Annotated in this window: 43 protein-coding genes and 3 tRNA genes (1 of these 46 running past the window's edge); 12 read left to right on the top strand and 34 right to left on the bottom strand. The window is 35.9% G+C overall.

Translation table 11 applies throughout. The features are described from left to right. Nucleotides 1-573: 573 nt before the first annotated feature. The 11 genes from BMW64_RS12715 to BMW64_RS12665 form a co-directional block, all read right to left on the bottom strand. Nucleotides 574-1,323, bottom strand: coding sequence for a hypothetical protein (locus tag BMW64_RS12715; protein ID WP_090000331.1), 750 nt, complete (start codon nucleotides 1,321-1,323; stop codon nucleotides 574-576). A gap of 337 nt (nucleotides 1,324-1,660) precedes the next feature. Then, a complete protein-coding gene (locus BMW64_RS12710; RefSeq protein ID WP_090000330.1) occupies nucleotides 1,661-2,065 on the bottom strand; it encodes a hypothetical protein in 405 nt (134 codons plus the stop codon). 3 nt (nucleotides 2,066-2,068) lie between these two features. Beyond that, complete coding sequence (locus tag BMW64_RS12705; protein ID WP_177175287.1) at nucleotides 2,069-9,013, bottom strand: RHS repeat-associated core domain-containing protein; 6,945 nt, start codon at nucleotides 9,011-9,013, stop codon at nucleotides 2,069-2,071. Nucleotides 9,014-9,050: 37 nt separating this feature from the next. Beyond that, nucleotides 9,051-9,524 carry a hypothetical protein gene (locus BMW64_RS12700; protein WP_090000328.1) on the bottom strand — a complete coding sequence of 158 codons (474 nt, stop codon included), beginning with the start codon at nucleotides 9,522-9,524 and terminating at the stop codon, nucleotides 9,051-9,053. Nucleotides 9,525-9,529: 5 nt separating this feature from the next. Next, a complete protein-coding gene (locus tag BMW64_RS20920) occupies nucleotides 9,530-10,762 on the bottom strand; it encodes a hypothetical protein (RefSeq protein ID WP_228400918.1) in 1,233 nt (410 codons plus the stop codon). Between the two features lie 807 nt (nucleotides 10,763-11,569). After that, a complete protein-coding gene (locus BMW64_RS12690) occupies nucleotides 11,570-11,815 on the bottom strand; it encodes a hypothetical protein (RefSeq protein WP_090000327.1) in 246 nt (81 codons plus the stop codon). Between the two features lie 278 nt (nucleotides 11,816-12,093). Next, nucleotides 12,094-13,761, bottom strand: a complete 1,668-nt coding sequence (locus tag BMW64_RS12685) for a helix-turn-helix domain-containing protein (RefSeq protein ID WP_090000326.1) — start codon at nucleotides 13,759-13,761, stop codon at nucleotides 12,094-12,096. Nucleotides 13,762-14,354: 593 nt separating this feature from the next. After that, the gene (locus BMW64_RS12680) at nucleotides 14,355-15,797 is read right to left on the bottom strand and encodes a TolC family protein (RefSeq protein ID WP_177175286.1); all 1,443 of its coding nucleotides are present in this window, start codon (nucleotides 15,795-15,797) and stop codon (nucleotides 14,355-14,357) included. Continuing rightward, nucleotides 15,784-18,978, bottom strand: a complete 3,195-nt coding sequence (locus BMW64_RS12675) for an efflux RND transporter permease subunit (RefSeq protein ID WP_090000324.1) — start codon at nucleotides 18,976-18,978, stop codon at nucleotides 15,784-15,786. Before BMW64_RS12675 ends, BMW64_RS12680 begins: the two co-directional genes overlap by 14 nt. Before the next feature lie 88 nt (nucleotides 18,979-19,066). Next, nucleotides 19,067-20,146, bottom strand: coding sequence for an efflux RND transporter periplasmic adaptor subunit (locus BMW64_RS12670; protein WP_090000323.1), 1,080 nt, complete (start codon nucleotides 20,144-20,146; stop codon nucleotides 19,067-19,069). A gap of 138 nt (nucleotides 20,147-20,284) precedes the next feature. Further along, the gene (locus tag BMW64_RS12665; protein WP_228400921.1) at nucleotides 20,285-20,662 is read right to left on the bottom strand and encodes a hypothetical protein; all 378 of its coding nucleotides are present in this window, start codon (nucleotides 20,660-20,662) and stop codon (nucleotides 20,285-20,287) included. A 539-nt stretch (nucleotides 20,663-21,201) separates the two neighbouring features. On the opposite strand from BMW64_RS12665, the gene BMW64_RS12660 reads away from it, so the two are divergent. After that, nucleotides 21,202-21,600, top strand: a complete 399-nt coding sequence (locus tag BMW64_RS12660) for a hypothetical protein (protein WP_090000321.1) — start codon at nucleotides 21,202-21,204, stop codon at nucleotides 21,598-21,600. A gap of 84 nt (nucleotides 21,601-21,684) precedes the next feature. Here BMW64_RS12660 and BMW64_RS12655 read toward each other — a convergent pair whose 3' ends face one another. The 9 genes from BMW64_RS12655 to BMW64_RS12615 form a co-directional block, all read right to left on the bottom strand. Then, a complete protein-coding gene (locus BMW64_RS12655; RefSeq protein ID WP_090000320.1) occupies nucleotides 21,685-21,945 on the bottom strand; it encodes a SemiSWEET transporter in 261 nt (86 codons plus the stop codon). Between the two features lie 54 nt (nucleotides 21,946-21,999). Continuing rightward, complete coding sequence (locus BMW64_RS12650; protein WP_090000441.1) at nucleotides 22,000-23,040, bottom strand: NAD(P)/FAD-dependent oxidoreductase; 1,041 nt, start codon at nucleotides 23,038-23,040, stop codon at nucleotides 22,000-22,002. A 55-nt stretch (nucleotides 23,041-23,095) separates the two neighbouring features. Next, nucleotides 23,096-24,034, bottom strand: coding sequence for a type IX secretion system ring subunit PorN/GldN (gene porN / locus BMW64_RS12645; protein WP_090000319.1), 939 nt, complete (start codon nucleotides 24,032-24,034; stop codon nucleotides 23,096-23,098). 15 nt (nucleotides 24,035-24,049) lie between these two features. After that, nucleotides 24,050-25,642 carry a type IX secretion system motor protein PorM/GldM gene (porM, locus tag BMW64_RS12640; RefSeq protein WP_090000318.1) on the bottom strand — a complete coding sequence of 531 codons (1,593 nt, stop codon included), beginning with the start codon at nucleotides 25,640-25,642 and terminating at the stop codon, nucleotides 24,050-24,052. Nucleotides 25,643-25,693: 51 nt separating this feature from the next. Then, nucleotides 25,694-26,386: a type IX secretion system motor protein PorL/GldL gene (porL, locus tag BMW64_RS12635; protein ID WP_090000317.1), complete on the bottom strand. Its 693-nt coding sequence runs from the start codon at nucleotides 26,384-26,386 to the stop codon at nucleotides 25,694-25,696. Nucleotides 26,387-26,444: 58 nt separating this feature from the next. Further along, on the bottom strand, nucleotides 26,445-27,863 hold the full coding sequence (gene porK, locus BMW64_RS12630; protein WP_090000316.1) for a T9SS ring complex lipoprotein PorK/GldK: 1,419 nt from the start codon (nucleotides 27,861-27,863) through the stop codon (nucleotides 26,445-26,447). A 108-nt stretch (nucleotides 27,864-27,971) separates the two neighbouring features. Further along, entirely contained in the window at nucleotides 27,972-29,825 is a 1,854-nt protein-coding gene (gene glmS / locus BMW64_RS12625) for a glutamine--fructose-6-phosphate transaminase (isomerizing) (protein WP_090000315.1), read from the bottom strand. Nucleotides 29,826-29,855: 30 nt separating this feature from the next. Further along, the gene (locus tag BMW64_RS12620) at nucleotides 29,856-31,430 is read right to left on the bottom strand and encodes a DUF4270 family protein (protein ID WP_090000314.1); all 1,575 of its coding nucleotides are present in this window, start codon (nucleotides 31,428-31,430) and stop codon (nucleotides 29,856-29,858) included. A 15-nt stretch (nucleotides 31,431-31,445) separates the two neighbouring features. Then, nucleotides 31,446-32,216, bottom strand: coding sequence for a glycogen/starch synthase (locus BMW64_RS12615; protein ID WP_090000313.1), 771 nt, complete (start codon nucleotides 32,214-32,216; stop codon nucleotides 31,446-31,448). A 181-nt stretch (nucleotides 32,217-32,397) separates the two neighbouring features. Here BMW64_RS12615 and panC point away from each other — a divergent pair, with 181 nt between their 5' ends. After that, the gene (panC, locus tag BMW64_RS12610; protein WP_090000312.1) at nucleotides 32,398-33,246 is read left to right on the top strand and encodes a pantoate--beta-alanine ligase; all 849 of its coding nucleotides are present in this window, start codon (nucleotides 32,398-32,400) and stop codon (nucleotides 33,244-33,246) included. A 225-nt stretch (nucleotides 33,247-33,471) separates the two neighbouring features. On the opposite strand, the gene BMW64_RS12605 is transcribed toward panC, so the two are convergent. From BMW64_RS12605 to BMW64_RS12595, 3 genes are all read right to left on the bottom strand, one after another. Continuing rightward, nucleotides 33,472-33,544, bottom strand: a tRNA-Lys gene (locus BMW64_RS12605). 73 nt (nucleotides 33,545-33,617) lie between these two features. Further along, nucleotides 33,618-33,700 (bottom strand) — tRNA-Leu (locus BMW64_RS12600). A gap of 35 nt (nucleotides 33,701-33,735) precedes the next feature. Then, nucleotides 33,736-33,808, bottom strand: a tRNA-Lys gene (locus tag BMW64_RS12595). A 115-nt stretch (nucleotides 33,809-33,923) separates the two neighbouring features. On the opposite strand from BMW64_RS12595, the gene BMW64_RS12590 reads away from it, so the two are divergent. Further along, on the top strand, nucleotides 33,924-34,439 hold the full coding sequence (locus BMW64_RS12590) for a shikimate kinase (protein ID WP_090000311.1): 516 nt from the start codon (nucleotides 33,924-33,926) through the stop codon (nucleotides 34,437-34,439). 13 nt (nucleotides 34,440-34,452) lie between these two features. On the opposite strand, the gene BMW64_RS12585 is transcribed toward BMW64_RS12590, so the two are convergent. Further along, a complete protein-coding gene (locus BMW64_RS12585; protein WP_090000310.1) occupies nucleotides 34,453-34,890 on the bottom strand; it encodes an RNA-binding S4 domain-containing protein in 438 nt (145 codons plus the stop codon). A gap of 54 nt (nucleotides 34,891-34,944) precedes the next feature. Between BMW64_RS12585 and BMW64_RS12580 the strand changes: the two genes are divergently transcribed. Beyond that, nucleotides 34,945-35,706 carry a hypothetical protein gene (locus BMW64_RS12580; protein ID WP_090000309.1) on the top strand — a complete coding sequence of 254 codons (762 nt, stop codon included), beginning with the start codon at nucleotides 34,945-34,947 and terminating at the stop codon, nucleotides 35,704-35,706. A gap of 38 nt (nucleotides 35,707-35,744) precedes the next feature. Here BMW64_RS12580 and BMW64_RS12575 read toward each other — a convergent pair whose 3' ends face one another. After that, nucleotides 35,745-37,262, bottom strand: coding sequence for an FMN-binding glutamate synthase family protein (locus BMW64_RS12575; protein ID WP_090000308.1), 1,518 nt, complete (start codon nucleotides 37,260-37,262; stop codon nucleotides 35,745-35,747). 319 nt (nucleotides 37,263-37,581) lie between these two features. Between BMW64_RS12575 and BMW64_RS12570 the strand changes: the two genes are divergently transcribed. After that, nucleotides 37,582-38,223, top strand: a complete 642-nt coding sequence (locus BMW64_RS12570; RefSeq protein ID WP_143052695.1) for an acetyltransferase — start codon at nucleotides 37,582-37,584, stop codon at nucleotides 38,221-38,223. A 136-nt stretch (nucleotides 38,224-38,359) separates the two neighbouring features. Here BMW64_RS12570 and mtaB read toward each other — a convergent pair whose 3' ends face one another. The 4 genes from mtaB to BMW64_RS12550 form a co-directional block, all read right to left on the bottom strand. Continuing rightward, the gene (mtaB, locus tag BMW64_RS12565) at nucleotides 38,360-39,706 is read right to left on the bottom strand and encodes a tRNA (N(6)-L-threonylcarbamoyladenosine(37)-C(2))-methylthiotransferase MtaB (RefSeq protein ID WP_090000306.1); all 1,347 of its coding nucleotides are present in this window, start codon (nucleotides 39,704-39,706) and stop codon (nucleotides 38,360-38,362) included. A gap of 78 nt (nucleotides 39,707-39,784) precedes the next feature. Next, complete coding sequence (locus BMW64_RS12560; RefSeq protein WP_090000305.1) at nucleotides 39,785-40,360, bottom strand: DUF1572 family protein; 576 nt, start codon at nucleotides 40,358-40,360, stop codon at nucleotides 39,785-39,787. Between the two features lie 159 nt (nucleotides 40,361-40,519). Then, on the bottom strand, nucleotides 40,520-42,613 hold the full coding sequence (locus BMW64_RS12555; RefSeq protein ID WP_090000304.1) for a gliding motility-associated C-terminal domain-containing protein: 2,094 nt from the start codon (nucleotides 42,611-42,613) through the stop codon (nucleotides 40,520-40,522). A gap of 130 nt (nucleotides 42,614-42,743) precedes the next feature. Next, on the bottom strand, nucleotides 42,744-43,541 hold the full coding sequence (locus BMW64_RS12550; protein WP_090000303.1) for a hypothetical protein: 798 nt from the start codon (nucleotides 43,539-43,541) through the stop codon (nucleotides 42,744-42,746). Nucleotides 43,542-43,740: 199 nt separating this feature from the next. On the opposite strand from BMW64_RS12550, the gene glgP reads away from it, so the two are divergent. Beyond that, on the top strand, nucleotides 43,741-45,405 hold the full coding sequence (gene glgP, locus BMW64_RS12545) for an alpha-glucan family phosphorylase (protein WP_090000302.1): 1,665 nt from the start codon (nucleotides 43,741-43,743) through the stop codon (nucleotides 45,403-45,405). A 44-nt stretch (nucleotides 45,406-45,449) separates the two neighbouring features. On the opposite strand, the gene BMW64_RS12540 is transcribed toward glgP, so the two are convergent. Together BMW64_RS12540 and BMW64_RS12535 are read right to left on the bottom strand one after the other, a co-directional pair. Beyond that, nucleotides 45,450-45,641 carry a DUF6496 domain-containing protein gene (locus BMW64_RS12540; protein ID WP_090000301.1) on the bottom strand — a complete coding sequence of 64 codons (192 nt, stop codon included), beginning with the start codon at nucleotides 45,639-45,641 and terminating at the stop codon, nucleotides 45,450-45,452. A gap of 12 nt (nucleotides 45,642-45,653) precedes the next feature. Further along, nucleotides 45,654-46,127, bottom strand: coding sequence for a hypothetical protein (locus BMW64_RS12535; RefSeq protein WP_090000300.1), 474 nt, complete (start codon nucleotides 46,125-46,127; stop codon nucleotides 45,654-45,656). Between the two features lie 120 nt (nucleotides 46,128-46,247). Between BMW64_RS12535 and BMW64_RS12530 the strand changes: the two genes are divergently transcribed. Further along, entirely contained in the window at nucleotides 46,248-48,377 is a 2,130-nt protein-coding gene (locus BMW64_RS12530; RefSeq protein WP_090000299.1) for a S9 family peptidase, read from the top strand. A 55-nt stretch (nucleotides 48,378-48,432) separates the two neighbouring features. On the opposite strand, the gene BMW64_RS12525 is transcribed toward BMW64_RS12530, so the two are convergent. Further along, nucleotides 48,433-48,738 (bottom strand): type II toxin-antitoxin system RelE/ParE family toxin, encoded by a 306-nt coding sequence (locus BMW64_RS12525; RefSeq protein WP_090000298.1) that lies wholly within the window; start codon nucleotides 48,736-48,738, stop codon nucleotides 48,433-48,435. Beyond that, nucleotides 48,725-48,970 carry an addiction module protein gene (locus BMW64_RS12520; RefSeq protein ID WP_090000297.1) on the bottom strand — a complete coding sequence of 82 codons (246 nt, stop codon included), beginning with the start codon at nucleotides 48,968-48,970 and terminating at the stop codon, nucleotides 48,725-48,727. Before BMW64_RS12520 ends, BMW64_RS12525 begins: the two co-directional genes overlap by 14 nt. A gap of 85 nt (nucleotides 48,971-49,055) precedes the next feature. Here BMW64_RS12520 and BMW64_RS12515 point away from each other — a divergent pair, with 85 nt between their 5' ends. The 5 genes from BMW64_RS12515 (at nucleotide 49,056) to recG (ending at nucleotide 56,983) form a co-directional block, all read left to right on the top strand. Further along, a complete protein-coding gene (locus BMW64_RS12515) occupies nucleotides 49,056-50,711 on the top strand; it encodes a peptide MFS transporter (protein WP_090000296.1) in 1,656 nt (551 codons plus the stop codon). Nucleotides 50,712-50,843: 132 nt separating this feature from the next. Beyond that, the gene (locus BMW64_RS12510; protein ID WP_090000295.1) at nucleotides 50,844-52,598 is read left to right on the top strand and encodes a peptide MFS transporter; all 1,755 of its coding nucleotides are present in this window, start codon (nucleotides 50,844-50,846) and stop codon (nucleotides 52,596-52,598) included. A 140-nt stretch (nucleotides 52,599-52,738) separates the two neighbouring features. Further along, nucleotides 52,739-54,250 (top strand): peptide MFS transporter, encoded by a 1,512-nt coding sequence (locus tag BMW64_RS12505; RefSeq protein WP_090000294.1) that lies wholly within the window; start codon nucleotides 52,739-52,741, stop codon nucleotides 54,248-54,250. 40 nt (nucleotides 54,251-54,290) lie between these two features. After that, nucleotides 54,291-54,824, top strand: a complete 534-nt coding sequence (locus BMW64_RS12500) for a thioredoxin family protein (RefSeq protein WP_090000293.1) — start codon at nucleotides 54,291-54,293, stop codon at nucleotides 54,822-54,824. 74 nt (nucleotides 54,825-54,898) lie between these two features. Then, entirely contained in the window at nucleotides 54,899-56,983 is a 2,085-nt protein-coding gene (gene recG, locus BMW64_RS12495) for an ATP-dependent DNA helicase RecG (RefSeq protein ID WP_090000292.1), read from the top strand. Between the two features lie 507 nt (nucleotides 56,984-57,490). Here the strand turns inward: recG and BMW64_RS12490 are convergent. Next, on the bottom strand, nucleotides 57,491-57,671 hold the end of the coding sequence (locus BMW64_RS12490; RefSeq protein ID WP_090000291.1) for a response regulator. The gene runs 263 nt beyond the window's last position; only the last 181 of its 444 coding nucleotides appear in the window; the start codon falls outside the window, past its right edge; its stop codon occupies nucleotides 57,491-57,493.

Here is a 57,671-nt window from a genome sequence, read left to right as displayed (position 1 = left end):
AAATATTTTTACATCGTAAGAATCTTGTTCGACCATGCAAATATCTAAAACAACATCGGTCATATTTACTTTTACACAGCTAATATATTAAACAACCATGCTCATGTATACTTTTACATTGATAATATATTACTCAACATCATCTACATCTCTTTTAACATTGCTAAAAGATAAAATAACATTACGAAATTTTACTTTTACACCGGTTTTATCCAAAACTACATTGCTTGTTTTTATTTATACATTGGAAAAAGATTTACCTACATTGTGAAAAACTAAAACTCCTTTATGAAAATTGTTTCATAAAGGAGTTTATTTAATATTGAGGACGAAATTTGCCCCTACACTCACAAACTTCTCGATATGATTTTTTTCAAAAATCTACTCGAAGTGACGTGCGCGTTAATTATACAATACAAATGTTTGTCCGTCTATTCGTATTTTTTGTAGTGAAGCTGTGAAAATGTATTGAAAACCTAGTGTACTTCCGACAGATAGTGTAACTTCCCGATACAACTTCTTCAAAATCTACTCGAAGTGACCGATGTTAATCAAAATGAATAAAGAGTTGAATTACCGCTTTCTTTTTACAAAAAGCAAGGATGAAATCTGTTTGTACTGAGGGCTTGTGGCTCCGAAAACTGATTTTACATACTGCTTTACTTCCTTTGCAATCTGACAAAGGCCTGTAAGATTATTATACAATACCTGATCTCTGGATAACCTTGCATTAGAATATTCTGTGTTGGCATGAATAAGAGTCGTGTTCTTGCCTTTCATGTCTGCCAACTTATCCTGTAAGGCAATGATCTTTAATTCTTCTTCATTCGGATTATAGGCTGCACTTTGTTCCAGCACATGAATTAAATTGGAGAAATGATTGATCTTGCTGTCGTAGCTTTGTTGGGAAGTCGAGATAGTTCTTGTTGGATTTTCGGTTTCTTCACCTGACTTCTCTGCTTCTGTTTTTGCTTTTGTTCTTCCCTGTAGTTTTTTGTTGTAGGATTTGGCATTGCTGAGCATTAGAGGATTTGTTTCTGAGACAGCCAATGCATTAACAACTTTTGTCGCCAGCGGATTCAATTCTTTAAAAACTTCGGCGCGCTGGTTAGTGGCATTATCAAACAGCGTTTTTTTAGTTTGGGCTTCGTTCAATTTTAAGAGAGCATCTTCATAGAGTGCTTCAAGGCTGGAGATTTTTAATTCTTCTTTTACGGGATTGTATTTGTCGCCATAGGCTGTACAAAAAGAGATGAGATCCTGAAGGTTAGCGATGTTTTTGGAGTGTCCTGTTTCGCTTACAGAGCTTTTCGTGTTTTTCATATTTATGTTTTAAGTTACCGTACAAATATATATTTTTATTTTATTATTTTACGGAAAACGAAAATTAATCGTTTGATTTACAATGTTATATAAATCATTTTATTCTTTATATAAGTTTTAAAGAAATTCTTTAATTGGAATTGAAAAACCACTGCAAAAAATGCAGTGGTTTTGTTTTGACTTAGCACGAGTGAGACGCTCGCTCAATTGAGGATTTATAATTTCTAAATTATTTATACTCGTTTGTATGACTATAAATATTACATCCAAAAAAGCATAAATAAAATCTCCAAATATAGTAATCTTTATTCGCAATATATTTAATACCATTATTAATTTACTTGCACGCTTCTTTCCATTCTTTAGTACATTTTTTTTTCCACTCTTTCGGAAAGCATAAACTACTTTGCAAATCTTTAGTTATAGTCTCAAAAATTTGCTTATTCCATAAACCATTATGCTTATAATAATAAAAGGGACTATTAGCAAACTTTTTTATACTATCACCAATGGCAACTTTCTCTATATTATTCAAAAAAACTAAAGTGTCTTTTTCTTTTAATTTTATTTTAGCATGAGAAATGATACCTTTCCGAACTTGAATTTTCCCTACAATTATACCATTAAAACCATATTTAATGTTATGATTAACCCATTTTTTGCAAGAAGTATTATACAAGAACAGACTAGCTATACTACAAATAAAAATCAAAAAAAATAAAAATTTAATATTATAACGCATTACTTAAAAAACTTTTTTCCAAATACTAGAATTAGCCCAAGACATCTTCCCTCCTGTTACTCCTTTTGAAATTCCTGCTGAAAAAGTTTTCCATGTGGTTGGACTTTTCATTCCTGGATATAATTCGTATACATTAGATCTATTTGCCCATGAATATGAACCTCCATAAATCTTAAAGCCGCCAGCTATTCCTGAGGATTTACCGGCATATCCTAAAGCATTAAAGTTGGCTTGATTACTATCAACATATTTTGAATAAAATGTTCCTCCTCCTAAGCTCATTTCCAGCCCCATAGTTGCTCCTCCATATTTATAGAGATACGCACTTCCTACATCTTTGCCTGCGTTAAAGTAAACCAAAGAGATACCGCCATGTAAACCACCACCAAAGGTATCACTTATCTCAAAATTAATTCCAACAGCATCCATGTATGAAGTAAGTTTAATACTTAAAGGAATAGGAATTTCTGCATCTGTATCCAAATATACATTTTTTTCAATTTTATCAGTAACTATTCTTCCTAATTCTTTACCTTTTTTATTTCTAATAACAATATCATCTCTATGCAATCCGTGATTCAATCCCGCAACAACACCTCCAATTACAGCGCCCTGCCAGAAATTCCCTCCGGAAAGCTCGGCACCGATACCTCCGGAAAGTGCTCCAAAGAGTACAGTTCCCACCGTAGTATTGGCAGCTCCCTTAGCGATCTCTCCAAAAGCAGTAGCTCCTAAACTTCCTAAAAAACCAGAAGCTGCGGCAGTTAAAAAGTTTTCTCCCTGTACAGCACTTAATATTCCTTGTGCTAAAGCATGCGTTCCCGCTTGTACCATGACAAATCCTACCTGCCCAACAGTTTCTTTTATCATCTGTGCCGCAGTTGTAATACATCCACCAGCGCCCGAAAATAAACTTCCTATTCCAAAAGTAACCGCTCCCGAGACGGCCCCTATAAAGGTTGCCTTGAAGGCTCCCAATAAGTTCCACTGGTCAAAATTACCTGTTACAGCAAGACTTACCGTATATGCCGCCAATCCTATCGCAGCACCAATAATAATTGCTTTAACGATAGCGGCCATAGAAATCGAAAATAATGTTACAAGCTCTTCCCCTGTCGGATCATTAAACATCAACGGATTATTCATTACATATCCATATTTGTTGTAATTCTGTGTATTGGTAGGATCCGATATATTTTCATCTGCATTTAAGAATCTTCTCAGTAACGGATCATACAATCTTCCGTTCATATGAATGATACCTACTTCTGAAAAATGTTCATGGCTGGTATATCCTCTTTCTATTAATAACGAAGTATTATCAATTATATTCTTATCTGTGATAATTGCCCCTGATCCTAACTGCAAATGTGTAAAATTGCCCCAAGCATCGAAATGCCTTTGCTCCAGCTTATTTCCTGCTTCGTCACTAATGGCCAAGATACTTCCTAAATAATCTTTATGCAAGAATTTATATTTACCAGCTGTCTCATTATAATTTTTCAGGTAAATAATATTACTTTCATACGGGGTTCCTCCAATGTAAAGAATATGCTTTTCTTTTCCCGAAGTATTGTCTTTTATAACCTCAAAGCTTCCATCTTCACTGTAAAACTTAGTAAATTTCCCATCTTTATCCGCATCAAAATTCCCTCCATAGGTAACTCTTTGTCTCATGCTTGTAAGCCCATATTGGAAAGCTACATCACCTTTTTCACCATTTATAAAAACAGGATCATTATTTTCATTGTAGACAATGCTTTGTATAAGATCATTGTTATAATTCTGGGTTCCGGCTGCATTAAGTGTCATTCCTGTTGGCTGATAGATCTTAGCAGTGTTTTCATATTTTATGGTACCTACCTGATCATTCTCAAGAATCCGTCCTTTGGCATCATAAACATTTCTATTGGCCGGTTTATCTCCGGTTACAGGATTTGTCCAGCTCACCAATCTATTATTGTCATCATAATCAAACTCCTCTATGATATTGAAATCCCCCATTGTTCTCCTGCTCTTCAGTTCATTCTTAACTCCATCAAAAGTGTATCCGAGATCAAGAATTCCAGCTTTAACCTGTGAAGAATGGTTCACTTTTGTTAAAAAGCCACTGTTATCATACGTATTTGTGATGGCAGCTGCTCCTAACTTTGCATTAAGGATCTGCCCTTTAGCATTGGTATTCTGAAGTTCCCATAGTACCTTCCCTGAATTCTTGTCCTTTACCCTATATAATTCCCCACTCCATTCGCTGTAAACGTTTTCCACATTGACTTTAGTGAGAACCCCTGATGAGTATAAGCTTTTTTCATAGGAAATAACTCTTCCTTTGTCATCATAAGTAATTCCTTTTTGAATGAAGTATCTGTCATTACTGCTTTCAGAAGATGAGACTACCCTTCCTTGCGGATCAAAAGAAGTATTCGAGCCGTATGTCTTTCCTTTAGAGGTTCCATTTTTCGAGGTAAGTCTGCCTTTATTATCATATGTATAAGTAATGGTTTTATCAGTTGCCTGCCCTCCATCCAGAGTAGAAAGTTCTTTTTGAGTAATAATCTGCCCCAGATTATTATAAACAAATTCTTTTGTTCCTTTAGGACTGATTATTTTCTTAGGCTGACCGAATCCATTATATTCATATTTATATAATCCATTAGAAGGATCATTAAATTCTGATTTTCTACCCCATGTATCATATTTAGTTGTTACAATGTTCTCAGCATATTGAGCCTTAATTTGCTCTCCTGCTGCATTATAGGAAAATTGTATCGTTCCTCCTTTATCTGTTGTAGTAACTACATTTCCTAAAGCATCAGTGGTTTTGGTTGTAATTCTTCCATATCCGTTAACTTCTTTTACCGAAGTTACATTTCCTGATATGTAAGACTCCATTTTTTTACCTATAAATGATGTGATCAGTCCCTGCCCATCTATTTTCGCCAAGCCTGTGGTGGTTACTTTAGTAGGATAAACACTATCATCATAGGTATTAACATTCCACTGAATATCGCTTGGTAATTCTTCTGTAGCCTGATCAAAGTAAGGTTCGGTTTCACGGACTTTTCTTCCTAATTTATCATATACAGAATATTTGGCAATGTAGGTGCTCTGGCCAAAACCTTTAGTCACGACTTTATAGTCCTGTCCTAATCTGTTGGTGTACTTTTTTGTTATATTTCCATTAGGATTATATTGGATCAAGGTTATATTGGAATTAGAATCTCTTATATACTGATAAGTGGTAGTACCTTCTAAATTTGTTTTGGATTTTAAAAGTTTGCCCCAAGCATCATAGGTATTGTCAAGGGTATTTCCTAAAGGATCAGTCTGAAGCTTTATCTGCCCGAAATCGTTGTAAACAATATTGGTTTCAAGTCCAAGATTGTCTATTTTCTTTACAACAAATCGTCCTTTTGTATCATATAGAGCAGTTATTGTCTGTGTTAATGCATCAATACTATTGCTGGTGACTGTTTTTACGATATTACCAAATCCGTCATAATCGTATGTATCTAAAACATAACCTGTATTATCCCTGTTCCATGTTTTCTGGGTTTTTATCAGATTCCCATCATAAGTATATTCTACTTTTCCTGCTTTTGTATCTCCATAGGCCTGGATAGTCTCGATCTTTGATTTCAGACGGCCAATGAAATAATCTGATCCGACACCTGCAGGGTTATGATTATATCCGAGAACTGAAGTTGTTATACTATAATTGTTATTAACTTTTGAAACAGTCTGCTGTGGCAGATAGTAATCTCCATAAGTAATCGTGCTTGCTGTGGTTGTACCCGTTAAGAATTCTTTTGCAATTGTGGATATTGGAAGCATTGCCGTTACAATTTTCGCCTTATCTACCCCATTTGTGGTTGTAAGAACCTGCCCATTTAACAATTCATCCTTTTTATATACTATTGATTTGAAGTTTAAAAGTTCGGTGTTGTTTTCAGAAATATTGGCAGGAAAAACCTTATTATCGTCATTGGTTTTGATAGACCATTCTTTAAGAGTTACTCCTTCATTTAACGGATCTATTTCTGCCCCTGACCATATTTTTGTATTTTCAAAACCATCTGCATACCATGTAGAACGTGCGGTCTGCCTGTATCCGATAACTCCCTTACCATGTAGATTAATAACCAAATCACGGTATTTAAAGTCCTGCTTTCTACCCTCTTCCCTAAGCTGGGTAACAATAAAGTTTTGTGGCATATGCTCCACCTGAACATATGGATACGTTTGGATAGTGGTTGGTTTATAAAAATTAGCTGTTGCCGGATCGTTTGCATCAAGCTCATTATATTGGATCTCCGTTTTTATACCTCCCTGGTTGATGGCATAAATTCTTTCTCTACTTTTTATATCATAATAGCTGTAACGGGACAGGTGGTTATCAACTTTCACAAAAAAGACATTATCTTCCTTATTGATCCGTAGTGAAACGTTCATCGGAATCCAGTGTGCTCCGATCTGAGAATACATTCCCCACGGATCTTCTTCATACTTGGTTTCAAATTTAATATTCCCGTTGCTGTCGACCCCTGCAGATTCCATCACCTTGAATCCTCTTCTTGAATCTAAGTCTTTACAGCATTTGTGAGCTTTAAAAATCTGGGATTCGAATCGAATCAGATCACTTTTCCCGTCTCCATTCAAATCTTTAGCAAAATGCCAGATCGCAACTTGTCTTTGATAGGTATTATCAACGATAACAGGATCTTTGGTATAATAAGAGAAGTTATTAAGATCCTGTACTATGAATGTTGGTGCACTACTTCCGGGAGAAAGTGTTTTGCCTGGGTTTATATATAACTTCCAATTGGATGTATCGGTACCCTGAGGGACCATGTAATCCATCTTGCTGTCTCCATTGAAATCTCCGAAAACAATCCCTTCCTTTACACCACTGAAACCGTAATAATTAGTTTGCATGACATATTTATTCTCCTCATTGACAATAAAGAAATTACTATTAACCCAATTACCTGTAACCTCTATCAGGTTTTCTTTACCATCTCCCTCAAAATCCATCGTTATTCCTTCTTTTAAGAGATCTCGTGGACCAGAACCAACTAAATAGGCGTCATTTACTGAGGTATTTGGGTTAAGAATATAAAAATCATACTGGGAGTAAGATTCGGGCTGATTGGTACTTGGATCAGGAAATCCTATTAACCCTGTATCCGGATCTACAACAGGACCTGTATCCGGATACATCGTTGTCATATTTTCTACAGAAAACATAACCTCCGAAAGACCATCTCCATTCACATCCACTTCTCTGAACTCCCGAACGTATGACTTTATTGCATAATAAGCATCTGTAGGATGCTCTTTAGGCTGAGTATATGTTTTGTCATACAATGATGATGGAACAGTTTTAGTCTGACTGAGAATATATTGACTATTTTCAAGAACATACTTATCAAATTTGATTTGATTCGTTTCTGTTTTATGGGTATACAGCGACTTCACAGGTCTCATCTTATCATTTACCAGTGTGGCATTAATAGCTAATGCACCGGTAAGATTAAGGTCTGAAACTTTCACCGAATTAGGTCCGAAGAAATTGTTATAAGTAATGTATGTACCGGCCAGAGTAGGTTCCACATAATCTCCCTGCATCTCACAATTTCCATAATCGTCATAATCCAAACATTCGTAATGACCATCGGTAGCTGTCTGATAATACAATAAATCGAGATTTCCATCTCCATCGAAATCAGAAATATTTTTATTATCTAAATTCAAATTATTAGAAATGGTACTTGACTTTATTGTTGAATTATCAATCTTCCTGTCAAATTTGATAGGATTTGCTGATTCTCCATTAGCGTTGGTTTCGGTAATGGTATCAACAAATTGATAGTTTGTATTATTGTTGGTATAGGCTATCTTATAACTTTTAAAAACAGATGAATTTGCTTTGACAATTATTTCAGTCAAAAGTTTATCCTGAGTGTAATAATACCCCTGATGATATGAAAGTTCTTTAATAGTTCTATCCAGACCATAGCTAAATTGAATTTCATTAAAATGAGGTTTATTTAATTTTTCGTTCCCTCCCCATTTAACTGTTTTAATTTTTGTAACCTCTCCTGACGTTGCAGTTAATGATGTTATGACGGCATTTTTTTCATATTCATAAGTAATATAATTACCTTGAACATCCATCCATTTTACCATATTGTATTCCATGGTAGTTCTTCCTGCGCTAACATGTGCCGGATCATTGGATACGGTATCTCCGTACCATGCCTGGGAGCCATCTTCAAACGTTATATGGAAAAGCATAGGTCCCTGAATATCATTTCGGGTACCCATTGACTTAATTTTAATATTTGAATATTTTTCAGTGACATATTCTGCCCCGTCTTTGCCATATTCTCCGGATTTCAAAATCAATCTTTGACCATTCAAGCTATAATAATCTGAATAATCCATTTTAATTTCCCGAGCTTCTTTGTCTCTGTCAATATTTTTCCCCATTCTGGAAATAGAGGTTATCCCCATTAAACTCCACCCATATCCTGCAATTCCATTCCCACTACCACTAGAGTATATAAGATTTAATTGGGGAGCTACTGTTTTTACACCTGGAGGCAATGCAATGGGTAAAGTAAATTGCACTTGACCAGCTCCCGTTATCTCAATATTTCCTTTTGTATCATGGAATTTTTGGTCTGCCGAAGATGTTGTCGTTCCCGAAGGATTATTCGCTCCCGCATTTGAATCCGTCGGTCCGCCTCCCGGGTTTTCCGTTCCGGGACCAATCTTTGCCACAAAGGGATTCGATACACTCCCTGATGCCTGAAATCCCTGTGCCAACACTACCGTCTGCGGATCCTGAACCGTTCGGGTGGTTGTTTCTGTCTGATACAGAATGGTCTGTGAAAAGCCCATGACTGCACACAAGGACAGTATAAATGATGAAAATATTTTCATTTTCATTGTAATTAATAATTATTGTGGTTAAAAGTTTTTATCGTTTGGTAATGTTTTTACTGAATGCCCGTCCGTCTTTTAGCGTAAAGCGTATTACATATACTCCCCATTCATAACCAGTCATGTTGATTTTTAATTTCCTGTTAAGATCAGGGATATTCTGCTGCTGGAATTTCCAGTGTACGGTACTATGCTGATAGAGGGAGACGGATTCGATAAGGCCATCCACTTCTTCTGTCCAGTCTACAGTAAGGTAGTCATTGACAGGAACCGGATATAATCTGATCTGCTTCCAGAAAGATTTCTCATCCATTAAGGGCTGCTGTTTTTCGACGCTTGCTGTTTTTGCTTCTTCCACTTTTTTTACTTCAGTGGATGCCGTTTTGCCCGCTGAGTTTGTTCCTCTGTATCTCTGGTTTCCTGCTTCATCATATTTAAAATATACTTCCGTTTGTGAATATCCCAGAAATCCAATCAACAAAGAAGAAAGGGATAATATTTTTCTTTTCATAGTGTTTATTTTTTTGTGGATAGTAATTGCTGAACTTGTTTTTTAAGGTCTGTGATCTCATCAAATTTTGATTTTAACTCCTTATTTTCTTCATTAAGTTGCTTGATTCTTTTATTCTGCTCAATCGTATACAAAGTAAGCTCTTCAATCTTCTGTAGAAGTTTAATCTGGAATTCACCTACATTTACTCCTTCTTTTTCCATTTGTTTTGCAGAAGCGATTTCCGGAAGGTGTTTTTTCTCTTTAATGTGTTTTTCCACCTCTTCAAGTTTTGGGAGATTATAATCATTTTCAAAAACAAAATCGGCGGTTGGAGTAAGGGTTACCTTTATTTCTTTGGCTTCAAATTTTCCTTGAAGAGCAGCGTTACCGGCAGGCGTCAATTTCATAACCTCTGTCATCGTTACGGCAGAATTGATTGCTGTTGTTTGCTGATTGGCTGCTAAGAACGAAAAGCCTCCGTTGCCCATTATCATTGCAAGTCTGCTGTTCAGGGATGCGTCGCTGGATAACCAACCGTTAGAAACCGTATTGTCGGCTTTTACCCCGAAACTCATAAACGTGGCAGAGGAGCTTCTTAATGAGCCCCAATTGTTCAATGAGCCACTGCCATAACGAATCGACAATGCGTTAATACCTTCTGTAGAATTGGTGCTTCCCGTACGAAGACTTCCTAAGACATCAAGCTTCTCTGTCGGAGTATTAACTCCAATTCCTGTATTGCCGCTTACAAACATCTGTCCGTCATGTCGTAATGAGAAAGTAGTATTCTCAGTTCCGGTTCCGGAAGTAATATTTTTCATAAAATAATGATCTGTATTGGTACTCAGGTTTGTTCTTAATTCAAACTGGTTTGATCCCGAGGCTCCACCTGTATTATTGTATACAATAAGCTTCCCTGCTGAAGGCCATTTACCAACCTCTACAAGTCCCCCATTTGTTTCCATTAGTACTCTTTTCCAGTCCTGTGTAGCATTTCCATTTGCTTTTCTGAACCATAAATCCTGATCGTCAAAACGCCCTGCAAACTGCATTGCGAAAATACTATTGACAGTATGCCTTACATCAAGGAGATGCCACCAGCCTCCTCCTCCAGGGTAATTGACAGGATTACTTGTTTGAAAAAATCCACTTTGATTTGTTAAAGCACCCGCATCATCTCTTGTCATGGTGTTTATAGTTTGGGCATAAAAAAAGGCACTTGATAGCAGGACTATTAAGAATAGTTGTTTTTTCATTTCTTAGTTATTATAATTTTAATTGTATATGGTAAATAAAGTTTTTATTACTGGACCTGATAAGTATTCATTCAAAAGAATATGTCAATTTCTATCTGAAAACATGCTCATAAAACAGGTAAATGGTAGCTTATTGTGTTGGGATTGTTGTAAATAGAATAAATAATGCACTGAAGGCAAAAAAGATTTTTTCATATTGAAATTTTCACATTATTAGTTTATCACACTTGGGTGCAAAGATATTATTTTTTTTAAAACGACTTTTTGATAATTGTTTATATTGAACAAAATTATATAATTGACACAAAGCATATGTCGAATTAACTTTTATTTGATGTAAAATTAATTCTACATTACGTCAAATCTTGTCGTGTTATTTTAAATAAATTACATGAAGGTATAAAAGGATTAAACAAGATGAATGATGACAGTACTATGCTAATAGAATTTTTACTGTATGAGTTTTATAAATTGTTTAATAGAATTGAAAATCACTGCAAAAAAATGCAGTAGTTTTTTTTGACTTGGCACGAATGTCGCTCGCACTAGCGGGGAGTCCAATCTTACTTGAATACGTAAGAATTTGCAGCTATAACACTTCTATTTTTCTCTTGAGTTTATCTGCTTTTTTAATATCTTTTTTTACACCAATTCCATTTCTATAGATTTTTTGAAATTTAGACATACAATTAATATCATTCAATGAAGCTCCTTTTTCCAAGTATTTTAAAGCTCCATTTTTTGCTTTTTCATTTATTTTTGCAAAATCTGTAATGTCATAGTATTCGTTATTATTATTGATTGCAATTATACCATATTATATCCATCACCGCTATTGTATTTATCTGCCATTATCAAGGCATATTTATTTAACTCATTATAATCAGGAAGATTACTGTAATGAATTATAAGTTTAGTGAATGAATCAGGATCTTCTTTGCTAATAACATTCCTTTTGTATTCTTGACTTTGACTATTCTTAAATACCGAAGCTGTATCTACAATAACTTTGAAAGTATCTTGATTGTTAGACAACTGTTCATTATTATTCATAATATTTTTAGTGTCTTTATTGCGACTAATTATTACAATTAATAAGACTACTACAGACTATTTTATTCATTTTCATCGTCTTTTATATGTATCGTTCATATTTTGGCCATTAACAAAGAATTCTCCACCGTTAACGTTAGCTAGCATAATTATATTATGATAGACAGGACTCCATCCCATCCTGATTTAGGTCGTTCCTTCGGGACTCAGGCGGTGTGATAATCGGAAAAGCGGGTATTTTCAATTTTTATGATAATAATGTATATTCAGGATCAAAATTAATTATTCTTGTTCTCAATCTCCTGCATTCTTTTTTTTATAAAATCTGTAGGGCGTATTCCGTTGATTTCATAGAAGAGATCGGAGAAGTTTTGGCGGGAAGCAATTCCGCATTCTCTGGCGAGGGTTTCTATATTATATTTGAGATATTTTTTGTCTTCAAACAACAAATTGGTGATATAGTTGATGCGAAGCTGACTTAGATATTTATTGAAATTTCCACCTTTATGTTCATTGATGACCTGGGAAAGATAGCTGGAATTAGTACCCAACTGTGCCGCTAATTTACTAATGGTAAGTCCTTTTTGAGTAAAGCCTTTTTTATTTTCAAATGTTTTCAGCTTTCGTAGAAGTTCTTCGACCTTTTTTTCGTGAAGATTTATTTTCTTCTCTTCTAAGAAAATATTGGGTGCTTCTAAAGTATTGGGCACTACGACATCATTATCTTTTACAAATTTCTCTTCAAGCAAAATATATTGCTGCTTTATTTCCTTTGCCTTTTTTTGCTTTTTTGCAAAGAGCATAATAAGACCAATAGCCCAAATGATGAGAAGAATAATAATTACCGTAACAAGATAATTGATTTTCTGAAGCTTGTTTTTTTCTTCCAGCAGTGTTTTTGTATCGTAATCTTTATGGATCTTCGGCGAGAGGTAGCTGAAATCTTTCGCCATGATACTGTCGGCTTTCAGTAACTGGCTGGTATAATACAGCTGTTGCGTCTGATCGTTATGTTTTTTGCTGTAGTTGATAAGGATTTCATAATTTTCCCTGAGTTCGGGTAAAATGAACTGATGCTTATTGAAAATAGAATCAATCCTGTTGAAGTAAATAACGGACTGTTTAGAATCTCCGAGCCCGAGGTAACTTTTTCCTATGAAGAAATAATTAACTGAAAGTCGTGCAAAGTCTCTGCTATTCCTGATTGAAGGAAGAGATTGTGCAAGATCTGATAGAGCCTGCTGATACTGTTTGCTCGTATATTCTTCAATACCTTTTGAGAGTAAGAAATACGCTTTTTCCTGAGCATATTCCGGATTATTGCCTACTTCTGAAAGCCCTTTCCGGATTGCAGCATCCAACTCCCTGTATTTTCCTGAGTGCCTGTAACAGATGATCAGCTGATGAAGACTGTTGAGATAGCCTTTTTTATTGTTGTAAATTTCGTTAGGATGGAGTTTTGATCTGGCTTTTTCTCTGTAATAAACCAAACATTTATCGAATAATTCAGCAGCTTCGTCATAATATCCCAAATAACTTTTAACTACACCGATATGATAGAGATTTTGATATTTAAGATAATCATTTGTTGTATTTTTTGAATATTGGTAGGCCTCGAGATATTCGTTAAGCGCCAACTGGTATTTCTTATAATTGTAGTAGTAGATGACCCCTTTATCAATATGGGCAATAATAAGAAGGTCTTTATCCCGGGAAAGATTGGCTGCCCACACCATACTATCTGCATATTTCAGCTTTTGATCGTCAAAAAAAGAATAAAAAACAGCATCCTTATATCCCTGAACCAATTTTTCATAGTTTTTCTCTTTCTTGGCTTTATTGATGTATGGCTGAATATAAGGAAAAGCCTTACTGTCATTTTCCGCGAAGTCTTCGTATTTTTTTCTCAGATGATAATAGTCGCTATATAATTCCTGCGCAAGCATGAATTGAAATCCTATAGTACATAGTATAAGAAATATTTTTTTGACCACCTTAGTATAATTGGTTATAAGACTGGTCAAAAGTACAAAAAATGAGCGGTATTTCTCAAACAAGTTTGAATTAATATTCTATATCGAACTATTTCTATTTTACAAATATAAAAACTGACAATCAGAACATTAAAGTTATTTTGTTTTTAAATTAAGTGGTCATAATTTACGAATAGAGACAACAAACATTTTTATATCTGAACTGAAGCTTATAATTTTGAGTTCAGAATCAGTAAAGAAAAGTTTAAAAAACCAAAACTAAAAAACATACGCTACAGGGTAAAACTAATAACCGACAAAAAACATGATGATTCAATAATCTTACCGCCTTCCTTTAACAGGGAAATTACTTTTAAGGAAGGTTGGTTTTTTTAATTAATTTTAAACTAATAACCATATCTACATGTAACTGCCCCATATCTGCAGGTGAATTAACAAAGGTTCTACATGAACCTTTTTTTTATAATTAATGTTTCAATTTAAATCGAAAAGAGACTGTTCCATTCGGGCAGCCTCTTTTCTTTTAAAACATTAAAGATTTATAATCACTTCCAGCCTCCGCCTAAGCTCTTATAAATATCCACAACTGTACTCAGCTGTTTTTGTTTAGCTTCTACCAGTTCCATTTTGGCATCAAGAGCATCTCTTTGGTTCAGGAGAACCTCCAGATAATCTGCCCTTGAGTTTCTGAATAACTGATTCGCTATATCTATTGATTGTTCCAAAGCCTTTGTTTCTTCAGACTTCAGTTTATAATACTGATCTATATTCTTTACTTTAGACATGAGGTTGGCAACATCCAGATACGCATTCAGAATGGTTTTATCGTATTCATACAAAGACTGGATCTGTCTTGCATCAGCGGTTTGAAAATTGGCTTTGATCGCACTTTTGTTAATAAGCGGACCTGCAAGCTCACCAACCAAGCTGGCAGCAATTGATTCCGGTAATTTAACGAGATAAGAAGGCTTAAATGCTTCCAATCCTAATGTTGCGGAGATTTCCAGTGAAGGATAAAATTCTTTTCTGGCAGCTTCTACATCTAATTTTGCTGATTTTAATTCCAATTCAGCCTGTTTGATATCTGGACGATTAGCCAAAAGCTGTGAAGGAATTCCTGTATACACCGTTTGCGGAATCATCGTCATGAAATCTCCTTTTGATCTTATGATAGGCTGCGGATATCGTCCACACAGCGCATTGATTTCATTTTCTTTTTCAGTAATTTCCTGGCGGATGGTGTATTCTGTAGCTTTTGATTTTGCTAATTCAGCTTCAAACTTTTTCACAGCCAGCTCAGTTGCCGCCGCAGCTTCTTTCTGAATTTTGGAAATTTCCAACGCTTTTTGCTGTAATTTAATATACTGTTGAATAATATCAAGCTGATTATCCAAAGCCAGCAATTCGTAATAATTATCCGCAACTTCTTCAATTAAATTAGAAAGCACAAAATTCTTTCCTTCTACCGTTGAAAGATAATGGGCTATTGCCGATTCCTTTTCCGTTCTCAGCTTTTTCCAAATATCAACTTCCCAGTTGGCCATTAATCCTCCTTCGAAATTTCCCAGCGGATCAGGCATTTCTTTTCCGGGTTCGATTTCTGTGGTGGCATCACCGGCCCCCTCACTGGTGTAGCGTCCTGCTTTTTTTACTCCAGCACCGATTCCTGCAGAAACAGTAGGCGTTAATCTTCCTTTTTTAGCTAAAACACCACTTTTTGCAATTTCTATTTCCTGCAACGTGATCATCAGCTCCTGATTATTCTTTAGCGCAGTTTCAATTAATGCTACTAAATTAGGATCAGTAAAAAATTGTCTCCAGGGTGTTGTTCCGCTGTTATTACTTGCGTCTCCCTGGTCTTCCTGATTGAAGTTCTGAGGTACATTTTCTTTTACCTCGTCTTTTATTACGGTTGCCATAGGCGCCTTACAACTTGCCAAAACAAGCGATACGGCGATGGCTGCTATATATTTATTATAAATCTTCATGTTTGTCATCGTGTTGGTACGGTTCTGTTTGTTCTGTTAAAGGATTTTCTTCTTCATATCTTGCCAGTCTCGACTTTTCAGCAATCGTTCCGAAGATGTAATACAATCCAGGGATAATCATTAATCCGAAAACGGTTCCGATTAACATCCCCCCTGCTGCAGCTGTACCGATAGTCCGGTTTCCGACAGCTCCCGGTCCTGTGGCCATTACCAATGGAATCAAACCTGCAATGAATGCAAATGATGTCATCAAAATCGGACGGAAACGGATCGCCGCTCCTTCTATTGCTGCCTGAGCAACGGGAATGCCTTCCTCGGCCTTCTTCTGTACGGCAAATTCTACGATCAATACGGCATTTTTACCTAAAAGACCAATCAACATGACCATGGCCACCTGAGCGTAAATGTTGTTTTCTAATCCTAATAATTTTAAACATAAGAAAGCTCCGAAAATACCCGTCGGCAAGGATAAAATTACCGGCAATGGGAGAATAAAACTTTCATACTGTGCGGAAAGAATCAGGTAAACGAAGCCTAAACAGACTAAGAAAATGAAAATTGCTTCGTTTCCTCTGCTTACTTCGTCCTTGGAAATCCCCGCCCAATCGATACCAAAACCTCTCGGAAGTGTTTTATCCGCAACTTCTTTGATGGCTGCAATGGCTTGTCCGGAACTATATCCCGGCGCAGGAGTTCCACTTACTTCGGCAGAATTGTACATATTATGTCTGGTGATCTCAGAGAGCCCATATACCTTTTCCAAATGCATGAAATCTGAATACGGAACCATCTGTTCTTTGTCATTTTTAACATAAAGCTTTAATAAATCACTCGGCAACGCTCGATACTGCGGCCCCGCCTGAACAATTACTTTATAAGGCCTGTCAAAGCGGATAAAACTCGTTTCGTAGTTGGAACCGATCAATGTGGATAAATTATCCATCGCATTTTCAATGGTGACCCCTTTTTGCTCTGCAAGATCGTTATCTACTCTCAGCATATACTGAGGGAAACTCGCGGAATAAAAAGTAAATGCAGATCCCAGCTCCGGACGTTTTTTTAATTCCCTTACGAAATCATTACTTACCTGCTCCATCTTGTGATAATCACCACTTCCTGCTTTATCTAAAAGACGAAGTTCGAAACCACCTGCTGCACCATAACCAGGAATTGACGGCGGCTGGAAGAATTCAATATTCGCGCCCGGAATATTTTTAGCCTTTTCTTCAAGCTTTTCAATAATTTCTGTAGCAGATTCTTTACGGTCTTCCCAACTTTTAAGATTGATGAGACAGGTTCCTGAGTTTGAACCCGTACCTTCCGTCAGGATTTCATATCCTGCTAGTGAAGAAACAGACTGTACCCCATCGATATCCTCAGATTCTCTTAATAGTTCTCTTGCAATCTGGTTGGTTCTCTCCAGTGTAGAGCCCGGCGGAGTCTGGATAATCGCATAAATCATCCCCTGATCTTCTGCCGGAATAAATCCTGAGGGAAGTGAATTACTTAAGAAGAATGTACAGGCACAGAACGCCAATAATAAAGGCAAAGTAATTGTTTTTTTCTTCACCGTTTTATTAAGCATTCCCTCGTATTTATTTGCTCCTTTTGTGAATAACCCATTGAATTTATCCAGGAAAATAGTAATCGGCGTTCTCCTTTTCGGTTTTCCGTGGTTGTTCTTTAAAATTAAAGCACATAAAGCCGGTGTCAACGTTAAAGCTACGACCCCTGAAAGAATAATCGCAGAAGCCATTGTGATGGAGAACTGACGATAGAAAACCCCAACCGGTCCAGACATAAATGCAATCGGAATAAATACAGAAGCCATTACCAAAGTGATCGCAATGATCGCTCCGCTGATTTCATGCATCGCTTCTTCTGTCGCTTTTAATGGAGATAAATGCTTTTCTTCCATTTTGGCATGTACCGCTTCAATTACCACAATCGCGTCATCTACCACAACCCCGATTGCCATTACGAGAGCAAAGAGTGAGATCATGTTCAAAGTAATTCCAAATGCGGACATAACAGCAAATGTACCTACCAACGATACAGGCACCGCCAATGCCGGAATTAATGTTGAACGCCAATCACCTAAGAAAAGGAATACTACAATTGCCACCAAAACGAAAGCTTCAAATAGCGTATGAACTACTTTTTCAATGGAAGCATCCAGAAATCTTGACACATCATAACTGATGTCATAATGCATTCCTTTTGGGAAGGTAGTTTTTTGCAATTCAGCCATCAGAGATTTTACGTTTTTGATAACGTCACTTGCGTTGGAACCATATGATTGCTTCACCGTGATTGCCGCAGAAGGCTTACCATTCAATGTAGAATAAATATCGTACATCGAAGAGCCAAATTCAATATCTGCAACATCTTTCAGCCTGATAAATTCTCCGTCTGGCTTCGCTTTAAGAATGATATTTCCGTAGTCTTTTTCATTATTAAAACGACCAGGATATTTTAAAATATATTCAAATGACTGAGATCTTTTACCTGAGCTTTCTCCCGTTTTACCCGGAGATGCTTCCAAACTCTGCTGATTCAGAGACTCCATTACTTCATCTGCTGAAATGCTGTACGCAGTCAGACGGTCAGGCTTCAGCCAGATACGCATTGCATATTCTCTTGTTCCAAGGATATCTGCGAAACCAACCCCACTTACCCTTCGCAATTCAGACATCACGTTGATATCTGCGTAGTTGAAAAGGAACTTTTGGTCGGCCTTAGGATCATCACTATACAAGTTAATATACATCAACATGTTTGGTTCCTCACGAGTGATTTTCACCCCTTCACGAACTACCAATGGCGGCAATTTATTTACAACCGAAGATACACGGTTTTGAACGTTTACGGCTGCTACGTTCGGATCAGTTCCCAAATCGAAAACCACCTGAATAGAAGCTTCTCCATCGTTTCCGGCATCGGAAGTCATATATTTCATCCCAGGCACACCATTTAACCCTCTTTCCAATGGAATAACTACTGATTTGATCAGCAATTCGTTGTTAGCTCCCGGATATTCTGCAGTAATATTTACTTTTGGAGGAGAAATAGAGGGAAACTGTGTGATGGGTAATTTTAGCAAGGATAGAACTCCCATAAATACGATAATCAAAGAGATTACGATAGACAGAACAGGTCTGCGAATGAATTTCTTAAACATAAAATAATGATAAATTATTAATGATGAGTGATGAACGATTAATCTGAACAGTTTATATGATCAGTTATCGCTTATCAGTTATCGTATTTTACTCTGCTTTTAATTTTAATGAATGAAGAACTTTTTTCGGATCCTGGAACTTCGTCTGAACTTTCTGATCGTCTTTCACTTTCTGTACTCCTTCCAATAAGATCTTATCTCCGGTAGATAATCCTGAGCCCACTACATAAACATCTGGAAGCTCATAGGCCACTTTGATGTTTTTAGATCTCGCCACCCCATTTTTATCAACGACAAAAACGTATTTCTGGTCCTGGATTTCATAGGTTGCTTTTTGAGGAATAATCAAAGCATTTTTAAGCGGCAAAGTCATTTTCACCTTTCCTGTTTCACCATTTCTTAAGAGTTTGTCAGGATTTGGAAATTTTGCCCTGAAAGCGATATTTCCTGTTTCACTGTCGAATTCTCCTTCAATAGTCTGAACTTCACCTTTCTGAGGAAATATATCACCATTCGCCATAACCAGATCAACCAGCTTACTTCCTCTTGAAGCCACATTTCGTTGATAATTTAAATATTCCGGTTCTGATACATTGAAATAAGTGTACACATCATTGTTATCTGAAAGAGAAGTCAATAGATCTCCTTCATCAACCAAACTTCCCAGTTTTAATGGGATTCTGTCAATAATTCCTGAGAAAGGAGCTTTTATGTCTGTGAAAGACAGGTGAATCTGGGCTAATTTGGCTTCAGCATTTGCAGCGTCAAGCTTTGCCTTAGCCATTGCTCTTTCATTTTTGGAAACAATGTTGTTGGTAGCCAATGTACTGGCATTTTTCAATTCAATCGTAGCCTGGGCAACTTCTGCCTGGGCTTTCAGCAATTCTGCCTGATACAATTTGGGCATAATCCTGAATAATGTCTGTCCCTGATGTACGAACTGACCCTCATCCACAAAAATTTTCTCAAGGAAACCTTTTTCCTGTGCACGAACTTCAATGTTCTTTACAGATCTGATCTGAGCTACATATTCTTTGTCAATCACCGTATCCATGACCACCGGCGAGGTTACGGGATAAACTGCAGCTTCTTCTTTCTCTTCTTTTTTCTTGTTACAGCTGAACAATAAAAGACTGCTTAGCGCAATGCTTGCGACAACTCTTTTCATAATTTTAGAGTTTATATAAATCGTTAATGTTTTAATAGGAAATGGTAATAGGTGTGTATACTATGTAATGATTACCGGCAATACAACATAGAATAATTTCCTGCAAAAAACGGCAGAAAATATATCGGAAAATGAAATTTAAATTCTGATAGAACGAACCAGAATGAATCTTTTAATATTGAAAAGGTCAGAAAGAAAGCCATGGATGACAGGCTTTGATTTTTTATAACTCTCTAAACCATAAATGTATATTAGCGTAAAAACACAAGCTAATGCTACAATCGAATGTAAACTATCTGAAAATTGAAAATCTTCTTCTGCAAGTTCTAGTGAGTAAGAATCACTTACGTCATCGAAGCTTTGCTGTATAGAAAGTTTTTCATAGGTTTGGTTTAACCGATTGGCTCTTTTAGGAAGTTTTTGAGAAGAATGAGAAGTATAATTACTATTCAGTGTTCTGACATTAATTTTACTTTCTACTACGAATAATAGAAAGAGGGCCGTCAAAAAATACACTATATAATTTCTCATGATTTTCAAGGCACAAATGTATGCTATTATAAGGATTAACTGTCAGAAAAAAACTATAATAATTCTGTTTATTAACAATATTTAACACTCCTTTAAATTAGCTGAATTTGATCAATCTTAAACAGTACTTGAGAATTAAAATATTAATTTTCATTACTTTACACAACAATAATTTATATTTTCAGGTCTATGGCATCGATTTTGCTTAAGATTGAAACATTATAAATCAAGTCAAAACGTTAATAAATCATAATTTATTTAAAATACCATGAAAAATTTATGAAATTGTTAAAATAGTGACTTATTACTAAAAGGAACATTTATTATCGCTTTAAAATCTCTGTATCTATCATGTTTATATAATTATATTTAAATCGTATTTTGATATATAAAAATTTTGAGTTATTTATTCAACTTTAATTATCATCAATATTTTATAATTAATTAACAAATTATCCTTAATTTAATTGTACATTTATAGATAATTAACACCACATAAATGAATTGCGCTAAAATCACATACTATGAAAAAGCTACTACAAATCATCGCCATTTTTATGGTATTTATTACAACAGCCTGTAGTCATCAACCTAAAGAAGAAGAGGTAAATCTTGAAAATTTCAGTAAAGAAGAAAGTGCTCCTAAAGATAAAATTACGAAAGACGTTTTTACAAATGATTTTGGAGATCAGCTTGAAGTTGCCGTTAATGAAACACAAAATACTGTCATTGTAAGATTAAACGGAAAAACTTATGAATTGAAAAAGAGTCATGAGTTGCCGGAATATACTGCCTCCGATGCAGATTATCAATATTCTGATATAAGAGGAGAGGTGACTTTTCTGAGAAAAGGTTATAATATGGTGTTATTTCATCATAAAAAAAATAAAATTTCCTCCGGTACAAAAATGGCATCTTATTAGTCTTTCGGGAAAAATTTAGTTAAAAAAAATAAACACATTCCTATAAATGAGAACACTTTTGCGTTGTGCAAAAGTGTTCGTTTTTTATGATTTCTTTTTGTAGATCATGCAGCATATAAGCAATATGACATTGACAATAACGGCAAAAGCATTAGAAAGTATTATAGGCAGCTCATTTTTTAAAAATCCATACCATACCCACAGTGAAAGTCCCGAAATGAGTACCAGGATCATAGTCCAGGAAAGATCTTCAGCGTTTTTCTCTTTTAGTACTTTAACCAGCTGCGGAATCATAGAAACAGATGTAAGAATTCCCGCAACAATTCCCAGAATATTCTCGTTCATAATTTATCTTTTACTCAAGATAAGAAATTTCACACAGTCATACAATGATTTGAATTATTTGCTCGCAAATCTCTCAAGAGATACTTCTTCTGGTAAAGGAATATTTTTTTCAATATGGTCGAATAAGCTTTTTGAAAAATAACACCCATTTAGAATTCCCCTTGCTCCAAGCCCATTAAAAACATACATATTCTGGAATTTAGAATGTTTTCCAATGATGGGGCGGCGGTCCTTAACTGTCGGTCTCAAACCGAAGTTTGCTTCTATAATACTAAAATCATAGGGGTAAAACTCACTCAATCCTTTTTTTAATTGCTCTACTGCAGAATCATCAATCCCGTGATGAAGATGGTCTCTATCATAAGTTCCTCCATAAAAATATATTTTTTCATTTAGAGGGAAAAGAAAATGTTTCTTTTTAATAGTAATATTTTGAGGAATTGGCTGAGAGAGGTTTACTTTAATATGATGTCCTTTATTAGCATTAACGGGAATATCTAAAAAAAATGGATTTTGTCGTACTCCCATACCTTCACAGAACAAAATATTTTTATAGCTAAAATCTTTATAAGTATTTAAAGAACTATTCAGATCAGAGTATTTGAACTTTTCTTTAATGATGCACCCTTGATTTTCTAAAAAGCCAAATAGACCCACGAAAAATCCATTAACATCAAGTCTCGCCGACTGATTGACCTTTCCTGTATAAAAGTCATTTTTTACTACCTTTAAATGATCAAAATTTTTGTCTAAAAAAAATTTCAGCTCATCATTTTCCGATTTTTTGAGCCAGAGTTCCTTTTCTTTTTCATCATGGAAAATTCTGTGGATCGGAGCATTGATTAAATAATTTTGTCCGGTATAGCTTTCGATCTCATTTAAAGTTCGCTTTAAAAAGTCTATTTGTTCCTGAGCTTTCCAGAAAGTTGTAAACTTTTTAAGAACTACAGGATTGATAATCCCTGCTGATATTTGAGAAGCACTCTTTTTTTGCTCCGAAAACAGTACAAATGATTTGTTATTTTTTATAAGCTGGTGAGCAAAAAAAAGAGCAGCATAGCCGTCTCCTACAATGATATAATCTACATTTTTCATAATAAAAAAACCTGAGTAAAAATACTCAGGTTTTCTATAATTATCAAGTGAAATCTTAGTAATTCCACATATCATTTTCCATTTGAAGGATCTGCGCTTTAATTCTGTCGCTTTCTTCCATTTGCTCATCAGCATCTCTTGGGATATAGTCTTTGATAACTCCATCTCCAAGACCAGTAGATGATTTGAAGATCACAGAAGAAAATCTTCTTGCATTGATTAGATCATCAAAAGAAAGGTCTGCAGATGTATTTTTTCTGTTGTATACATAGTTATTAGCCAGAATCTCTCTTGCATTTGGATAATATACCCAGAAAAGATCAATAAGATCATTTGCACCTTCGATAGGCTGTCCGTCAGGACCTACTCTACCAATCATTTGTGGATCCGGACCCATTGCAGCAATTCCAAGAGGTCTGTACTTTAACTGTCCATCTCTCTTATCAATAAACCACATTCCGAATACCTTTAAAACTTTTACTTTTTCAGTAGTTGTCTCATAAACGTCGGTAAGCTCTTTCTTCTCCTGCTCAGTCAATTGACGTCCACTATTCAGGATATTCACAGCTTCATCATCAACACGTACACTTACCAATCTATCTTTGATTTGCTGAGGAGTAAGTCTCGTAACGAAGTTTTCATCATCATAAACTTCCGTGATGTCACCATTCATAGCACCATCCAGCAAAAGCTTATATAAAGATTTTGTTTCAGTAGATAATAATCCATCCGGATTATTGTAATAGAAAGGCTGATTAATTTTATCATTCATATCAATAACCTCCCAAACAAACATGCTTTTCAGGATATCTTTTTCATCAACAAAGCCATATTCCAAAGGTTTTACTTTTTTGTCGATAACTGTATCTCCTACTTTCATTTTGTTCTCAGCTCTCATTTTTCTGAATTCTTCCGGAGAAGAAGCATTCAGGATAGTCTGGGAAAATGCAAATCCCGAAACTAATACTAAAAAACTGCTAATATATTTTTTCATAATACTCTATTAATTTTATTGGATATTAATTAATACTGGTGAAATATTTCCAATTCTTTGATCTCCTAAACCAACAGCTGTCGCTTTAATATCAAAGATATAAACACCATCTCCAGGTCTTAGATTTCTAAATAATCCAGAAGCAGCCTGTAGTGAGTTACCTTGAATTTGTAAAGCCGCTCTACCAGGAACTCTAACCATGAACGAAGTCACGTTGAAAGATACAGGGAAGTCAAAATCAGGAATCACAGCAGACAGAGATTGATTCTCAACTGATCCCGCAGGCATCGGTAAAATATTTTTACCTCTGATTTGTCCTTGTGGCGGTGGTACATTTTTAATTCGATATTCAAATACCTGAGAAATTGATTTTCCATAAGGATCTGTTCCAGATAACGTAATCTTCAATATATTTCCTGCGCCTGGTTTAACATTCCACTTACCTGGGCCTGTACTTTTAACTGTAGCACCAGGAGCAGATAATGAAAGTTTAGCATTATCAGCACCTAAGATAGATCCAGAAACTGGATTATCAAGACCTCTATACATTACATTCATTTTATCAGCTGAAAGTAGTAAACCTTTCTGAAGTTTCACCTCCTGAGGACCCGCAATTACATTATAAGTATGCGTGAATGGGAAGTTTTGTGCTTTACCTGTGGCATCTGTCAATGTAATATTTCCACTTAACGTATGCTCTCCGATTCCACTTGTATTTAAAGTTGCATATCCTTTACCATTTTCCTGTCTTCCTACACCTGAAATACTGATTTTGTTACTGTTAGAATAGTTTCCTAACATTACAACCGCTTCAGCAGGTTTACCTGCAACAACATCAACTGGTGCTGATACAATAGCTTCGTAGCTTGTAAACTTAATGCTGGCATCAACTTTTTCCTGTAATAACAAGGCTAATGCATCAGACTGTACATTTCTTGCATCGTTCTGAATAATCTCAAGATTAGACAGCGCTGCAATAAGCGGCTGATGATAAAATTTATTTTGAAGCCATGTTTTATTATTAGGAGACTGTCCTTTCGGATATTCAGCGATTAATGATTTATTTGCTCTGTCAATTAAATCTTTAAGCTGAGAGTTTCCTCCAAAAGTTGCATTAATAAAATTCCTTACATCATCAATCTTAGCTTTTAATTCTGTAGCTCCTTTTGATGCAGAATTTTCATCACCATCTTTAAAGAAGTATTTCGTCGTAGCTTCATTGTTGTTCAGCGCAGAGAAATTCTCACTAACATCAACTAATTTTCCTGTTTTAGGATCTTTTTCTACAAATTCAGATTCCTTTTTTAGTTTATCTTTGATTTGATCTGCATGTTGAACCAATGCATTGATTTTCTCTTTCAGTTTCTGATATTGTTGCCAAGGCTGAGCGTAGGTATCAGGTACCTGCTGAGCTTTAGCTTCAAGAGTTTTCTCGAAAATATCTTCGTTTTTTCTTTCCGTTAATAATCGAGTTTCTTTTAAAGCCACTGTAGAGTCATAATATGATCTTATGATTTCCGCATCAATATTTAGAGCCATCATCGCGATGAACACCAAATACATCAGGTTGATCATCTTCTGACGAGGTGTCTGTTTTCCTTGTGCCATTCTTTTCTTTTGTTTTAGATTAAGTAGTTAAATTTAGAAATGGTTAAGGAATTAAGACTTCATAGCAGTCAACATACCACCATAAACTCTGTTTAAGTTATTTAAGTTAGATGTTAAACCTTGTAATTCTTGATTGAATTTTTCAGAGTGTTCAACAGATTTTTGCATATCTTCTACATACTTTTTAGCAAAATCAGACTGTCTTTGTCCGTTTTCCAATTGCATTGCATAAAGCGCATTCATACTTTCCATATGTTGAGCTGCTTTATTTAATTGCTCGTTATATTTGTGTGTAGAGGCAGAAACGTCTACAGTTTGGTTAATCTGATCTACAGAACTTGAGAATTTATCAATCCCTGTTCTTAATCTTTCGAATAATTGAACATCCAATTTAGCATCCTGAAGCATTTTATCTAATTTTCCTGAAAGAGAATTTTCAAGTTCAGCAAAATGATCTATTGTATTTCTTGATGATACATTAGAATGTAAAGGATTTGGGTTTGCATGTTTATCTAATAATTCCGGATATACGTTTTCCCAAGCATAAGATTCTTCAGTTTTTGGCGGGTCGAAAGCGAAGATAATGAAGATGATCGCTTCTGTAATAAGTCCCACTGTAAGAGCAACGTTACCAGTAATCGGTCCAATGTTGATGTGAGTAATTTTAAGCCAAGCTCCAAGAATTACAATTGCAGCACCGAATGAATAAAAGAAATTCATCCAAGCATCTTTAGTCTTAAACATATAAGTTAGTTTTTTTTAATGTTAAATAAAAAATATTGAAAAATAAGGGTTTGATAAATTATCTGTTAACTTTTCTTGGCTTAACAGCAGCTTCAGGAATATCCTGTACAGTTCTGAATCCTATATAGCTTCTCGCTGAATCTTTTCTTTCCCAGTCTCTAGCACCAGTCATCAGCATATATCCTACATCTTTCCAAGAACCACCTCTTACAGATCTCTTATCATCCGTTTTATCCTTAGTTGAAGGATTTAATGTAGATGAGAATCCATATGATGAGTTATTGTAAGCAGATTCTGTCCATTCAGAAACGTTTCCAGCCATATCATATAATCCGTACCCATTTTTCTTAAATTTCTTTACCGGAGCAGTATATGTGTAAGTACCTTTTTTGTTGTCTTCCATGTAATCACCTCTCTTAGGCTTAAAGTTTGCCAAGTAGCACCCTCTGTCGTCCATTAAATAAGGGCCACCCCACGGATAAGTAGCATTTTGCATTCCACCTCTTGCAGCGTACTCCCATTCTACTTCTGTTGGAAGTCTGAACTGCAATGGTCTTTGCTTTCTTCTTTTTAAACTTTCGTTATAGTCAGATTTCAATTTAGATCTGAAGTTACAGTAAGCTCTCGCCTGGTCCCAGGTAACTCCTACTACAGGATAATCTTTGTAAGCCTTGTGCCAGAAATATTGTTCGAACAATGGTTCGTTATAAGCAAAATGGAAATCTTTTACCCAAACAGTAGTATCAGGATAGATTGCGATGCTTTCGCTTCTTAGATAATTTACACCTCTTTCTTTTTCAGCAAGAGCAATATCCATGTCTCCCCATCTGTACGTGTATTTAAGTTTACTAACATCAAGGATTCTTTCATTACCAACTCTTGAAGAAGCAGGTAAATACATTGACTCAAGAACTTCTGCATATTCTACGTCTGGATATTTAGACGTATTCCAATGCAATGGAACTTTCCAGTCAATTTTTTTGGTAGGATCGAAAGTACTTTCATCTCCTCCACCCTGAGCTTCTAAATATTCCTGATATGGTGTTAAGTTTTCTTCTTTTTGAGCAAGATATGCATAATCTCCTATGCTTGTTCCTCTTCCTTTACCTTCTCCACCTTCTCCGGCAGCTTCAGCAAGTAAGGTTCTTGCGATAGAATCTCTTACATAATTGATAAATACTCTATACTCAGCATTAGTCGTTTCTGCTTCGTCCATGAAGAAAGAAGAAACAGTAACAGTTTTGGCCTGAGCTTTTTCAGGACTGTCTGTAAAATCCTGATCAGTTAGCCCCGCAACAAATGATCCTGCAGGAATTGCAACCATGCCGTATGGTCTTTCCGCAACAAATGATTTTGTTTTTTCTCTTGGTATCAACTCTCCTTTTGTTCCTGGTTTCCCCACAGAAGAAGTACCACCACCTGAACAAGATACCGACGCTACTGACGCAGACAATAATAAAAGAAATATCCTTTTCATGTTAATTTTTATAATTAAGCCGTAAATATATAATTTTTTTAAGAAACTTTTAAGATTTTTTTTGAAATAACGAAAGAAATCTAAATTTATTTTATTTACAAGTATTTTTTATTCCACAGTTACAGATTTAGCGAGGTTTCTTGGCTGGTCAACATTAGCTCCTCTGTAGACTGCAATATAGTATGCTAAAAGCTGTAATGGCACTGATGCGATGATCGGTGAAAAACATTCTGAAGTCTCAGGAATCTCAATAACATAATCTGCCATTTCGCTTACCTGGACATCTCCTCTGTTTACCACAGCGATTACTTTTCCTTTTCTTGCCTTGATTTCCTGAACGTTGCTCACGATTTTATCATAATGTCCTTTTTTTGGTGCAATGATAACGATTGGCATATTTTCATCAATCAGAGCAATCGGGCCGTGCTTCATCTCAGCTGCAGGATAACCTTCAGCGTGAATATATGAAATTTCTTTAAGCTTTAAGGCTCCCTCAAGCGCTGCCGGATAGTTGTACCCTCTTCCTAAATATAAGAAATTTGTTGCCTGTACGAAATCTTTAGCGATATTTTGTACAAGCTCATGGGTAGCGTCTAATACATCTTCGATTTTTTTAGGAATAGCATCTAATTCAGCGATTAAACTCATGAAATCTGCATTTCCTAAGTTTCCGTTATGCTTACCTAATTTAAATGCAATTAAAGTAAGAATAGTAAGCTGTGCAGTGAAAGCTTTTGTTGAAGCAACACCAATTTCCGGACCTGCATGCGTATAAGATCCAGCATCGGTAATTCTTGCAATAGAAGAATCTACGACGTTGCAAATACCATAAATGAATGCGCCTTTTTCTTTTGCAAGTTTCAAAGCGGCCATTGTATCTGCCGTTTCTCCTGACTGAGAAATTGCGATTACCACATCTTTATCTGTAATAATTGGGTTCCTGTATCTAAATTCAGAAGCATACTCCACTTCCACAGGAACTCTTGCGTATTCCTCAATAAGGTATTCCCCGATCAGTCCGGCATGCCATGATGTTCCACAAGCAATGATAATAATTCTGTTGGCATTTTTGAATTTCTCGATATAATCCCAGATTCCTGCCATTTTTATAACGCCTTCCTCAACCAGTAATCTTCCTCTCATTGTATCATGAACAGATTTTGGCTGCTCAAAGATTTCTTTCAGCATAAAATGTTCATATCCGCTTTTTTCAATTTGCTCAAGACTTAATTTAAGCTTTTGGATTTCAGGTACGATTTTAGAATTTTCAGTGATCGTTCTGATATCTACTCCGTTTTCCAATGAGATAGTCGCCATATGCCCTTCTTCAAGGTAAATAGCTTCTTTTGTAAATTCTACGAAAGGAGAAGCATCTGAAGCAATAAAATATTCTTTATCTCCAATTCCGATGGCTAATGGAGATCCCAATCTTCCCACAACCAATACTCCAGGATAATCTTGATGCATTACTGTGATGGCGTACGCACCATAAACTTCATTCAAAGCGTATCTTACAGCGGTAGGAAAATCTGTTTCTGCATTAAGGTCCATAAAATACTGAATAAGGTTTACCAACACTTCAGTATCCGTTTCAGATTTGAAAGTAAATCCTTTTTCCGTAAGCATTGTTTTAATGGTATCATAATTTTCAATGATCCCATTATGAATGATAGCCAGCTTACCATTATTAGACAAATGCGGGTGAGAATTTCTATCACTAGGAACACCGTGAGTAGCCCAGCGTGTATGTCCCATTCCGATTTTAGCTTTACCTTTCAACTGGCTGGAAATATTTACAAGATCCTCTACCTTACCTTTCGTTTTTTCAACTTCCAGCTTATTATTTCCATCTTCCAAAACGATTCCGGCACTGTCGTACCCTCTGTATTCTAGTCTTCTAAGACCGTTAATTACTATATCGTAAGCGTCTTGAAAACCTGTATATCCAACGATTCCGCACATAATTATATCAAGTGTTTAAGTGTTTTAAATTTATTTTGTCCCGTAAGTTACAATAAGCTGAACCCTGTCAGGGTTGTCGAGATTTGAAGCATCACCAATAAACACCGCTCTGGTGGTGTTATAAGGTGTTGTAGTAGATTTGTATCCCACAAGACTTGTTCCGTCAGGACTCTTTTCAAAACTTCCCAAATCAATTTTAAGATATTTGGTTTCCGTTTTATCAGTTTCTAATTTACTGTTAGGCTCAATCATTTCTTTTATAGATTGTGTCACGGTAAAATCATAGTAATGTTTATCATTCGCTTCATTATCGTATGCTTTAAAAATTGTAAATCCGGGAATTCCTCCAAGTTTCAGCAAATCATTGGTAAAGCCCGCCCTCACCTTCGTAGCTCCAGTGGTACTTGGGTCTACATATTTACGCAGTAAAGTAAATTCAGAGGGTTTTGGATAATTCGTTTTATACCATTGAGGATCAATGTACAATCTTATTTTAGCACTTATGATACCTGCCTTTTCGTTCTCATATGAATTTTTAAGATCAATAATAGTTGATTCCGGAATTTTAATCCCTATGGAAGGACCTCCCATACCCTGAGTATAAAGCCGCATATTACTAGCAAGTTTACTTTTAAACGAGTTATCTCTTAGATACTGATACTGACCAATATGCGCATTTCCAGATCCCATTACAAATGAGTAAGAGGTTTGCGTTTTTGTTGTACTGCCTGTAGTTTCATATTTATAATACATGATCATCTCCATATCGTTCGGAGAAAACTGGAATAAATAACCGTCATTTTCAGCAACTGAAATTCTTAAGCCTTTTAGATATCTGATAAAATTCGAAGCATCTGAAAGTTCAGGCTGATCTTTTTTAGCAATGATTTTATCTTGGAAGAATTGCTTGTCCAATGGAATTCTAATACCAGGAGTCGATGCGGTAAATAAGGCAGTTCCACCATCGTCTTTTGTAATTGCGACTGAACTAACATTACCGTTAAATACTTTTGAACCAAGTTCTCTTGTGTTATCAAACTCAAACGAAGCATTAGATTTTACCGTATCCGAAGCTGATTTTAAGAATGTAGTAACTTCATGTACTTTGATAGTCAAATTTCTTTTTGCCTTTCCGAATTTTAAGGCAGGATAAGTATTTACGACTTTCTTCGCATTGACTGCACCATCAGCTGCAGTAGTATATGTATAGTTATCATCTACCGTATTTGTAGTCACAGAATCGCTGGCGAATCTTGGCTTTATAACCAAAACTACAGAATCAACCTGTGCATTCGTCCCGAAATCAGGATCATAGGTTGAAAGTTTTACCTGTGTTAAATATGATGCTTTTTGCATTCCGAACTGACTCTCATCGAAAGCTCCCAGCACGCCATACGCAAGTTTAGCCGCATCGGTTCGGATGGTATCGTTGTTATCAATATTATAAGCAATTACAGGGAAAGCTTCCTCTTTGCCCTGCGCTGCACCATTCAGAAACAGTTGTTCTCCAAGGCTATCCGGATCCGGCTCACAGTTATAAAGCAATATACTTCCCAAAATCATCAGACATAACGCTGTGATTGTCTTTTTAATAGTATGAGTCATTAAAAATGTGTTTTTTTAATAAAGTTGATTAATAGAATCTACATCAAGGTATTCCGACTTTGAGGTGGACGTTTCGTTAAAAGCCTTATCAAGATCTTCATCAAGGAATTCGTCTCCTTTTACCACCATGTTCACATAGTCCATACTTTCGATAACAAAAGTTTTTACACTTGGATTATCTAACGCTTTTAACCCTGAAATATTATCAAATTTCAGCTTTTCGTCAATATTTCCAGCTAAAGGTGCATCCTTTTCATTGTATAAAGAAAGAACAATTTTTGCATCCTTAAAATAAGTATCTGATTCGTAATAGGTTTTGAGATAAATAGGAACAAAAGAAGACATCCATCCGTTTAAATGGATCACATCCGGAACCCAGTTCAGTTTTTTGATGGTTTCGATTACACCTCTGGCAAAGAAAATCGCTCTCTCGTCATTATCCTCAAAAGGATTTCCTTCATCATCAAAATAATATTGTTTTCTTTTGAAATATTCTTCGTTATCGATAAAGTAAACCTGAAGTCTTTCCCCCGGAAGAGACGCTACTTTAATGATTAGAGGCTGATCGAGATCATTAATAATAATATTCATTCCGGACAGACGGATTACCTCATGAAGCTGGAACTTTCTTTCACTTATTTGTCCAAATCTTGGCATAAAAACTCTTACATCATTGCCTTCATTGTGCATCTTAAGTGCCATTTTGTTTACCACTGCAGCCATATTTGTATCTTCCTGATATGGATACATCTCTGTAGTAATGTACAGTATTTTTTGATTCGGCATAAACTTCTATCTAATTTTTGTAAAAATGCTTTAATGTGCAAAATTACGAAAAAACATTCAACATTAGTTTAATTAACATTTTTTTACGATAATTAGCGTGCTGAAATTACTAAAACAGTGTGTAAGTGTATCATTACTATATGATATTTTTAGTATTTTTGAATTACTATTAAAATAAACTATGGAAGTTTTAAAAAGCAAGAAGATTCTTCAGGATTTTATTGAAAGACAGAAAGAAATGGGAAAGAAGATAGGTTTTGCACCTACGATGGGAGCTCTTCATGATGGCCATCTATCGCTTTATAAAAATGCAAAAGAAGAGAATGATTTAGTGATTTCATCAATTTTTGTTAACCCTACCCAATTTAATAATCCGGAAGATCTTGAAAAATATCCGAGAGACATCAACAGAGACATTTCAATTCTTGAAAAATCAGGACTTGTAGACGCGGTCTATATTCCTGAAGTAACTGATATTTATCCTGAAAAAACAGAAAGTCAACATTATAATTTCGACGGACTGGAAGATGAAATGGAAGGCAAATCCAGGCCAGGACATTTCGACGGTGTAGGAACGGTTGTAGAAGAACTTTTCAGACAGGTAAAACCCGACAACGCCTATTTTGGCGAAAAAGATTTTCAGCAATTGGCGATTATCAGAAAAATGGTTGAAAAGAAAAAACTTCCGGTTAAAATAAAAGGTGTTCCTATTTACAGGGCGGAAAACGGATTAGCGTTAAGTTCCAGAAATCAAAGGCTTGACACAGATCGGCGAGAAGCATCCAAAGTTATCTATGAAACCTTAAAAAAAGTCAATGAATGGTTTCGTGTCATCACGATTCCCGAAATCAAACAGAGAGTACAGGATATTTTCGACAACCAAAGAGGAATGCAGCTTGAATACTTTTTGATTGCTGATGAAGAAACGTTAAAAGAAACAGATTTTTTCTATAAGGACAGAAACTTCCGAGCATTTATTGTAGTTGTTGTAGATGGAGTAAGATTGATTGACAATATGCATTTGGATTAAAAAGAATAGGCTGAGGTTGAGGCTTAGACTAAAGATTTTAGACATTTACTGTTAAGATACAAGCGTTGCTTTTGGGTAACGCTTTTTTGTTTATTAGATTGCCCGCAAAAAAATGGAAGAAAACAATAGTAGCATATAAAAAATCAAAGGCCTCCTGAGGGAAGCCTTTGAAACACCAAATCACAAAATATTAATATGAAAAAAATTTACTTTTCAGTAAACTTGTGACCCGGCTGGGATTCGAACCCAGGACCCATACATTAAAAGTGTATTGCTCTACCAGCTGAGCTACCGAGTCGGCCACAATTAATAATGATAAATATAAAACAAAATTCTTATTTTTCAGTATTAATTATTTCAATTTTCTGCAGTGCCTGCGACTGGACTCGAACCAGCACATCCTTAGGAAACCACCCCCTCAAGATGGCGTGTCTACCAATTTCACCACGCAGGCAATAAAATTACAAAAATCTAGTAATTTTTCGCTTGTGACCCGGCTGGGATTCGAACCCAGGACCCATACATTAAAAGTGTATTGCTCTACCAGCTGAGCTACCGAGTCGGCCACTTTATTATCAAGTTTTCATTTGAATAATGTCCCTTGTTTTAAGTGGTGCAAAGATATAGCTTTTTTTTATTTCTCAAAACTTTTTTGCAAATTTGTTTAAAAAAAATTCATGATAATTTCACTAGTCGGATACATGGGAAGTGGCAAATCTCACATTTCCAAAATATTAAGCGAAAAACTCAATTTTAGGCTCATCGACCTCGATAAAGAGATTTCTAAACGAAATAAATTAACTATTCCTGAGATATTCGAGAAAAAGGGAGAAATATACTTTAGAAAGCTTGAACGGGAGGCCCTCGAAGAAATTTTGGCTACTGAGGAAAATGTTGTTCTAAGCCTTGGCGGCGGGACTCCTGCTTATTACAACAATATGGAAATTATTAACAGTAACTCCAAAAGTATTTTTTTAAAGGCTTCTGTGGGCACTTTATCAGAAAGGCTAAGCAAGCAGAAAGAGAAGCGTCCTCTGATTGCCAATATTTCAGATGAGGATCTTTCGGAATTTATTGCAAAGCACCTATTTGAGCGTAATTTTTTTTATGGCAAAGCACAGTTTAATATAACTACTGATAACAGAGAGCCTGAAGAAATCGTTGTTGAGATAATAGAAAAGCTCTATCTCTAGAGCTTTATATCTGTTAATCATCTTCGGAATTGTCACCATCTTTTTCACCAAAAAAATCATCCCAATCGGTAAAATCAGAAGAAATATCGTTTTCCACATAATCATCCATATCTCTTCTGTCTTTTTTGGTGGGTCTACCTTCACCTCTGATTCTGTAATAATCCTGAGACATTTTGCGCATTTTCAAAAGTTCATACTGCTCCTTATCCGTCACATCCTTTATGTGAAGAGGCACCAGCTTCGCTCCTATTCTGCTTTTTGGGATCTGTATAACTTTTATTTTATAGTCAATCTGATTTTTACGGATCTTGATAACATCACCTTCTTTCACCTCCTTAGAAGACTTCACCACCGAATCACCAATAGAAACCCTGTTTTTTTTAATTTCCTCAGTAGCAATGGTTCTGGTCTTATAAAAACGAATGCTCCATAAAAATTTATCTATTCTCATAATTTTTTATACTTTTGTCGTTATATTATTTGTAAAGTAATTAAAGTTTTTGAAATGAAAAAAATATTTTTATATATCCTTGCGGGATCTCTGTGCTTTTCTGCTTGTAAAAAGGATGATGAGGTTGAAACTTTTGTAGAACCGGATGACATAGCAGTAAGAAATTCATATGACGATCAGGCTATTCAAAAATTTATGGATGAGAACTATCTCGATGCACAAGGAAATATAAAAGCGTTCAGTTCAACAGATACTGCTGATGATAATGAAAAAAAACTTTCTGAGCTTAGTCCTGTAAAGCTTCCTTCGGGAGTGATCTATATTATAAGAACCGGCGCTCAGCCATCTGCAGGTGTAACATTGGAAACTAATCCTACTGCAGATAATGCAACACAGATCAGAACCATGATGAGAGCCAACTACTATCTTGCCGCAGAAAGTGACGGGAAAGTTTCTTTTGGTAGCGCAGGAACACTTTTAAACACGATTAATGGCTCAGGATCTCCTGTGACAGACCCCGCATTTTATTATGTTAAAAAATCTATAGTAAACAATACCAATAATTCTACCGCAGCAAAACAGAGAAGCTATTACGAAATCGAAGGGCTTCAGGAGGGATTAAAATATTTTAAAGGTTTTGCTGACAAAGCTGATGGTGATGCTTACAATTTGCAAGGGGTTATTATTGTTCCGTCAAGAGCTGCCTTTGCAAGAGATACTCATTATAATTATACCGGATATTCTCTCCAGAATAATTGTTTTGTATTTAATTTTGAAATATATAAGGCTAATGTAAGGCCTGAAGGTGATAAATAACAAAAAAACGCTTCATTTTTTGAAGCGTTTTTTTATGTTTAAAAATTTGATTTACTTTTCACATTCCCTAAAATATCCGGGAAATAGAGATCGGAAAGGTGGTCAAATTCATCACCTCTCATAAACATACTGGCGTCAACTTCTTCATAAGAACTCCTTCCGGCAGCAGCAATAAGCTCATTACAGGTATGAAGCGTATTCTTATGAAAGTGATAGACCCTTTCCGCCTTATCAGTAACATCCAAACCTTTGATAAGCATTTTATCCTGTGTCGCAACACCTGTCGGACAATTATTTGAATTACATCTCAAAGCCTGGATGCAGCCCAATGAAAACATAAATCCTCTCGCGTTATTACACATGTCCGCACCCATAGCAATAGCTCTCAGAATATCAAGACTTGTCAGAACCTTTCCACTGGCAATCACCCGTAATTTATTTCGTAAGTTGTAATTTTTCAATGTTTTGTTGACAAAAATCAATGCAGGTTCCAGCGGCATTCCTACTCCGTCAGAAAATTCCGGAGGTGCAGCTCCTGTTCCTCCTTCAGCACCATCAACCGTTATAAAATCCGGATAAATTTTAAGTACATTCATCTGAACACAGACATCTTCAAATTCTTTTGTATCTCCTATACAAAGTTTAAATCCAACAGGTTTCCCCCCTGAAAGCTGCCGCAGTTCCTGTACAAACCTCAATAATCCTGCAGCATCAGAAAACGCTGAATGTGATGGCGGAGAAATAATAGTCATTCCCGGGGTGACATGACGGATTTTAGCAATTTCAGGGGTATTTTTAACGCCAGGCAATACTCCGCCGTGTCCGGGTTTAGCTCCTTGTGACAATTTAATCTCAATCATCTTTACGTTAGGAAGATTGGAATATTTTGCAAAAAGCTCAGGATTGAATTTTCCTTCGTTATCTCTACAGCCGAAATAGCCTGTTCCGATCTGCCAGCAGAGATCACCACCTTCAAGATGATAAGGAGAAATACCCCCTTCTCCTGTATTATGATAAAAATTTCCTTTTTTTGCACCTCTGTTAAGAGAAATCTGGGCTCTGTCACTTAAAGATCCGAAACTCATCGCTGAAATATTAAATATAGAAGCATGATAAGGCTGTGTACACTGTTCTCCTCCTACCCATACTCTCGGAAGTTCTTCCGAAGGAGATTTTGCATAAATGGAATGTTTGATTCCCTCATATTTGCGGTGATTAACTTCCAGTTGTGTCCCGAAGGCAACAGTATCTCCTAAATTTTTAGCTCTTCGGTATACTGCAGAACGCTGATTTCTCGGAAAAGGCTTTCCGTCTGTTTCCCGTTCAATAAAATACTGCTGCATTTCCGGTGAAATACTTTCAAAAAAATATCGGAAATAGCCTAATACAGGAAAATTCCTCAGAATAGCGTGTTTTGTCTGATAGGTATTATGCATACCCAGCGCATAAATTGCTGTCAGGAGAATGGGTATCCAGTAATGCGCCCTGATCAGCAACGCCACAACCCACGTAGCAATTACCAATACAATCCCCCAAGATAAAAACTTATCTCTCATATTAATGATCTTTTTATCAAAGATAAAAATTATAAAGGATTTCGATGTTGAGCCAGTATGAAAATCTGAATATTTTCTCGATATCCTGTTTTACATTTTACATTGCTGATGGAAAAATAAATTTCAAGATATCTAACAATTTTATATAATAAAATTTTCAATCACACAAATATGTATTAATAAAAATCTTCAATTTCAAATAAATACAAAATAATTTCAACTAATAAAAAATAATTTATAAAGTTTATAATGATATTTTTTCAGGCAATGCTTAAATTTGGACGTTGGTTACCATCAGGAAAAAATCAAAATAAAAAATATGATAAAATTTGACAAAAAAGTTCTTATTGTCGGGGCAAGTGGGTTTGGAAAAGAAGTATTAATGTGCTTAACTGATTGTATTGCCGGCACAGGCTTAAAAATTGAAGAAATAGCCTGTTTTATGGACACAGAAGAATTTTATAAAAATACAAAATCTGTTCATGGTATTTCTGTAATTACTGAGGATCAATTTGATCCGGCTGCTTACGATGTTGTCATCGCTATTGGAGATCCAAAAATCCGTAAAACAGTAGTTGAAAGACTTCCAAAGGAAACAAAATATACAACATTAATACACCCTTCTGCTATAATCTCTAAATATGTTGAAATAGGAGAAGGAAGCATAATCACCGCTGGAACAATTGTTACAACAGATATTAAAATTGGTAAGCATGCACACTTAAATCTGCATACAACCATCGGACATGATTGTAAAATCGGAGATTATTTTACGACAGCACCAGCAACGAATATCAGTGGACTATGCGAAATCGGAGATTGCGTTTACTTTGGAACAAATTCATCCATAAGACAAGGAATAAAAGTTTGTGATAATGTTACAATCGGAATGGGTGGTATTGTTGTAAAAGATATACGCGAAGAAGGAGTGTATGTAGGAAGCCCTGCAAAAAAACTGTAAAAGCAAATAACGAAAATATCCTAAAAGGTAAGGATAATAAAGGGGGCATGAGCTCCCTTTATGTTTTAAATACAGATTTGTATGTAATCCATCAGATATAATAATCCTAGCAATATAAAGTCAGAATACTATTGCCTTACAACATTTCCAAAAATTTCTCAAAAGAATACTGCACAGAAACTGTACCATCAGCTTCAATTTTATCTAATTTCAGGAATTCAATCTGGTTAACAGATGCAGGGTCAAAATCTTTCTGTACCCTCACATAATTTTCAGTGAAGCCAAACATTTTGCCATCTTTATTTTCGTGTTCCCAAAGTACGGGAAGTGTTTTTCCCAGTTGAGTCTGGTAGAATGCCATCTTTTTCTTCTCGGAAAGGATTCTAAGCATTTTATTGCGTTTTTTTCTTTCAGCAATAGGAACCACGCCTTCCATCTCGGCAGCTTCGGTATTTTCTCTTTCAGAATAGGTAAAGACATGGAGGTAAGTAATAGGGAGTTCATTAAGGAAATTATAAGTTTCCATAAACAATTCTTCTGTTTCTCCGGGAAAACCGACGATTACATCGACACCGATTGCTGCATGAGGCATCACCTCGCGAATTTTATTTACCCTGTCTTTATACAGTTTTGTAAGATAACGACGCTTCATTTTTTTCAAAAGCTCATCACTTCCGGATTGAAGCGGAATATGAAAATGCGGAACGAAGCTTCTGCTCTTAGAAACCAGTTCAATACTTTCATCTTTCAAAAGATTCGGCTCAATGGAAGAAATCCGGATTCTCTCAATTCCTTCTACTTGGTCAAGCTCAGAAATTAAATCTAAAAAAGTATGTTCATGTCTTTTGTTTCCAAATTCACCTTTACCATAATCACCGATATTCACCCCTGTGAGCACAATTTCTTTGATATCTTTCTGAGAAATTTCTCTGGCATTTTTAAGAACATTTTCAATAGTATCTGAACGCGAAATCCCTCTTGCCAGCGGAATAGTACAATAAGTACATTTATAATCACAACCATCCTGAACTTTCAAGAAAGCTCTTGTTCTGTCTCCTATGGAATAACTTCCGATGAAAAAGTCAGTTTCTTCAATTTCACAGGAATGAACAATACCTTCACTTTCAGATTTCTCAAGATCATCCAGATAGCTAAGAATATTGAATTTTTCTTTAGCTCCAAGAACTAAATCAACTCCTTCGATTTGTGAGATCTCTTCTGGTTTAAGCTGTGCATAGCATCCGACAATCACGACAAGCCCTTCGGGATTGGCCTTCATCGCTCTTTTTACGTGCAGTTTGCACTCACGGTCGGCATTTTCCGTAACCGAGCAGGTATTGATCACATACACGTTTGCTTTTTCATCAAAACTTACCTTTTCGTATCCAGCATCTGTTAATTGACGGGCAATAGTAGATGTTTCCGCAAAATTTAATTTGCAGCCTAAGGTATGAAATGCGGCAGTTCTGTGAAATTGAGACATTTATTGATCCTGAATTTGTGGGTGCAAAGATAATCAATTTAATATAAATTGTAAATTGATTCACTCTATTGTTTATATTCATCCCTGACTTCCGGGCTGTTCTGGTATTACCGGCGAAGAATATGAAACTATATGATCTACACTAAATTTTGTTTTCATCTCTGAGTTAAAATCCTCTGATTTGTTTTTCGCAATAGAAAGAGTTTTCCAATCATTATCTTTCATCATTTTGGCAATATAAATGATCTGGCCGATATGATAAGGATAATGGGCTATCTGACGCAGCACTGCATCCAGGACGCTGTGGGGCTCATTTCTGATATAAATAATCGAATGTAAATTCTCATCATTGATCTGATTTAGCGCATCAAAAAGACATTTCCAACCGGATTCCCAGTATTCAAGAACCTCATCTTTGGTAGAAAAGGAATTGATGAATTCTTCATCACGATTCCGCCAAGATTTTTCCCCGTCTGTTGTTAAAAAATCAGACCATCTTGAGAGCATATTTCCTGCAATATGTTTTATAATAATGGCAATCGAATTACTTTCTTCGTTAAACCGCCAGAAAAGCTGATCTTCGGAGAGCTGTGTAAAGGACTTGTCACCCAAATTTTTGTAATATTCAAAGCGTTTTATGAATACATCTTTCATATCTAAAAATTTATATCTAATGTAGTGAAATAAAGATTATTCTGATTGTAAAAATGATATTCTCCAATAAAAATCTTCTTCACTGAACTTTATAACTTCTTCATTAAAGCAAATATCTTTAAATAAAAAACTGCCACTTTCGCGGCAGTTTGTATTTTATCAGTCTCTGTTTTTCACCATTACCCAACCGGAATATTTGATCGGGGTATTCTTTTTATCATTTTCATTCCAGGTTACAGAGTACCAATAGGTGCCGGTAGGAACTTTTTTACCTTCCATGGTTCCGTTCCACTTGTAGCCTCTAAGCTTATCTGCCTGAAATACTTTATTGCCATATCTGTCAAAAATGTTGAATACCAGATTCTGTTTATTTCCCAGCGCAGAATAATCAATCACATCATTGATTCCGTCTCCGTTCGGCGTAATCACATTTACTAAGTTCGGAACAACTATAGTGATTGTGATAGGCTCGCAATCATAAGCATCTTTGAGGAAAATATGATTATCACCTCTCGGCATGTTGCTAAACACATTAGATTCCTGCCAGTTGATGCCATCAGTAGAATACTGGTAAGGACCCTGTCCTCCTGTAGCATTTATAGTAACTGTGTTATTGGCAATATCCACAGACGAAATTACAGGTTGTTCAGATGGGTATATAGTTACCGTTTGCCGTGTTATACAAGTTCCTGTTTTCAGCTTTACCCAGTACGTTCCTACCCCTACATTAGATATTGTCTGTGTAGTTGCCCCGGTACTCCATTCGTAGGAAGCAAAGCCCAGCCCGGCATCAAGTGTGGTTTTATCTTCCATGCAAATCGTTTTATCCTTTAAGACATCCGAATATACCGGTGGAATGACAATCAGATTGACTTTTGCAATAGCATAGCAGCCATTTGCATTGGTAACCTTTATAAAAATCGCTCCATTAGATGAGATATAGTTTGCGAAATTCAGAATTGGATTTGTATTATTCTGTGCATCAGTTAAAGAAGGAAAATATGTTTTAGTTCCTGTCTGAGTGGTTACCGGCGCGGTTGTAAGATTAAACAAAGCCGTTGAAGGATTAGATTCAATAAAACATGATCTTAAAGTTGCTTCTGAAACGACAACCTGAGGATAGAACTTCAGGGTGATCTGCGCTATGGCAACGCAACCGTATTGAGAGGTAATTTTCACATATACAACTCCTTCAGCAGAAACAAATGTATCAGCATTGGCAATTGGATTAATCCCTGCATTAAGATCACTCATGGTATGGTAATATTGCTTTACAGCAGTAGGATCTCCGAATACGGCAGCCGTAGTAAGATTAAATGTCGCAGTACCCGCATTATTGTTATTGCAGCTATAAAGCGTTATATTATTTCCTGTAATAGTTCCTTGTTTAAATTTGAAAGCACCCACCTGTCTGCAGGAGTTTATCGGGTTATTAGGATCTGCAGGATCCTGGTAGTGAATACTGTAGTAATAAGTTGCCGTAGTGCTTACCGTTTGCGGTGTAAGAATAGGATTAGCTCCTGAAAGCGCATTATTCTGTGTTGTATGATAGCTGATCTGGAAATTGGCATTTCCGTTCAGAATACCCGCTGAAAGTGTACTGAAATCAAACACTGTCGGATTCTGGCAGATGATAATTTCTCTTGGATCTGCAGGGTTTGCTGCCGGAGCTCCTGGCGGAGTAAATGGCTGCGTCTGAATGTTCGGGTTCGTAAACGGAGAGGCCAGTGTTGCGGTTCCGCCCCATGTAAGAGAAAAAGGAGCTGTAATAGGATTGAAAACATCCACCCAGTTGTCTATATATAAATAATAAGTCTGGCCCGGCAACACATCAAGATATCTACAGTAAGGCGTAAGGGAACCTCCCGCGGCACTGGTAATAGTACTTGTCATATTGAGTCCGGTTGAAGCCCCAACCCCTATAACCGTCGCGGCATTGCATCGTATAGGCGCCCCAAGATTTCCGCAAGTCGCATTAGGACCATATACTGCCCAATCGTAATCTGCATCCGGATCACTTGGAACAAGATTAAAAGTTAATGTTCCGCCAGTTGCAATGGTAATTTTATACCAGATCGAATTGTGTTCGCCGCTTATAAGACATCCGCCCAAATTTTCATTGGTTGCACCAATACCAGACGGAGAATAGGTAATGTCTGAATTTCCGCATACCGAAAGCGCTGTTGCACAATCAGCCTGAGAATATAGTGTTCGCGAAAGTAAAAGTAAAAACAGGAGTAAATATTTCTTCATGCTTTTTCAATTTGGTTATGATTAGTAATTACTTAGAGTATTTCAAATATAACCATTTTGCACCAATTTACCTTAATTTATTTTATATAATTCATTAAAAGTGAAATAAAAATCAAATATTCTCAACAAATCACTTTATACTGGTAATATTTCCGCAAAGGTTTTCGAGATGAAAAATTTTATGAAACGGACTTTTTACCTGATGCAAGTGTTCTTTATCCTGAATAAAAGTATAGCGTGAAGCAATAGAATTCATATCTGAAACAATCACTAACCAACATTCGTCGACTGAAGTATCGTAGTATGGGAATTTTTCGTTCTTTTTTTCGATAAGCTCAAGGATTTTTTCAGAACATAATTCGTCAAAGAGATTCATATTGTACTCATGCGTGATGAAAACATTTCTTCGATGAAAAGATTTTCTTATGCTCTTGACACAGCCAACCGGTTTTCCGCGTCTGATACTTTTGTAGATATTCAGAATAATTTCCTGTTGATTTTCGAGGGTATCGGGTCGGATATTTGAGTGAAATTCTAAAAAATAAACACCACGATATTTCGTAGTGTCTTCCTGTTCCAATAATATTTCTGCCTGACGGAAAATTTTGTTTAAGCTGCTTTCGATCTTTTTCATTTCAAGATGATTGATCACTTCGGTCAACTCTATTCCGATCTTTTTGTCATTGAATTTTGCAATAAAATCCGGGCTTTCACAAGTCAGATCTTCAAATTTAACGTCAGGAAAATGATGCATAAAGGAATTTAGAAGCAAGATCTCTGTCTTTTTCTTGTACTTCTCGCGGTCATGAAGCGGGGATTCATCTATTTTACGGTGATATTTCTCAATCGGCTTCTTTTTCAAATGTCGATTCAGATAATAAAGGCTTAGATTTTTAATTAAATCTTCATCAGAAAATGCTTTTTTCATGTGCTTGTTTTTTATTGTTATGGAACACATAAAACTTCAGCTTTCAGGTCATGAAGTTTTGATTATCAAAAATTTATATTTTAAAGGTAAGTAAAAAAATGATCATAATTATTTTTTTAAACATAATTATCCAATAATTAACATATAGTTTACTTTCATATTTAATACCTTTGACCTTTCAAATATAAAACTGCGATGCATGGATTTTAGAAACTTTACAATGCCTTTCGGCGTTAATCCCAAATATTCTAAAAAAGTAGCTTATTTTTCAATGGAATTTGCCATAGAGCAGGTTTTAAAAATATATTCCGGAGGCCTCGGATTTTTAGCCGGCTCTCATATGAGAAGCGCTTATAATCTGAAACAGGACCTTGTAGGAATCGGAATTCTATGGAAATTCGGATATTATGATCAGGCCAGAAATCATGATCAGACCTTACAGCCTGTCTGGACAAAAAAAATGTACAGCTTTCTTGAAGATACAGGCATAAAATTCCAGATTGAAATCCACAGTGCGCCGGTTTGGGTAAAAGTATGGTATCTTGATCCTGAAATTTTCCATACAGCGCCCATGTTCTTTCTTTCAACGGATGTTCCGGAGAATGATCATATATCAAAAACCATCTGCCATAAACTGTACGATGCCAACGAGTCTACCAAACTGGCGCAGTATATACTTTTGGGAAAAGGCGGAGCAAAACTTCTGGATGAAATGAATCTTGACAGAGGCATTTATCATCTGAATGAGGCTCACGGACTTCCGGCAGCATTTCATTTACTTAAAAAATACAATGGAAACCTCAACAGAGTTAAAGAAAAGCTGGTTTTTACAACACATACTCCCGAAGAGGCTGGAAATGAAAAACATAATTTAAGACTTTGCTATGACATGTCTTATTTTTCGGGCTTCAGCATGGAAGATGTGAAAAGAATTGAAGGTTCAAGTGACGACCGCTTCAACCATTCACTTTGTGCTTTAAAAATGGCCCGCATTGCCAATGGCGTTTCACAGCTACACGGTGTAGTTTCCAGAGCGATGTGGAGTAAATATGAAGGCATCTGTGAAATAACCTCCATCACCAATGCACAGGAATTTAAATACTGGTCGGATAAACCTTTGTACAATGCCAAAGATGAAAACGATGAAACCGTATTTGATTACCGTAAAAAACATCTTAAGAAAAGACTTTTCAAAATTGTTGCCGACCAGACCGGTAATCTTTTTAATCCCAATATTTTCACGATTGTCTGGGCAAGAAGATTCGCAGGTTACAAACGGGCAGATCTTCTTTTACAGGATAAAGAAAGATTTTACAAACTCTTAAATCACCCTAAATATCCTGTACAGATTATATGGGCAGGAAAGCCCTATCCGATGGATTATTCGGCAATTTCTATTTTTAATTCCCTGGTGGAAGAAAGTAAAAACAACAAAAACATGGCGGTACTCACCGGCTACGAACTTTCTTTAAGCAAATCTTTAAAGCAGGGTTCTGATCTTTGGTTAAATAACCCAAGAGTTCCGAGAGAAGCATCTGGGACATCCGGAATGACTGCTGCCATGAACGGATCAATAAATCTATCAACGGATGATGGCTGGATCCCGGAGTTTGCAAAACACGGAGAAAATTCTTTTGTAGTTCCGAAAGGTGATTACGAGAGCATGAGTATTTATGAGCAGGATAATTATGACATGAATAAACTATACGAAATTCTTGAAAATGAAATTCTTCCTGCTTATTATGACAATCCGAATAAGTGGAGAAAAATTCAGTATAATTCGATGAATGATGTAAAAGATCAATTCAACAGTGACCGAATGGCGGATGAATATTATAATATTCTTTATAACTATAACGGATAAAATATAAAACCGGCTTGAAAAAAATTTCAAGCCGGTTTTATATTTTAATCTTTTTTCTTTTTTTCTTTAGGTACTTTTAAACCTTTTTCCCTTGCTTCAGAAATACCTATGGCGACTGCCTGTTTTCTGCTCGTCACTTTTTCTCCGGAAGAAGATTTGAGTTTTCCTTCCTTGAATTCGTGCATTACCTTTCCTACTTTGTCCTGAGCTTTTTCTGAATATTTAGTCTTGCTCATAATATTTATATTTTAAGATTTTGGTATTGAAACTCCTATCTCATACACTTTTGCGTGTTTCAGATATTTTGACCGTTCTCTTGAGGTTACCGATTCAAAATGATCATTTTTAATGACAACAATGGGATCTTCTGTATTTTCTATCTCAAAATTAGCCAGATATCTTTCATCCGGTGGTGATTGCTGTAACTTTGCTTTTATTTTCTGTAATTCATCGGCATACTTTCTGAAGCCAGGATCAGAAGAATGAATGAATTTATACTCATCTCCGGCATCAACAAAAAAATGCAGTTTTTTATCAAGTAAATGTGCTTCATTACAGATTTCGGGATTATCATTTCCGTCCTTAAATCCTACCTCCACCAGTTCACCATTTTTTTTCTGAGCGCATTCTTCTGCATCTTGATAACTTGAAAATCCTGTATATACAATGGTATCGTTTAGTTCGTATCGGTTCAGTTTTTGGTTAAAGGCATTCGTTTCCATAATTATTATTTATAATTTGATTATGATTATGAATATTCAATTCTTTTGCCAAAAGCTTAGTTTTAAATGCTTTTTTTGCCATTCATAAAATTATTATATTTGAGAGCTTTAAAATAAAAAATGAAAAGATTCATATTAACACTTACCATAGCTGCTGCATTTCAAAATTTAGCTGCGCAGGAAATCACTTTAGACAAAATATATTCAGGATATTACCGTGGAAAAGGCATTGCCGGCATTACTTCCATGAAGAACGGTGAAAATTATCTGGTCATCGAACAGGGAGGAATTGCAAAATATTCTTATAAAACCTCTCAGAAAGAAGGAAATATTGTTGACGGACAGTTTGAAAGCTATGAATTTTCTGATGACGAATCCAAAATTCTTCTTTTAAAGGAAAGTGAGCCTATTTACAGACATTCTTTTCTTGGAAAATTTGAGATCAAAGATTTAAAATCAGGGAAAACAGTTACTTTAAACGAAGGAAAATTTGTTCAGGAACCTAGATTTTCACCTGATGCAACAAAAGTTGCTTTTATTGCCGAGAATAATTTATTTTATCAGGATTTAAATTCAGGAAAAATTACGCAGATTACGACTGATGGCAAGAAAAATTCAATCATCAACGGGCTTGCAGATTGGGTATATGAAGAAGAATTCGGACATGCCAGACAATATGAATGGACAAAAAATTCTGATGCGATTGTTTTTGTAAAATCAGATGAAAGTGAAGTTCCGGAAATTTATATTCCGATTTACGGCAAAACGCTTTATCCATCTGAAATGCGCTATAAATATCCGAAAGCGGGAGAAAAAAATTCTAAAGTTTCGGCACAGCTGTACCGTCTAGATAATGGAAAAATAACACCTTTGAATTTAAGCTCGTTCAAAAATTATTATATCCCAAACGTTATTCAGACTGCAAAAGCTGATGAAATAGTTTTGATTACTTCGGAGAGAATTCAAAATGCTTCTGATGTTCTGAAAGTAAATACCAAAACGGGAGCTGTTCAGAAATTATTCACCGAAACGGATGACAAATGGATTGATACCGACAGTCCTACTTTGGAATTTTTAGAAGATGATTCTTTCCTTTGGGGCTCCGAAAGAGATGGAAACCGACATTTGTATTGGTATGATAAAGATGGAAAGCTGAAAAAACAGGTCACCAAAGGAAACTGGGAAGTAACCGATTATTATGGATTTAATCCGAAAACAAAGGAAATTTACGTTCAGACAACAGAAAAAGGAAGCATCAATAAAGTGGTTTCTAAGGTAAATATCGAAAACGGAAAATCTCAGCTCATTTCAAATGCAGAGGGAAATAATTCCGCAAGCTTCAGTAAAAATTACAATTACTTTATTGAAACGTCATCTACGGCTGCAAAACCCTATACTTTTGTTTTGAAAGACGGAAACGGTAAGTTGGTAAAAGAACTTCAGAACAATGATGCACAGCTTCAGAAACTGAAAACAGATAATTTTATTGAAAAAGAATTCATCACCATCCCGAACGAAGCAGGTGACCAGATGAATGCATGGATCATTAAGCCTAAAAATTTCGATAAAAATAAAAAATATCCATTGTTTATGTTTCAGTACTCCGGTCCGGGATCTCAGCAGGTTGCCAATTCATGGGATAACGGAAATGCTTTATGGTTTGAAATGCTGGCACAAAAAGGATACATCATCGCTTGTGTAGACGGACGCGGAACGGGCTATAAAGGAGCTAAATTCAAGAAAGTAACGTATATGAATTTAGGGAAATATGAGATTGAAGATCAGATTGCAGCGGCAAAATGGTTCGGAAATCAATCTTATATCGACAAATCCAGAATCGGAATGTTCGGATGGAGCTTTGGAGGTTATATGACCAGTTTGGCCATGACAAAAGGTGCAGACGTTTTCAAGATGGGAATTGCAGTAGCACCGGTTACCAACTGGAGGTATTACGATTCGGTATACACGGAAAGATTCCTAAGAACTCCCCAGGAAAATCCTGATGGATACGATAAAAATTCGCCTACAGAATATGCCAATTTATTGAAAGGGAAATTCTTATTAATCCACGGAACTGCCGATGACAATGTACATTTCCAAAACTCTATGGAATTCTCGGAAGCTTTAATTCAGAACAAAAAACAGTTTGATTTCATGGCTTATCCTGATAAAAACCACGGAATTTACGGTGGACAGACAAGACCGCAATTGTATCAAAAAATGACTGATTTTATTTTGGAGAATTTGTAATTTCAAGTAAAATTTAAAATAAAAAATCCGAATCTTCTAATGTAGATTCGGATTTTTATTTTCTTTCTTTCCATTTTTCGGGATCTCTGGAAGTATGAAAAATGGAATATATTTCAATTACATTTTTCTTTTCATCATATTTAAAATGAATTCCAAATGGAAACTTTTTTAAATATACTATCCTGAAATTTTCATATCTAACCTCACAAGCCAATGGATTTTCTGAAATGTATTTCACTTTTTCCTTGAAATCTTTTAAAAAAATCCAAATTAACTTTTTATTTCTTGCATTATACCAATCAGTAATTTCCTTTAAATCAAAATCCGCACTTTCTGAAATTACTGTTTTAGCCTTTTTCATCTAACAGCTTTTTCTCAAATCTTTCGACAAAATCATCAAAATCCAAAAGCGATTCCGGATTTTCTTTTGCATATTTAGCTCTTCTTCTCACTTCTTCTTTTTGCCAATTAGGAATAGATGAGTCTTCCTCTATGGTTACTGATATTGGCTTATTTTTAAATGCAGCTTTTATACTTTTGATTAAATCTTCATTAATTTCGTCAGCCGAGGATAAATGAAATACAGTATTCATAATTTTACTTATTTTATTCAAAGTTAACAAAATTCCATTATTATTTTTAAAATTCTATATTTGTGAAATTTGAAATTTATCAACTATGAAGACTAAACATCCTAAGGGACTGCCATTCCTCTTCTTTACGGAAATGTGGGAGCGTTTCGGGTATTATCTGATCCTCGGAATTTTTGTATTGTACGTGATCGAACCGACCGGTGCAAAAGGCGGCCTTGGGCTTCCCGACAAAACAGCAGATGACATTTTCGGGACTTACATAGCCTTGACTTATTTAACACCTTTCATCGGTGGTTTTCTGGCAGACAGAGTGTTAGGGTATATCAAATCTATTTATTTGGGAGGAGTTTTAATGGCGGCCGGATATATCGGGATGGGTGTTTTCAAAGACCTTACCTTGTTTTATTCTTCTTTAGCATTAATTATTATCGGAAACGGTTTTTTTAAGCCTACTATTTCTACTTTATTGGGAAATTTATACTCTGAAGAGCCATATAAAGCCAATAAAGATTCCGGATACAATATTTTTTACATGGGGATTAATATCGGAGCTTTTATCTGCAACATTATTGCGGCATTTATGCGGAATAAATTCGGGTGGGGTGAAGCCTTTATAACAGCCGGTGTCGGAATGCTGGTCGGACTTATAATTTTTACCATTGGTAGGAAACATTATATTCATGCAGCACAGATGAAACCCGTACAGGAAGGCGACACCAAGCTTTCTGAAATTTTGCTTAAAGTATTTCTGCCCGCGATAATAGCAGGATGTATTGGGTGGGTTATTCCCGGAAATATTTTCGGAAGCGATAATACAGACGCTTTTATTTTTGCCTGTATTCCTGTGATTTATTTTTATGCATCTCTTTATTTTAAAGCAAAACCGGAAGAAAAATCCTCTATCGGGGCCTTGCTTTCCGTTTTCATGATCAGCATGTTTTTCTGGGCAGTTTTCAAACAAAACGGAACAGCTTTAACGAGATGGGCAAATTATTATACCGACAGAAGCGTTCCCGCAGCTTTGGAAAAACCTTTGGAAGGAATCTATATGGTTGACGGAAAAAGCTATGAAGACAAGGAAGTTCCTGTTTATGACAATCAATTTCAGTCGCAAAAAGATAAAGATGGAAACACCATTAAAGTTCAGGGAAAAGATGTTTACTTTAAAAATATTTCTCCTGAAAAAAGAGCCATATTAGAAAAAAATCCTGAAGCAAAAACCTATTTATACAACACAGAATTATTTCAGTCCATCAATCCGTTTTGGGTAATAGCCTTAACACCTGTTGTGGTAGGATTCTGGGCTTTTTTAAGAAGAAGAGGAAAAGAACCGTTGACACCCACGAAAATTGTCCTGGGATTATTTATTTCAGCGTTGTCTTGTCTGGTCATGGTGCTGGCAGTATGGGCCGGAGACAATGGTGCAGTAAAAGTTTCTCCATGGTGGCTGGTGGCTGGGTATGGAGTAATTACTGTTGGAGAATTATGTCTTTCGCCTATGGGTTTATCATTTGTTTCAAAACTTTCACCGGCGAGGATTACAGCATTGATGATGGGTGGATTTTTCCTTGCGAATTCTGTTGGCAATAAGCTTTCAGGAATTCTGGCCAGTACGTGGTACAATTATGACAATAAGATGAATTACTTTCTTGTAAATTTTGCGCTGTTGATATTTGCAACACTTTTAGGGCTTTCGATGTTAAAAAGATTAAATAAAATCATGAAGGAAAAAGCACATTAATCCTTTCAATAATAAACAAAATAAAGCTGTAGAATCATTCTGCAGCTTTTTTATTTAAATATAAAATTAAAACCTTGCCGAAAACACAAAAAAAACTATATTTGTCAGTCTTAACAAAAATTAACAATAAATATGGATAATACTGAAGCATTAAGTCCGAAACAGGATGAATTTGTAGAGAATAAAGGTTCCAGACATCCGAAGGGTTTATGGGTTTTATTCGGAACAGAAATGTGGGAGCGTTTCAACTTTTATGGAATGAGAGCACTTTTGACGCTCTTTATGGTAAATTCCTTATTAATAAAAGAAGCTGATGCAGCAATCATCTATGGTGGATTTTTAGCTTTATGTTATCTTACACCACTTCTGGGTGGTTTTATTGCCGATAAATATATCGGTAACAGAAATGCCATCTTGATTGGCGGATCTTTAATGGCTATCGGACAGTTTTTGCTTTTTATCAGTGCTTCTACTTTTTCAGGAAGTATTGACAGTGCAAAAATGTTTATGTGGCTGGCTTTATTCATCATTATTTTCGGGAACGGTTTCTTCAAGCCAAACATTTCCTCCATGGTGGGAAGCCTTTATCCAAAGCAGGAAAAATCAAAATTGGACTCCGCGTTTACCATTTTCTATATGGGAATTAATATCGGGGCATTTTTGGGACAGTTCATCTGCCCATACTTAGGGGATGTGAAGGATGCAACAACGGGAGTGAGAGATATTTTCGCCTTCAAATGGGGATTCCTTGCCGCTTCTATCGCTATGATCGTGGGTACGGTAACTTTCTTTATTCTTAAAAACAAATATGTAGTAACTCCGGAAGGAAGACCAATCGGAGGATTACCAAAACACAATACAAGTGCAGATTTCGAAGAGGGAGAAACACAAACTGCTAAATTCTCAGGAACAGCTTTGGGAATCACGGGAGGATTGTTTGTTATATTATTTTTTGTCTTCAGATATTTACTGGTAGGGGAATTTGGATTCAAAGCGGTAGAAATGGGGCAGTTAATTAAAGGTATTATTTATCCTTTCATCTATGCAGCCGGTATTTCACTCGCATTCCTGATTATGACTTCTGCTGAAAATAAAGTTGAAAGACAAAGAATCTGGGTAATCTACATTGTATCGTTCTTTATTATCTTCTTCTGGGCAGCATTTGAGCAGGCAGGATCTTCATTAACATTTATCGCAGATAACCAGACTGACAGAAATATCTTCGGATGGAATATGCCCCCGTCAATGGTACAAATTTTCAATGGTATTTTCGTTGTTTTATTAGCAGTTCCGTTCAGTTTGATCTGGGATAAATTAAGAGCTAGAGGCAAAGAGCCGGTTTCTCCGATGAAGCAGGCGATGGGTCTTGCATTAATTGCTTTAAGTTATTTCATTATTGCTCATAATGTAAAAGATCTTGGAAACTCTGGCTTATTGGCAATCAAATGGTTAATGCTTTTATACTTCATCCAGACTTGTGGTGAGCTTTGCTTATCTCCAATCGGATTATCATTGGTAGGGAAGCTGGCTCCAAAAAGATTTGCTTCATTATTATACGGAGTATTCTTTATTTCCAATGCAGCAGGATATGCTTTGGCAGGTTCATTGGGAGCTTTGATTCCGGCAACAGGTGATAAATTTTCCAAGGCACAGGAAATCGGAGTAAACCTTCAGGATGTTTTAGATAAAAAAGTAACGTTAACTGCCGATCAGGTGGCTGCTTTTGAAAAAGCTCAATTACCTTTGGAAAACCCTACTTTCGTAGGATTTGAAATCCATAATTTATTTGAATTCTTTATGGTATTCGTTGTATTGTGTGGTATCGCAGCTGTAATTTTAGCTTTAATCTCACCAATTTTAAAGAAAATGATGCACGGTGTAAACTAATGTGTATTAAATAAAATATAAACCAAACCTCTGCTAAGTCGGAGGTTTTTTTTATTTTCGTATGTTCTTGCAATTTGTGACGCATTACGTCCTAAATTGAATGCACAATAATCTCCAATAAAACTTAATCATATATCATTATGAGTTTAACTTTAGACGAAATACAAAATTTTAAAGGAAAATATCCAAGACAGATCTGGAGCCTTTTCTTCTCAGAAATGTGGGAACGTTTCTGTTTCTACGGAATGCGTGGAATGCTTGTGTTTTTTATGATCTCACAACTTAATTTTCATGAAAGAGAAGCCAACCTTCAGTATGGTGCTACCCAGGCTTTCGTGTATGCATTTACATTTGTCGGCGGACTTTTCGCTGATAAAATATTAGGTTTTAGAAAATCTCTTTTCTGGGGCGGACTGTTGATGATTATCGGAAGTTTGATTCTGGCAACAGATCCACACAAATTCTTTTTTCTGGGAATAGCATTTACCGTTGTCGGAACCGGTTTCTTTAAGCCCAATATTTCCTCAATGGTAGGACAACTTTATAAACCTAACGACTCAAGGGCAGATGCAGGATTTTCATTGTTTTATGCTGGAATTAACCTCGGAGCTTTGCTTGGAGGATATCTTTGTATTGCCATTGGAAAAGGTGAAATTTTATCTCATCTGATTCCTGAAGCACTAAGATGGAATATTGCTTTCGGATTAGCTGCGATCGTAATGGTGGTGAGTCTCATTAATTTCATATTTACTCAAAGAAGCCTCGGAACCATCGGCCTTCAGCCGGGACATCCTATGAATGAAGTGAAATCTGCGCCGATTCCCAAATGGTTGGAATATGGCGTTTATATTTTATCACTGATCTTTGTTCCGATCATTATGGTCATGGTTGCTAAAACACAATATACCGATTATTTCATGCTGATTATAGGACCATTGACGTTGATTTATCTGTTTTATGAGATGACAAAAGTAACCCCTGCCGAACGTAATAAACTTTGGGCTGCTTTGATTTTCATTTTATTTTCCATCCTATTCTGGGGAATTTATGAGCAAAGTGGAGGTTCTCTAAGCATTTTTGCAGCAAAAAATTTAAATAATGATCTTTTCGGATTAGATCCGAATGGGGTTAATAATTCTGGTGGTGCGTTTTTCATTATATTCTTGGCTCCTTTGCTCGGACTACTATGGATCTGGCTTAACAAGAGAAAAATTGAGCCCAATACCATTGTAAAGTTCGGATTGGGATTTGTCTTTTTGGGATTAGGATATTATGTCCTGTTTGCAACAAGGATTTTTGTAAACGCTGCTGGAATTACTTCACTTAATTTCTTTACTTTAGCTCTGCTTATCATTACATTAGGTGAATTATGCCTTTCTCCCATCGGTTTATCGATCATGACAAAGCTTTCCACGAAGAATCTTCAGGGAATGATGATGGGAATGTGGTTCCTTGCTTCAGCTTATGGACAGTATGTTGCCGGAATTATTGGCGCGGGACTGGCAGATGCGAAAGAAGGCACATCCAATTACGATGCTTTTATCACTTATACTGATGGATATAAACAATTGGGACTGTATGCGGTAATTGCCGGAGTAGTCTTAATTTTGATTTCTCCTTTTGTGAAAAAATTAATGCAGGAGGTAAGATAGAAATAGGTAATTATGCTTATTTTTACATAAATATCAAATCATGAAGAAAATTATAAGCATAATTTGTCTTTTCGTAATCATTCTGAATTTCGCGCAGGTAAAATGGATGACTATTGAACAAGCCTTACAGGCGCAAAAAGAAAATCCGAAAAAAATACTGATCGATTTCTATGCAGATTGGTGCGGTCCCTGTAAGATCATGGATAAAAAGACGTACGGAAATCCCATCATTGCGGATATACTGAATGAAAATTATTATGCTGTAAAATTTAATGCAGAAGAAAAAAATACGGTTCATATTTTTGGAAGAAAATTCTCAAACGCAAATACAGAGCACAAAAAAGGTCGAAACTCTTTACATGAATTCACTCAGTATATGAATGTAGGAGCTGTACCAAGTACGGTATTTCTCGATGAAAAAGGCGGTCCCATTACCATCCTTCAGGGTGAATTGTCCGCAAAAGAGCTGGAACCTTACCTGGAATTCATTTCAAAAGATATCTTTAAAAAAATCCGGAACAGAGAACAGTGGGAGGACTATCAGACAAAATTTAAATCTAAAATAAAAGATTAAACAAATACAAGGCTTTCAGATTTGAAAGTCTTTTTTAATTTCTAATTTTTCCCGAAATTCGTGGCTGCTAAAAAATGACTTTAGAAACTTCCATAGAATACGTAAAAGGTGTAGGACCGGAAAAAGCCAAGCTCATCAGAAATGTGTTGGGAATATCCACCGTTGAAGATTTTCTGAATTTTTTCCCGATCCGCTATCTGGATAAAAGCAAAGTCCATAAAATTTCACAGCTACATGAGGTCAGTACCGATGTTCAGTTGAAGGGAAAAATAACCAGTATACAGGAAGTGCAAACCGGAAAAACAAAAAGACTTTCCGCAAAGTTCAATGATGATACTGGAACAATGGATCTTGTATGGTTTCAGTATTCAAAGTGGATGAAAGAACAACTTCCGGTGAATCAGGAAATTTTCATATTTGGAAAGATCAACGTCTTTAACAATCAGTTTTCTATGCCGCATCCGGAAATAGAAGTCGAGGAGAAAAAAGATAATGACAATCGTCTGAGACCTATTTATCCAAGCTCAGAAAAACTGACCAAAAGAGGCTTAAATCAAAAGTTTTTTCAGAATGTTCTGAAGAATATCTGCAAGGAAATCCCCAATCTTATTCAGGAAAATTTCCCGGAATATCTAATGAAAGCCTTTAAATTTTTATCCAGGCAGCATACTTATCTCAATATCCATTTCCCAAAAGATATGGAGCATTTTAAAAAAGCAGATTACCGATTAAAATTTGAGGAATCTTTCTTTTTCCAATTGGGTTATGGTTTAAAAAAGCTTCATCATAAAAGTCATACTGCCGGAAATCCCTTTCCTATTGTCGGCGATTATTTTAATGATTTTTATACCAATCACCTTCCGTTTGATCTTACCGGCGCTCAAAAAAGGGTACTGAAGGAAATCCGTCAGGATATGAGGCGTCCGATCCAAATGAACAGGCTCCTTCAGGGAGACGTAGGTTCCGGCAAAACAATGGTTGCTTTGCTCACCATGTTGATTGCAAAAGACAATGGTTTTCAAAGCTGTATCATGGCACCTACCGAAATACTTGCTCAACAGCACTTTAACGGAATTAAAGAACTTTTAGAAAACACTGAAGTTAGCGTCAGACTGTTAACAGGGTCTACAAAAAAGTCTGATCGTAAAATTATTCATGAAGAACTTGAGAATGGTGAGCTTTCCATATTGGTGGGAACCCATGCTGTCCTCGAAGATAAAGTGAAATTTAAAAATCTTGGTTTGGCGATTATTGATGAACAGCACAGATTTGGAGTTGCCCAGAGGGCCAAATTGTGGGCGAAAAATAAAATCCCCCCTCATATTCTGGTGATGACTGCCACTCCTATTCCCAGGACACTGGCGATGAGCTTTTATTCTGATCTTGATGTTTCTGTCATTGATGAAATGCCTGTGGGTAGAAAACCTATCGTAACGGCTCACAGAAGGGAAAAAGACAGGGCTTATGTGTACAATTTCTGTCGTGAAGAAATCCAGAAAGGAAGACAGGTATATTTCGTTTATCCACTAATTGAAGAATCCGAAACCCTCGATTATAAAAATTTAATGACCGGATTGGAAAATGTGATGGACAATTTCTCCAACTACAACGTCACAATGCTTCACGGGCAAATGCGACCTGAAGAAAAAGATGCGGCAATGAGTTATTTTGCTTCAGGAAAAGCTGAGATTATGGTAGCCACAACTGTGATTGAAGTGGGCGTTAATGTTCCCAATGCTTCCGTAATGGTGATTGAAAGTGCAGAAAGATTCGGTCTGTCGCAGCTTCATCAGCTACGGGGACGTGTCGGGCGTGGTGCGGAGCAAAGCTACTGTATCCTGATGACTTCAGATAAATTGTCAAGTGACAGCAGAACCCGTATCAAAACTATGGTGGAGACAAATGATGGTTTTAAAATTTCAGAAGTAGATATGCAGCTTCGTGGTCCCGGAGATATATTGGGTACCCAGCAAAGTGGCGTAGTTGATTTTAAAAGACTTGATCTGGTAAATGATTCCGCTATCATTAAAATCACTAAAAATACGGTAGAAAAAATCCTGGAATCTGATCCATTATTGTCCAGACCTGATCATCAGATTATAAAAAACTATTATCTGAGGTACTATAAAGGCAAAAACAAATGGAGTAAAATTTCATAAAAAAACCGCGAAAAGAATTTAATCTTTACGCGGTCCCCCTTATAAAACTGTTATTTGAAGAAATTACTTTACTTGTTTTTCAGCTTAATACTTTGTGATGTGGTGTGTTGTTAATATGTGTAAATAATGTGGTGTTCAGCTTAAAAAAAGTAAAAACAAAATGAATTATGTTTCCAATTGCTTATTTATAAAAACTAACTTGGCATGCTAAAGAATAAATTAAATCTCTATTCTTTAACTTTCGAGTTTTCATGATTGTACCGTTTTGTTTAAAGATCTTCTGCGCTTATCATTGGAAATGTATATAATTCATTTTGTTTAACTAACATTGTGATTTATATAATTTAGTTTATCTTGAATCGGTTATATCCAATCAGCTCATCCAGAATTTCATTGACCTGATAAAATAACTCAGATTTTATTTTAATTCTTATCACCTTTTTGTGAAGATTGGTTTACAAATATAGAACTTTAATTCTAATCCCAAAATAATTCGGGTACTTTTTTTCACACTTTCATGATAAAATTATTTTTATTCAGTCCCGCAGTATGATATTGCCAGGTAACAGACATTATATCTGACACACTTTTCTTCATATCTTTATAATTATCAGGCATTTTCATCACAACATTTGCACCCGTTACAAAGATTTCCTCTTCTTGTTCAGCTGACAGGTTTTCGGAATAA

The sequence above is a fragment of the Chryseobacterium taichungense genome (assembly GCF_900109935.1).
Classification (GTDB): domain Bacteria; phylum Bacteroidota; class Bacteroidia; order Flavobacteriales; family Weeksellaceae; genus Chryseobacterium; species Chryseobacterium taichungense.
Note: the sequence above shows the minus strand (reverse complement) of the source record. Positions and strands in the feature narration are given on the sequence as shown.

Bases quoted from the DNA above. Each gene is read 5' to 3' on its own strand.
- BMW64_RS12560 (WP_090000305.1), bottom strand. From the start codon at position 40,360: ATGAAAGATGTATTCATAAAACGCTTTGAATATTACAAAAATTTGGGT.
- BMW64_RS12715 (WP_090000331.1), bottom strand. From the start codon at position 1,323: ATGAAAAACACGAAAAGCTCTGTAAGCGAAACAGGACACTCCAAAAAC.
- BMW64_RS12615 (WP_090000313.1), bottom strand. From the start codon at position 32,216: ATGCCGAATCAAAAAATACTGTACATTACTACAGAGATGTATCCATAT.
- BMW64_RS12590 (WP_090000311.1), top strand. From the start codon at position 33,924: ATGATAATTTCACTAGTCGGATACATGGGAAGTGGCAAATCTCACATT.
- BMW64_RS12520 (WP_090000297.1), bottom strand. From the start codon at position 48,970: ATGAATACTGTATTTCATTTATCCTCGGCTGACGAAATTAATGAAGAT.
- BMW64_RS12525 (WP_090000298.1), bottom strand. From the start codon at position 48,738: ATGAAAAAGGCTAAAACAGTAATTTCAGAAAGTGCGGATTTTGATTTA.
- BMW64_RS12700 (WP_090000328.1), bottom strand. From the start codon at position 9,524: ATGAAAAGAAAAATATTATCCCTTTCTTCTTTGTTGATTGGATTTCTG.
- recG (WP_090000292.1), top strand. From the start codon at position 54,899: ATGACTTTAGAAACTTCCATAGAATACGTAAAAGGTGTAGGACCGGAA.
- porN (WP_090000319.1), bottom strand. From the start codon at position 24,034: ATGAAAAAATATATTAGCAGTTTTTTAGTATTAGTTTCGGGATTTGCA.
- BMW64_RS12660 (WP_090000321.1), top strand. From the start codon at position 21,202: ATGAAAAAGCTACTACAAATCATCGCCATTTTTATGGTATTTATTACA.
- porM (WP_090000318.1), bottom strand. From the start codon at position 25,642: ATGGCACAAGGAAAACAGACACCTCGTCAGAAGATGATCAACCTGATG.
- porK (WP_090000316.1), bottom strand. From the start codon at position 27,863: ATGAAAAGGATATTTCTTTTATTATTGTCTGCGTCAGTAGCGTCGGTA.
- BMW64_RS12555 (WP_090000304.1), bottom strand. From the start codon at position 42,613: ATGAAGAAATATTTACTCCTGTTTTTACTTTTACTTTCGCGAACACTA.
- BMW64_RS12670 (WP_090000323.1), bottom strand. From the start codon at position 20,146: ATGAAAAGAGTTGTCGCAAGCATTGCGCTAAGCAGTCTTTTATTGTTC.
- BMW64_RS12710 (WP_090000330.1), bottom strand. From the start codon at position 2,065: ATGCGTTATAATATTAAATTTTTATTTTTTTTGATTTTTATTTGTAGT.
- BMW64_RS12685 (WP_090000326.1), bottom strand. From the start codon at position 13,761: ATGCTTGCGCAGGAATTATATAGCGACTATTATCATCTGAGAAAAAAA.
- mtaB (WP_090000306.1), bottom strand. From the start codon at position 39,706: ATGTCTCAATTTCACAGAACTGCCGCATTTCATACCTTAGGCTGCAAA.
- BMW64_RS12510 (WP_090000295.1), top strand. From the start codon at position 50,844: ATGGATAATACTGAAGCATTAAGTCCGAAACAGGATGAATTTGTAGAG.
- BMW64_RS12655 (WP_090000320.1), bottom strand. From the start codon at position 21,945: ATGAACGAGAATATTCTGGGAATTGTTGCGGGAATTCTTACATCTGTT.
- glmS (WP_090000315.1), bottom strand. From the start codon at position 29,825: ATGTGCGGAATCGTTGGATATACAGGTTTTCAAGACGCTTACGATATA.
- BMW64_RS12535 (WP_090000300.1), bottom strand. From the start codon at position 46,127: ATGGAAACGAATGCCTTTAACCAAAAACTGAACCGATACGAACTAAAC.
- BMW64_RS12585 (WP_090000310.1), bottom strand. From the start codon at position 34,890: ATGAGAATAGATAAATTTTTATGGAGCATTCGTTTTTATAAGACCAGA.
- glgP (WP_090000302.1), top strand. From the start codon at position 43,741: ATGGATTTTAGAAACTTTACAATGCCTTTCGGCGTTAATCCCAAATAT.
- BMW64_RS12550 (WP_090000303.1), bottom strand. From the start codon at position 43,541: ATGAAAAAAGCATTTTCTGATGAAGATTTAATTAAAAATCTAAGCCTT.
- BMW64_RS20920 (WP_228400918.1), bottom strand. From the start codon at position 10,762: ATGAAAAAACAACTATTCTTAATAGTCCTGCTATCAAGTGCCTTTTTT.
- BMW64_RS12690 (WP_090000327.1), bottom strand. From the start codon at position 11,815: ATGAATAATAATGAACAGTTGTCTAACAATCAAGATACTTTCAAAGTT.
- BMW64_RS12515 (WP_090000296.1), top strand. From the start codon at position 49,056: ATGAAGACTAAACATCCTAAGGGACTGCCATTCCTCTTCTTTACGGAA.
- BMW64_RS12570 (WP_143052695.1), top strand. From the start codon at position 37,582: ATGATAAAATTTGACAAAAAAGTTCTTATTGTCGGGGCAAGTGGGTTT.
- BMW64_RS12540 (WP_090000301.1), bottom strand. From the start codon at position 45,641: ATGAGCAAGACTAAATATTCAGAAAAAGCTCAGGACAAAGTAGGAAAG.
- BMW64_RS12675 (WP_090000324.1), bottom strand. From the start codon at position 18,978: ATGTTTAAGAAATTCATTCGCAGACCTGTTCTGTCTATCGTAATCTCT.
- BMW64_RS12705 (WP_177175287.1), bottom strand. From the start codon at position 9,013: ATGAAAATATTTTCATCATTTATACTGTCCTTGTGTGCAGTCATGGGC.
- BMW64_RS12500 (WP_090000293.1), top strand. From the start codon at position 54,291: ATGAAGAAAATTATAAGCATAATTTGTCTTTTCGTAATCATTCTGAAT.
- BMW64_RS12680 (WP_177175286.1), bottom strand. From the start codon at position 15,797: ATGAAGATTTATAATAAATATATAGCAGCCATCGCCGTATCGCTTGTT.
- BMW64_RS12580 (WP_090000309.1), top strand. From the start codon at position 34,945: ATGAAAAAAATATTTTTATATATCCTTGCGGGATCTCTGTGCTTTTCT.
- BMW64_RS12575 (WP_090000308.1), bottom strand. From the start codon at position 37,262: ATGAGAGATAAGTTTTTATCTTGGGGGATTGTATTGGTAATTGCTACG.
- panC (WP_090000312.1), top strand. From the start codon at position 32,398: ATGGAAGTTTTAAAAAGCAAGAAGATTCTTCAGGATTTTATTGAAAGA.
- BMW64_RS12650 (WP_090000441.1), bottom strand. From the start codon at position 23,040: ATGAAAAATGTAGATTATATCATTGTAGGAGACGGCTATGCTGCTCTT.
- BMW64_RS12530 (WP_090000299.1), top strand. From the start codon at position 46,248: ATGAAAAGATTCATATTAACACTTACCATAGCTGCTGCATTTCAAAAT.
- BMW64_RS12620 (WP_090000314.1), bottom strand. From the start codon at position 31,430: ATGACTCATACTATTAAAAAGACAATCACAGCGTTATGTCTGATGATT.
- BMW64_RS12505 (WP_090000294.1), top strand. From the start codon at position 52,739: ATGAGTTTAACTTTAGACGAAATACAAAATTTTAAAGGAAAATATCCA.
- porL (WP_090000317.1), bottom strand. From the start codon at position 26,386: ATGTTTAAGACTAAAGATGCTTGGATGAATTTCTTTTATTCATTCGGT.